This is a genomic window from Nocardiopsis sp. CNS-639 (assembly GCF_000381685.1).
GTDB lineage: Bacteria > Actinomycetota > Actinomycetes > Streptosporangiales > Streptosporangiaceae > Nocardiopsis > Nocardiopsis dassonvillei.
This window is the reverse complement of record NZ_KB906876.1, coordinates 1-56,868: the sequence shown is the minus strand read 5'-3', so window position 1 is coordinate 56,868 and position 56,868 is coordinate 1. Positions and strand designations below refer to the sequence as shown.

General features: G+C 73.2%; 48 protein-coding genes (1 of these 48 only partly in view). 23 read left to right on the top strand and 25 right to left on the bottom strand.

Features of this window, described 5'->3' with window-relative positions:
- Nucleotides 1-918 carry the 5' portion of a LacI family DNA-binding transcriptional regulator gene (locus tag G011_RS0125345; RefSeq protein ID WP_081643030.1) on the bottom strand. The gene continues 135 nt to the left of window position 1, outside the view, so 918 of the gene's 1,053 nt are visible here — the first part of the coding sequence; it begins with the start codon at nt 916-918; the stop codon falls past the left edge of the window.
- A 189-nt stretch (nt 919-1,107) separates the two neighbouring features.
- Here G011_RS0125345 and G011_RS0125340 point away from each other — a divergent pair, with 189 nt between their 5' ends.
- From G011_RS0125340 to G011_RS0125320, 5 genes are all read left to right on the top strand, one after another.
- Entirely contained in the window at nt 1,108-2,952 is a 1,845-nt protein-coding gene (locus tag G011_RS0125340; protein ID WP_019610913.1) for a glycoside hydrolase family 2 protein, read from the top strand.
- Between the two features lie 134 nt (nt 2,953-3,086).
- A complete protein-coding gene (locus tag G011_RS0125335) occupies nt 3,087-4,376 on the top strand; it encodes an extracellular solute-binding protein (RefSeq protein ID WP_019610912.1) in 1,290 nt (429 codons plus the stop codon).
- Nucleotides 4,373-5,320 carry a carbohydrate ABC transporter permease gene (locus G011_RS0125330; protein WP_019610911.1) on the top strand — a complete coding sequence of 316 codons (948 nt, stop codon included), beginning with the start codon at nt 4,373-4,375 and terminating at the stop codon, nt 5,318-5,320. Before G011_RS0125335 ends, G011_RS0125330 begins: the two co-directional genes overlap by 4 nt.
- Before the next feature lies 1 nt (nt 5,321).
- The gene (locus tag G011_RS0125325; protein WP_019610910.1) at nt 5,322-6,227 is read left to right on the top strand and encodes a carbohydrate ABC transporter permease; all 906 of its coding nucleotides are present in this window, start codon (nt 5,322-5,324) and stop codon (nt 6,225-6,227) included.
- 149 nt (nt 6,228-6,376) lie between these two features.
- On the top strand, nt 6,377-7,930 hold the full coding sequence (locus G011_RS0125320; RefSeq protein WP_019610909.1) for a glycoside hydrolase family 43 protein: 1,554 nt from the start codon (nt 6,377-6,379) through the stop codon (nt 7,928-7,930).
- A 199-nt stretch (nt 7,931-8,129) separates the two neighbouring features.
- Here G011_RS0125320 and G011_RS0125315 read toward each other — a convergent pair whose 3' ends face one another.
- From G011_RS0125315 to G011_RS0125305, 3 genes are all read right to left on the bottom strand, one after another.
- Entirely contained in the window at nt 8,130-8,945 is an 816-nt protein-coding gene (locus tag G011_RS0125315; protein ID WP_019610908.1) for an SAM-dependent methyltransferase, read from the bottom strand.
- A gap of 462 nt (nt 8,946-9,407) precedes the next feature.
- Nucleotides 9,408-10,178 (bottom strand): DUF3159 domain-containing protein, encoded by a 771-nt coding sequence (locus tag G011_RS0125310; RefSeq protein ID WP_019610907.1) that lies wholly within the window; start codon nt 10,176-10,178, stop codon nt 9,408-9,410.
- A gap of 555 nt (nt 10,179-10,733) precedes the next feature.
- Nucleotides 10,734-11,336, bottom strand: coding sequence for a DNA-binding response regulator (locus G011_RS0125305; protein ID WP_019610906.1), 603 nt, complete (start codon nt 11,334-11,336; stop codon nt 10,734-10,736).
- Nucleotides 11,337-11,745: 409 nt separating this feature from the next.
- Here G011_RS0125305 and G011_RS0125295 point away from each other — a divergent pair, with 409 nt between their 5' ends.
- The 8 genes from G011_RS0125295 (at nt 11,746) to G011_RS0125260 (ending at nt 21,083) form a co-directional block, all read left to right on the top strand.
- Nucleotides 11,746-12,630, top strand: coding sequence for an ABC transporter ATP-binding protein (locus tag G011_RS0125295; RefSeq protein ID WP_019610904.1), 885 nt, complete (start codon nt 11,746-11,748; stop codon nt 12,628-12,630).
- Between the two features lie 112 nt (nt 12,631-12,742).
- The gene (locus G011_RS0125290; RefSeq protein ID WP_013152125.1) at nt 12,743-13,471 is read left to right on the top strand and encodes an ABC transporter permease; all 729 of its coding nucleotides are present in this window, start codon (nt 12,743-12,745) and stop codon (nt 13,469-13,471) included.
- 124 nt (nt 13,472-13,595) lie between these two features.
- Nucleotides 13,596-14,240, top strand: a complete 645-nt coding sequence (locus tag G011_RS0125285; protein WP_019610903.1) for a GPP34 family phosphoprotein — start codon at nt 13,596-13,598, stop codon at nt 14,238-14,240.
- A gap of 404 nt (nt 14,241-14,644) precedes the next feature.
- Nucleotides 14,645-16,306, top strand: a complete 1,662-nt coding sequence (locus G011_RS0125280; RefSeq protein ID WP_019610902.1) for an aspartate aminotransferase family protein — start codon at nt 14,645-14,647, stop codon at nt 16,304-16,306.
- A complete protein-coding gene (locus tag G011_RS0125275; RefSeq protein ID WP_019610901.1) occupies nt 16,303-17,811 on the top strand; it encodes a lysine N(6)-hydroxylase/L-ornithine N(5)-oxygenase family protein in 1,509 nt (502 codons plus the stop codon). The genes G011_RS0125280 and G011_RS0125275 overlap by 4 nt, the downstream gene beginning before the upstream one ends.
- A complete protein-coding gene (locus G011_RS0125270) occupies nt 17,808-18,437 on the top strand; it encodes a GNAT family N-acetyltransferase (RefSeq protein WP_019610900.1) in 630 nt (209 codons plus the stop codon). The genes G011_RS0125275 and G011_RS0125270 overlap by 4 nt, the downstream gene beginning before the upstream one ends.
- On the top strand, nt 18,434-20,275 hold the full coding sequence (locus G011_RS0125265; RefSeq protein WP_019610899.1) for an IucA/IucC family siderophore biosynthesis protein: 1,842 nt from the start codon (nt 18,434-18,436) through the stop codon (nt 20,273-20,275). Before G011_RS0125270 ends, G011_RS0125265 begins: the two co-directional genes overlap by 4 nt.
- A 268-nt stretch (nt 20,276-20,543) precedes the next feature.
- On the top strand, nt 20,544-21,083 hold the full coding sequence (locus G011_RS0125260) for a hypothetical protein (RefSeq protein WP_019610898.1): 540 nt from the start codon (nt 20,544-20,546) through the stop codon (nt 21,081-21,083).
- 126 nt (nt 21,084-21,209) lie between these two features.
- On the opposite strand, the gene G011_RS0125255 is transcribed toward G011_RS0125260, so the two are convergent.
- Nucleotides 21,210-21,563, bottom strand: a complete 354-nt coding sequence (locus G011_RS0125255; RefSeq protein ID WP_019610897.1) for a cupin domain-containing protein — start codon at nt 21,561-21,563, stop codon at nt 21,210-21,212.
- A gap of 214 nt (nt 21,564-21,777) precedes the next feature.
- On the opposite strand from G011_RS0125255, the gene G011_RS0125250 reads away from it, so the two are divergent.
- Entirely contained in the window at nt 21,778-22,767 is a 990-nt protein-coding gene (locus G011_RS0125250) for a DUF5937 family protein (RefSeq protein ID WP_019610896.1), read from the top strand.
- A 148-nt stretch (nt 22,768-22,915) separates the two neighbouring features.
- Here the strand turns inward: G011_RS0125250 and G011_RS0125245 are convergent, their stop codons facing one another.
- Together G011_RS0125245 and G011_RS0125240 are read right to left on the bottom strand one after the other, a co-directional pair.
- On the bottom strand, nt 22,916-23,554 hold the full coding sequence (locus G011_RS0125245) for a TetR/AcrR family transcriptional regulator (RefSeq protein ID WP_019610895.1): 639 nt from the start codon (nt 23,552-23,554) through the stop codon (nt 22,916-22,918).
- Between the two features lie 14 nt (nt 23,555-23,568).
- Nucleotides 23,569-25,059, bottom strand: a complete 1,491-nt coding sequence (locus G011_RS0125240) for an MFS transporter (protein ID WP_019610894.1) — start codon at nt 25,057-25,059, stop codon at nt 23,569-23,571.
- A gap of 231 nt (nt 25,060-25,290) precedes the next feature.
- Between G011_RS0125240 and G011_RS0125235 the strand changes: the two genes are divergently transcribed.
- Nucleotides 25,291-26,046, top strand: coding sequence for a ZIP family metal transporter (locus tag G011_RS0125235; protein WP_026338649.1), 756 nt, complete (start codon nt 25,291-25,293; stop codon nt 26,044-26,046).
- Nucleotides 26,047-26,175: 129 nt separating this feature from the next.
- On the opposite strand, the gene G011_RS0125230 is transcribed toward G011_RS0125235, so the two are convergent.
- Nucleotides 26,176-26,367, bottom strand: a complete 192-nt coding sequence (locus G011_RS0125230; protein ID WP_019610892.1) for a DUF2795 domain-containing protein — start codon at nt 26,365-26,367, stop codon at nt 26,176-26,178.
- A 245-nt stretch (nt 26,368-26,612) separates the two neighbouring features.
- On the opposite strand from G011_RS0125230, the gene G011_RS0125225 reads away from it, so the two are divergent.
- Nucleotides 26,613-27,950: a DUF418 domain-containing protein gene (locus G011_RS0125225; RefSeq protein ID WP_019610891.1), complete on the top strand. Its 1,338-nt coding sequence runs from the start codon at nt 26,613-26,615 to the stop codon at nt 27,948-27,950.
- Here the strand turns inward: G011_RS0125225 and G011_RS0125220 are convergent.
- The gene (locus G011_RS0125220) at nt 27,916-28,857 is read right to left on the bottom strand and encodes a hypothetical protein (protein ID WP_019610890.1); all 942 of its coding nucleotides are present in this window, start codon (nt 28,855-28,857) and stop codon (nt 27,916-27,918) included. The genes G011_RS0125225 and G011_RS0125220 overlap by 35 nt on opposite strands.
- Nucleotides 28,858-29,011: 154 nt before the next feature.
- On the opposite strand from G011_RS0125220, the gene G011_RS0125215 reads away from it, so the two are divergent.
- Entirely contained in the window at nt 29,012-30,019 is a 1,008-nt protein-coding gene (locus G011_RS0125215) for an NAD(P)/FAD-dependent oxidoreductase (protein ID WP_019610889.1), read from the top strand.
- 183 nt (nt 30,020-30,202) lie between these two features.
- Here the strand turns inward: G011_RS0125215 and G011_RS0125210 are convergent, their stop codons facing one another.
- On the bottom strand, nt 30,203-30,628 hold the full coding sequence (locus tag G011_RS0125210) for a helix-turn-helix transcriptional regulator (RefSeq protein ID WP_026338648.1): 426 nt from the start codon (nt 30,626-30,628) through the stop codon (nt 30,203-30,205).
- Nucleotides 30,629-30,816: 188 nt separating this feature from the next.
- Here G011_RS0125210 and G011_RS0125205 point away from each other — a divergent pair, with 188 nt between their 5' ends.
- Nucleotides 30,817-31,938, top strand: a complete 1,122-nt coding sequence (locus G011_RS0125205; RefSeq protein WP_026338647.1) for an NADH:flavin oxidoreductase/NADH oxidase — start codon at nt 30,817-30,819, stop codon at nt 31,936-31,938.
- Nucleotides 31,939-32,216: 278 nt separating this feature from the next.
- Here G011_RS0125205 and G011_RS0125200 read toward each other — a convergent pair whose 3' ends face one another.
- The 3 genes from G011_RS0125200 to G011_RS0125190 all read right to left on the bottom strand — a co-directional run bounded on the left by G011_RS0125200 (nt 32,217) and on the right by G011_RS0125190 (nt 35,489).
- Nucleotides 32,217-33,920, bottom strand: coding sequence for a bifunctional (p)ppGpp synthetase/guanosine-3',5'-bis(diphosphate) 3'-pyrophosphohydrolase (locus G011_RS0125200; RefSeq protein WP_019610886.1), 1,704 nt, complete (start codon nt 33,918-33,920; stop codon nt 32,217-32,219).
- Between the two features lie 137 nt (nt 33,921-34,057).
- Complete coding sequence (locus G011_RS0125195) at nt 34,058-34,642, bottom strand: immunity 21 family protein (RefSeq protein ID WP_051104407.1); 585 nt, start codon at nt 34,640-34,642, stop codon at nt 34,058-34,060.
- Between the two features lie 79 nt (nt 34,643-34,721).
- Complete coding sequence (locus G011_RS0125190; RefSeq protein WP_019610884.1) at nt 34,722-35,489, bottom strand: enoyl-CoA hydratase/isomerase family protein; 768 nt, start codon at nt 35,487-35,489, stop codon at nt 34,722-34,724.
- Between the two features lie 293 nt (nt 35,490-35,782).
- Between G011_RS0125190 and gcvH the strand changes: the two genes are divergently transcribed.
- Nucleotides 35,783-36,178, top strand: a complete 396-nt coding sequence (gene gcvH / locus G011_RS0125185) for a glycine cleavage system protein GcvH (protein WP_019610883.1) — start codon at nt 35,783-35,785, stop codon at nt 36,176-36,178.
- A 166-nt stretch (nt 36,179-36,344) separates the two neighbouring features.
- On the opposite strand, the gene G011_RS0125180 is transcribed toward gcvH, so the two are convergent.
- The 3 genes from G011_RS0125180 to G011_RS30250 form a co-directional block, all read right to left on the bottom strand.
- Nucleotides 36,345-38,312 carry a M3 family metallopeptidase gene (locus tag G011_RS0125180; protein ID WP_019610882.1) on the bottom strand — a complete coding sequence of 656 codons (1,968 nt, stop codon included), beginning with the start codon at nt 38,310-38,312 and terminating at the stop codon, nt 36,345-36,347.
- A gap of 206 nt (nt 38,313-38,518) precedes the next feature.
- The gene (locus G011_RS0125175) at nt 38,519-39,094 is read right to left on the bottom strand and encodes a TetR family transcriptional regulator (RefSeq protein ID WP_019610881.1); all 576 of its coding nucleotides are present in this window, start codon (nt 39,092-39,094) and stop codon (nt 38,519-38,521) included.
- Nucleotides 39,091-40,764: a transposase gene (locus G011_RS30250; protein WP_231391590.1), complete on the bottom strand. Its 1,674-nt coding sequence runs from the start codon at nt 40,762-40,764 to the stop codon at nt 39,091-39,093. The genes G011_RS0125175 and G011_RS30250 overlap by 4 nt, the downstream gene beginning before the upstream one ends.
- A gap of 130 nt (nt 40,765-40,894) precedes the next feature.
- On the opposite strand from G011_RS30250, the gene G011_RS0125165 reads away from it, so the two are divergent.
- Complete coding sequence (locus G011_RS0125165; RefSeq protein WP_231391589.1) at nt 40,895-41,302, top strand: hypothetical protein; 408 nt, start codon at nt 40,895-40,897, stop codon at nt 41,300-41,302.
- Between the two features lie 149 nt (nt 41,303-41,451).
- Here G011_RS0125165 and G011_RS0125160 read toward each other — a convergent pair whose 3' ends face one another.
- From G011_RS0125160 to G011_RS0125125, 8 genes are all read right to left on the bottom strand, one after another.
- A complete protein-coding gene (locus tag G011_RS0125160) occupies nt 41,452-42,102 on the bottom strand; it encodes a flavin reductase family protein (protein ID WP_019610879.1) in 651 nt (216 codons plus the stop codon).
- A gap of 154 nt (nt 42,103-42,256) precedes the next feature.
- Nucleotides 42,257-43,402: an L-talarate/galactarate dehydratase gene (locus tag G011_RS0125155; RefSeq protein ID WP_013152100.1), complete on the bottom strand. Its 1,146-nt coding sequence runs from the start codon at nt 43,400-43,402 to the stop codon at nt 42,257-42,259.
- Nucleotides 43,403-43,626: 224 nt separating this feature from the next.
- Nucleotides 43,627-44,940: an ABC transporter substrate-binding protein gene (locus G011_RS0125150; protein WP_026338645.1), complete on the bottom strand. Its 1,314-nt coding sequence runs from the start codon at nt 44,938-44,940 to the stop codon at nt 43,627-43,629.
- Between the two features lie 841 nt (nt 44,941-45,781).
- Nucleotides 45,782-46,981, bottom strand: coding sequence for an MFS transporter (locus G011_RS0125145; RefSeq protein WP_231391588.1), 1,200 nt, complete (start codon nt 46,979-46,981; stop codon nt 45,782-45,784).
- 251 nt (nt 46,982-47,232) lie between these two features.
- Nucleotides 47,233-48,051, bottom strand: coding sequence for an ATP-binding cassette domain-containing protein (locus G011_RS0125140; protein WP_019610876.1), 819 nt, complete (start codon nt 48,049-48,051; stop codon nt 47,233-47,235).
- Nucleotides 48,048-49,085 carry an ABC transporter ATP-binding protein gene (locus G011_RS0125135; protein ID WP_019610875.1) on the bottom strand — a complete coding sequence of 346 codons (1,038 nt, stop codon included), beginning with the start codon at nt 49,083-49,085 and terminating at the stop codon, nt 48,048-48,050. The genes G011_RS0125140 and G011_RS0125135 overlap by 4 nt, the downstream gene beginning before the upstream one ends.
- Nucleotides 49,086-49,239: 154 nt before the next feature.
- A complete protein-coding gene (locus tag G011_RS0125130) occupies nt 49,240-51,069 on the bottom strand; it encodes an ABC transporter permease subunit (protein WP_019610874.1) in 1,830 nt (609 codons plus the stop codon).
- Complete coding sequence (locus tag G011_RS0125125) at nt 51,069-52,559, bottom strand: ABC transporter substrate-binding protein (RefSeq protein ID WP_019610873.1); 1,491 nt, start codon at nt 52,557-52,559, stop codon at nt 51,069-51,071. Before G011_RS0125125 ends, G011_RS0125130 begins: the two co-directional genes overlap by 1 nt.
- A gap of 919 nt (nt 52,560-53,478) precedes the next feature.
- Between G011_RS0125125 and G011_RS0125115 the strand changes: the two genes are divergently transcribed.
- The 3 genes from G011_RS0125115 to G011_RS0125105 all read left to right on the top strand — a co-directional run bounded on the left by G011_RS0125115 (nt 53,479) and on the right by G011_RS0125105 (nt 56,322).
- Nucleotides 53,479-53,934, top strand: coding sequence for a hypothetical protein (locus G011_RS0125115; RefSeq protein ID WP_019610871.1), 456 nt, complete (start codon nt 53,479-53,481; stop codon nt 53,932-53,934).
- Between the two features lie 85 nt (nt 53,935-54,019).
- A complete protein-coding gene (locus G011_RS0125110) occupies nt 54,020-55,264 on the top strand; it encodes a hypothetical protein (RefSeq protein ID WP_231391587.1) in 1,245 nt (414 codons plus the stop codon).
- Complete coding sequence (locus tag G011_RS0125105; RefSeq protein ID WP_019610869.1) at nt 55,261-56,322, top strand: aminotransferase class I/II-fold pyridoxal phosphate-dependent enzyme; 1,062 nt, start codon at nt 55,261-55,263, stop codon at nt 56,320-56,322. The genes G011_RS0125110 and G011_RS0125105 overlap by 4 nt, the downstream gene beginning before the upstream one ends.
- Before the next feature lie 221 nt (nt 56,323-56,543).
- Here the strand turns inward: G011_RS0125105 and G011_RS0125100 are convergent.
- A partial coding sequence (locus G011_RS0125100; RefSeq protein ID WP_019610386.1) for a transposase occupies nt 56,544-56,868 on the bottom strand: 325 nt, incomplete at its 5' end.

Here is a 56,868-nt window from a genome sequence, read left to right as displayed (position 1 = left end):
CCGCACCGCCTCGCGGGCCAGGCCCGGCTTGTCCGGGGCGACGGTGGTCAGGCTCGGCACGGAGTAGCGCCCGGGGGCGATGTCGTCGAACCCCACCACCGCCACGTCCCGGGGGACCCGCACCCCTGCGTCGTGCAGCGCGCGCATCGCCCCCAGCGCCAGCAGGTCGTTCATGCACAGCAGCGCGTCGGGCGGCCTGGGTCCGGCGACGAGTTCGGCGGCCAGCTCCGCCCCGTCCCTCCAGTGGAAGTGCCCGGCCGGTCGCACCAGCTCGGGGTCGTAGCTCCTCCCCCGCGCCTCCAGGGCCTCGCGGTAACCGCGGGTGCGCAGCTCGGCCGTGCCGGAGGGGCCCGGCGGCCGACCGCCCACCACCGCGATCCGGGTGCGCCCGCCGTCGAGCAGGTGCTCGGTCGCCTCCCGCGCGGCGGCCACGTTGTCGATCGCGACGTGGCCGTGCCGGACCGTGCGGGGCAGCTCGCCCAGGAGCACCACCGGCAGCCGGGAGGGGTGCGTACGCAGGGCGGCGTCGTCCATGGCGAGCGGGCTGAGGATGACCCCGTCCACGAAGTCGGCGCCGAACCCCTCCAGCGCGGACTCCTCGCGCTCGCGGCGGGCCTCGCTCTGGTGGACCAGGACGGTGCGCGAGAGCCGTTCGGCCTCGCGGATGACCAGGTCGGCCAGTTCGGCGAAGTAGCCCAGGTCGAGTTCGGGCACGACCAGCGCGATCACGCCGCTCCGGCCGCGGCGCAGGTGGCGTCCGGCCAGGTTGACCCGGTAGCCCAGCGCGTCGATGGCCGCCTCCACGGCGGCGCGCGTGGCGGGCCGGACGTGCGGATGGTCGTTAATAACGTTGGAAACCGTCTTCTCCGAGACCCCGGCCTGACGCGCGACGTCCTTGATACGCGGCCTCGTGCCCACGTCCACCCCCGATCAGCGCCATCCTAGCCCGCGTTCCGCCGCCGCCCGCCGGTCGGCTCCGGCCGCCCTCCGCGCGGCGTCGGAAGCCTCCTGACCTTCGGATCGAGGTATTTACATCGATGTAAAAATGTGCTGACATGTGGCGTGACGCCAGTCACAGGACGACGCCGTGAGAAGGAGAACACCTCCGTGCCGACGCACCAGCGCTCACAGCGCGGGGACGGGCCCACCGCCCCTCCCCGCCCCGAGTACCCGCGCCCGCAGTTCACCCGACCCGACTGGCTGTGCCTGAACGGCACGTGGGACTTCGAGATCGACCGCGGCGACAGCGGGCTCGAACGGGGCCTGCGCGAGGCCGAACTCTCCGGCACCATCACCGTCCCCTTCTGCCCGGAGTCGGAGCTGTCCGGCGTGGGCGACACCGACTTCATGGAGGCGGTCTGGTACCGGCGCACCGTCCGCGTCCCCGACACCTGGGCAGGACGGCGCGTCCTGCTGCACTTCCAGGCCGTCGATCACGACACCACCGTGTGGGTCAACGGCACGGAGGTCGTGCGCCACCGCGGCGGGTTCACCCCCTTCACCGCCGACCTGTCCGGGGTCGCCGCTCCCGGCGAGGAGGCCGTGGTGGTCGTGCGCGCCCGCGACAGCCGACACGGCTTCCAGGCCCGCGGCAAGCAGGCCACCTGGTACGCCAACACCGGGTGCCACTACACGCGCACCACCGGGATCTGGCAGACCGTGTGGATGGAACCGGTCCCCGACACGCACCTGCGCCGCCCCCGCATCACCCCGGACCTGGCCAACGGGGCCTTCCACCTGCTCCTTCCGCTGTCCGGCAGCGGCGAGGGCCTGCGGGTGCGCGCCGTCCTGGAGGACGAGGACGGCGAGGTCACCGCCACCGAGGCCCGCGCCGACCTGGACACCGCGCCCCGACTGACCCTGGCGGTGCCGGTGGAGCGACGCCGCGCCTGGTCGCCGCAGGACCCGCACCTGTACACGCTGCGCCTGGAACTGCTGGACGCCGGGGGGAGGGTGGTGGACCGGGCCGGGTCCTACGCGGGCCTGCGGTCGGTCTCCGTCCAGGGCAAGGCGATCCTGATCAACGGCCGACGCGTGTTCCAGCGCCTGGTCCTGGACCAGGGCTACTACCCCGACGGGCTGATGACCGCGCCCGACGACGACGCCCTGGTGCGCGACATCGAACTGGGTCTGCGGGCCGGGTTCAACGGGGCCCGCCTGCACCAGAAGGTCTTCGAGGAGCGCTTCCTCTACCACGCCGACCGGCTCGGCTACCTGGTCTGGGGCGAGTTCGGCGACTGGGGGTGCGCGGCCCACGGCGGCCCCGCCGACGACAACCAGCGGCCGGACGCCTCCTACGTGGCCCAGTGGACCGAGGCCGTGGAACGCGACTACTCCCACCCCAGCGTCGTCGGGTGGTGCCCGCTCAACGAGACCTTCCAACGGCTGCACGACCGCTTCACCGCGCTGGACGACGTGACCCGAGCGATGTTCCTGGCCACCAAGGCGATCGACCCCTCCCGTCCGGTGGTGGACGCCTCCGGATACGCCCACCGGGTCCCCGAGACCGACGTCTACGACTCCCACAGCTACGAGCAGGACCCCGAGGCGTTCCGCGAGCAGATGAGCGGCCTCGCCCAGGACGACCCCTACGTCAACCGCGGCGCGGACGGCCGCGACTGGTCGGTGCCCTACCGCGGCCAGCCCTACTTCTGCAGCGAGTTCGGCGGGATCCGCTGGGACCCCGGCACCGACGGCGGCGAGCAGTCGTGGGGGTACGGCGACTACCCCAGGACCGCGGAGGAGTTCCACACCCGCTTCGAGGGTCTGACGGGTGTGCTGCTGGAGGACCCGGACATGTTCGGTTACTGCTACACGCAGCTCACCGACGTTTTCCAGGAACGCAACGGCGTCTACCGGTTCGACCGCGGCGACAAGCTCGACACCGCCCGCATCGCGGCCGCCCAGCGCAGGACCGCCGCGTACGAGAAGGCCGATCGTCGGCCCGAGTGAGTGCGTCCCCGGGACGCCCCGGGGCCCACCGCCCCCACCACCCCCCGCCCTCCCCTTGGAGTCCGCCGATGCCGCACCCACCACGCAGATCCAGCCCGCCGACCGGGCCGCCTCCACCGTTCTCGCGGCGCCGCGTGCTCCTGGGCACGGGAGCCCTCACCCTGGGCTCGGCCCTGGGCGCCGCCGGATGCTCCCCCGCCCCCGGTGCGGGATCGACCGCGCAGGTGCGGTTCTGGAGCCTGTTCCAGGGCGGCGACGGCGCCCGGGTGCAGACCATGCTGGACGCGGTGCGCGAACAGGCCCCGCACCTGGACGTCACCCCCAGCACGCTGGCCTGGGGGCCGCCGTACTACACCAAGCTGGCGGTGGCCTCCGTGGGCGGTCGGGCCCCCGAGACGGCCGTGCTGCACCTGTCCCGCCTGCCCGGGTACGCCCCCGGCGGGCTGCTCGAACCCTTCGACCTGGACCTGCTGGCCGAGTTCGGGGTCACCGCCGAGGACTTCGTACCCGACCTGTGGGAACGCGGCATCCACGACGGCGCCACCTACGCCGTCCCGCTGGACACCCACCCGGTGATCGTCTTCTACGACACCGGGGTCGCCGACCGGGCCGGTCTGCTCGACGGGGACGGGAAGCTGACCGGGATGGACTCCCCCGAGGGGTTCCTCGCGGCCTCCCGGGCGCTGGCCGAGGCCGGGGGCGGCAACGGCGTCTCCTACGGGCACGTCAACGACGACTCCCAGGGGTGGCGGCTGTTCTGGATGCTGTACAACCAGACCGGCGCGTCCATGGAGCTGCCCGAGGGCGGACCGGCGGTGTTCGACCGCGACGCTGCGCTGCGCGTGTACTCCTTCCTCGCCGAACTGCTCGACGGCCGGACGTCGGAGCCGAACCTGGACTACCCCACCGCCCTGGCGGCCTTCGCCTCGGGGCGCTCGGCGATGCTCGTGTGCGGGGAGTGGGAGCTGCCCTACCTGTCGGAACACGTGGAGAACCTGGGGGCGGCCCCCTTCCCCACGGTCTTCGACCAGCCCGGCGGATACGCCGACTCCCACGCCTTCGTGCTGCCCCGCCAGGGCGACCCCGACCCCGCACGGGTGCGCGCCGCCCACGAGTTCGTGGCGCTCATGGTGCGCAACAGCCTGATCTGGGGCGAGGCGGGCCACATCCCGGCCTACTCGCCGATCGCCCAGTCGCCGGAGTACCTGGCGCTGGACCCGCAGTCGGACTACGCCGCCGCCGGTGAGACCCCCGTGCTCGACCCCGAGGTGTGGTTCGCCGGGGCCGGATCGCGGTTCCACTCCGACGTGAGCGAGGCGCTGCGCACGGCCCTGACCGGCGACGGGCCCGAGGCGGCGGTGGACCACCTGGGCCGGACCCTGGACTCCTGGGCCGCCCGCACCAACCCGGGAGGCCAGGAATGAGCGTGACCACCCGAGTCCCCGCCCGCGCCCGCGCGGGCGCGGGCTCCCCGCCGGGCGGCCCCGGCGGCGCGCGGCTGCTGTGGCGGCGCCTGGCGGACTCGCCCCTGGTGTTCCTGCTGCCCTTCCTCCTGGTGTACGCGCTGTTCCTGGCCTGGCCGCTGGTGAGCGGCCTGTGGATGAGCTTCACCGACACCGCCCTCAACGGGGCGGGCGGCGCGTTCGTCGGGCTGGACAACTACGCCGAGGCGCTGGGCGACCCGATGGTGTGGCGGACCCTGGGCAACACCGTCCTGTTCACCCTCATCACCACCGTCCCCCTGGTGGTGGTCGCACTGGCCATGGCGGTCCTGGTGCACACCGGCCTGCCCGGGCAGTGGCTGTGGCGGCTGTCCTTCTTCCTGCCGTTCCTGCTGCCGGTGGCCACCGTCGCGCTGGTGTGGAAGTTCCTGTACGTGGAGGACTTCGGTCTGCTCAACCACGCTCTGGGGCTGCTGGGGATGGAGGGCCTGGGCTGGCTGACCGACGAGGGCGTGGCGATGTGGTCGGTGGCGCTGACCACGGTGTGGTGGACGGTCGGGTTCAACTTCCTGCTGTACCTGGCCGCCCTCCAGTCGCTCCCCGGCCACCTGTACGAGGCCGCCGCGCTGGACGGAGCGGGGGCGTGGGCCCGCCTGCGCCACGTCACCCTCCCCCAACTGCGGGGCACCACGGTGGTCGTCCTGCTGTTGCAGGTGCTGGCCTCGCTGAAGGTCTTCGACCAGATCTACCTGCTCACCGGGGGCGGCCCGGGCGAGGCGACCCGCTCGCTGCTGCTCTACATCTACGACGTGGGCTTCACCGGCTACCGGTTCGGGTACGGCGCCGCCGTCTCCTACCTGTTCCTGGCGCTCGTCCTGGGCGTGGCCGCCCTCCAGTTGTGGATCAGCGCGCGGAGAAGGGTCTGACATGGCGACGCGGAGCATTCGTTCGACGCGGCGGGCCGAGGCGGCCCTGGACCGCGCCAGGCAGCGCGACCTGATGCTGGGCGGGGGCCGCGGACCGCGGATCGCCGCCGTGTCGGCGCTGGCGGTCCTCGCGGTGCTGTGGCTGGCCCCCATGGTGTGGGCGCTGGTCACCTCGTTCAAGACCGAGGGGGACGCGGTCGCGCTGCCCCCGACCCTGGTCCCCGGGACCGGGTTCACCCTGGAGCAGTACCGCAACCTGTTCGAGGCCGGGAACGTGCAGATGTGGCTGTTCAACAGCCTGGTCGTCGCCGTGCTGGTCACCCTGCTCACGATCGTGGTGGCGGCCCCGGCGGCCTTCGCGATGTCGCGCATGGACTTCCGGGGCCGGGCGGCGCTGATGGCCCTCACGGTGGCGGCGATCGTGGTCCCGCCGCAGCTGCTCATCGTGCCGCTGTTCCAGCAGATGGTGTCGCTGGGCCTGGTGGACACCTACGCGGCGGTGATCCTGCCGCAGCTGGTGGCGCCGGTCATCGTGTTCGTGCTCAAGCGGTTCTTCGACGCGGTGCCGCGCGAGCTGGACGAGGCGGCCCGTATGGACGGGGCCTCCTACTGGCGGCTGTTCACGACGGTGATCATGCCGCTGTCGCGGCCCATCCTGGCGGCGGCGTCGATCTTCGTGTTCATCACCGCCTGGAACAACTACCTGTGGCCGTTCATCATCACGACCGACCCGGCCCTGATGACGCTGCCCGTGGGCATCCCCAACATCCTGGACTCCTACGGCACCTTCTACGCCTCGCAGCTGGCGGCGTCGATGGTGGCGGCGGCGCCGATGGTGGTGGTGTTCATGCTGTTCCAGCGCCAGATCGTCAACAGCGTCGCCACGACGGGTCTGGGCGGCCAGTGAGAACCGGTCCGCGCGCCCGGGACCGGCCGGCCGGGGCGTGCCCGGGGGCGCACCGCGCGTCGCCGGGGCCGCGGGCGCGCGGGCTCCACCGCACGACGACAACGACGTAAGAAGCAGGAAGAGCACCACTCACCGGACGGGAAACAGCGATGTCACCACGCACGTCCCCTCGCCCGCGACACCACCTGACGGTTCTCGGCGCCCTGACCCTGGCGCTGCTCGTACTCCCCCTCGCCACCACCGCCACCGCCGCGTCCTCCAGCGGTACCGCCGCCACGGCTGCCGATGCCGCCGGACCGGCAGATCAGGCGGTTCCCGCCGATTCCATCCAGGAGGGAACGTTCCGCAACCCCCTCAACGCCGGAGCAGACCCCACGATCGTGCACCACGACGGGAACTACCACCTGTCCACCACCCAGGGCGATCGCATCTCCGTGTGGAGCTCGCCCAGCCTGGCCACCCTGGCCACCGCCGAACCCGTGGAGGTGTGGCGCGACAGCGATCCCAGCCGCGACACCGAACTGTGGGCCCCGGCGCTGCACCGGTTCCAGACCGGGGACGGGCCGCGCTGGTACCTCTACTACACGGCCGCCGACAGCAGGCTGACCGACCCCGTGGAGCGGGACGCCAGCCACCGGCTCTACGTCCTGGAGTCGGCCGGCGACGACCCGGCCGGACCCTACGAGTTCAAGGCCCGGATCGCCGACACCGGCACCTACGCCATCGACGGCGAACCGTTCGTGCACGACGGGCAGCCCTACTTCGCCTGGAGCAGCCCCGGACGCGGGTTCGACGGCGGCCCCCAGCAGCTCTACGCCGCGCGGATGAGCAACCCCTGGACGATCGAGGGCGAACCCGTCGCGCTGCCCAACGAGGGCGGCTGCCCCGAGGTCCGGGAGGGGCCGACCCCGCTGTACCGCGACGGCCGGACCTTCCTCACCTACTCCACCTGCGACACCGGAAAACCCGACTACCAGATCTGGTCGATCGCGCTGGACGAGGGCGCCGACCCGCTGTCGGCGGACGCCTGGGAGCAGTTGCCGGGGCCGCTGTTCAGCCGCGACGACGCGGCCGGGGTCTGGGGTCCCGGGCACCACTTCTTCTTCCGCTCGCCCGACGGCACCGAGGACTGGATCGCCTACCACGCCAAGAACACGCCTGAGTACACCTACTCCTTCCGGTCCACGCGGGCCCAGCGCATCGGCTGGACCCCCGAGGGGACCCCCGACCTCGGACGGCCGCTGGCGGCGGGGGCCACCCAGCGCCTCCCCTCCGGGGACCCGGGCGCGGGCAGCACGGCGGTCAACGACACCGACACCGGCCGGGGCGGACCGCGGGTCTCCTACGAGGGCGACTGGACCACGGGGGACCGCTGCGGGGCGCACTGCTTCCACGGCGACGACCACTACACCGCCCAGGCCGGGGCCACGGCCACCTACCACTTCACCGGGTCGCGGATCGCGGTGTACGGGTCGCTGGACACCGACCACGGCTACGCGACGTTCTCGGTGGACGGCGGGCCGCCCTCGGAGCCGGTGAGCTACCACCACCCGTTCCGGGTCGGGGAGCAGCGCGTGTACCTGAGCCCCGAACTCGGCCCCGGCGAGCACACCCTGACCGTCACGGTCACCGGTGACGGGCCCGCCGAGTCCAGCGACGCGATCGTCACCGTCGACCGCGCGGAGGTCTACCCCGCGCCCTGAGCGCGACCGGATCCGCTCACGGCCCGGCCGCGGGCGGATCCGGCGTGCGCCCGTGTGCGTCGGCGGGGCCGCGGCATCCGAGCGCCAGCGGCCCCGCGCGGAAGCGGGGCCGCCCCCGGCCGCCTCCACCAGCCGGTACCGGCGGCGGGCACGCACGTGGCGCGGGGGTTCGCGGGCGGCGTCGGGCGTCCTCGCGGTGTCAGGGCTTGCGGGCCACGCCGCCGTACTGGTCCATGCCGCGCCGGGAGCCGACCTCGATGGGGGCGGGGCGCCACAGGGGGCAGGGGACCACACCCGGCTCCAGCAGCTCCAGGCCCTCGAAGCGTGCGGCGACCTCCTCCGGGCTGCGCAGGAGGTAGGGGACAGCGCCCTGCTTGTTGCCCACCTCGATGGCCTCGTTGTAGGCCTCGCTGGTGTTGGTGCCGTCGTAGCTGGCCAGGTAGCTGCCCGAGGGCAGCGCGTCCACCAGGCGGCGCACGACGGGCAGGACCTCGTCGTCGGGCACGTGGCCCAGGACGCCCATGAGCATGAGCGCGATGGGCTGGTCGAAGTCCAGGGTCTGGGCGGCCCGTTCCAGGATCGCGTCGGGGTCGCGCAGGTCGGCGTCGATGTAGTCGGTGACCCCCTCGGGGGTGCCGACCAGAAGCGCGCGGGCGTGCGCGAGCACGAGGGGGTCGTTGTCCACGTAGACCACGCGGGCCTCCGGGGCGATCGACTGGGCGACCTCGTGGGTGTTGTTGGCGGTGGGCATGCCGGTGCCGATGTCGAGGAACTGGCGGACGCCCGCCTCGCCCGCCAGGTGGGTCACGACGCGGATCAGGAACTCCCGGCTGGTGCGGGCCAGGTCCACGATCTCGGGGAAGCCCGCGGCGACCGCGTCACCCGCCTCCCGGTCGATCGGGTAGTGGTCCTTGCCGCCCATCCAGTAGTTCCAGATCCGGGCCGAGTGGGTCCGGGTGGTGTCGATCTGCGGCGGGCGTTCGGCGGAGGCGGGAGTGGACGCATCGTCGGTCATCTGGGCATCTACCTCGATAGACGGGGGCGGACGTCACGGAACGCAGCCCCCGGTGCTCACGGAGCCGGAATACCGCCGTGGTCGGGGAAACTGCTCGCACCGATGCTATCCACACCGTGTGTGCACGTCCCCCACCGAATGCCCGAATCCTCCCCTTGAGGTCGGTATTTCCCACGGAAGGGAAAGCCCCGGCGCTGAAGACGCGCGCCCCGGGGGAGGTGTTCCCCCACGGAAGGGAGAGGCCCGCCAGGCCCGGCGGTAGGGCGGCCCAGCGCTGGGGGCGCGGCGGTAGGGCTGCGGGACAGCGGGGCGACGGCATGTACCGCGGTGGCCTCCGCCCGCCCCGCCGCGTGCCGGAGCCGTGTACCGGACACCCCGCCGCGCGGGCCGAGGGTCATCGGCCCGCGCGGCGGGGCGCTGGGGATGTGTTGCGGACGGGCGGACCGGAGGCCGGTGGGGCGGTCAGTCCTGCTCGGCGGCCTCGGGGGCGGAGGACTTGACCAGGCGCTTGGTGGAGCGGCGGAACGCCCAGATGACCACCACGGCGACCAGGGCCATCAGCGGGAAGCCCATCACGGTGTCGGCGACCGCCAGCCAGGCGGTGGAGTCGGCCAGGTAGAGCCAGCCCTGCACCACGAACCGCAGCGCGCACAGGACCAGCACCGCGAACGTGGCGAGGTGGTGCGCGACCAGCGTGGGCCGGTCCTCACGCCAGGCGTGGGTGCCGCCGTGCACGGCGTTCCAGATGACGCCGGTCACCGGCCGGTTCATGAGGGTCGTGACGAGCACGGCCACGCCCACCAGCAGGGCGGCCCAGATCCCGATCACGAAGAAGTCGTTGGCCGACCCGGTCCAGGCGACGATGCCTCCGGCGATCACGACGCCGAGCACCCCGCCGTACACGGAGCTGAAGGGCTTGCCGCGCCAGAGCTGGACCACGGCGATCGCCACGGCCAGGGCGATCGCGATCCCGACGGCGACCAGCGGCGAGACGAAGGCGATGGCCCCCGCGAAGACCAGGGCCGGGATCGCCGAGAGGACCATGCCCCACGGGCCGCCCGCCGCGTCCATCGCCGCCTGCTTGGCGCTGACGGGCTGGGCGGGACCGGGGGACTGCTGGGGCTGGGCGGGGAGGTGCTCGGTCATGGTCACTCCGTCCGGGGAGGTGGTCGGGTCGGTGTGCTCGGGGGAGTCGAGGAGGTTCTGGGCTGCGGTCGTGTCGCTGCGTGCCATCTCGTTCCTCTCTTTCAGGTCCGGGACCGGCTCCGCCGCCGGGTCGACGCTCCGTCGCGGTCGCGGTCGCATCCGGGCCGCCCCCGTGCGGGGAAGGGGCGACGAGGTGCTTCGCGTTCGCTCCGGGTGTCCTCCGGTGGTGGCCGGTGTGAAGCTCATGACCCCTATTCCACCGGTGCGCGCGCTCCTCGGGCAGTGCGACGGCGTCACCACTTCGCCGTGACGTCGCGCTGCGACCGACCATGACGTGGTGTCACTGGTGGAACGCGAAACACGAGGTCACCGATGTGTCATGACCGCCCCGGCGCCCGGGTGTCCCTCCCCGGCGCCCCCGGGCGCACGGGAGTCCGCGGCCCTCCGTCTCCCGGTGGGAGTCCGCGGACTCCCGTGGGGAGACGGAGGGCCGCCTCCCGGTGGGAGGAGCACGGGCCCACCCCGGCCCCGAACCGGCCCGGGCACACCGGAGAAGCGGCGCCGCGGGCCGGTGTCACGGGCCCACGACGCCGGGGAGGCGGCGTCCGGGAAGGTGGCGTCCGCGGAAACGGCGCCGAAGACTCACAGCCAGTCGTGCTCGCGCGCGTACCGCGCCGCCTCGTGCCGGGTCCGCGTCTGGGTCTTCTGCATCGCGTTGGAGAGGTAGTTGCGCACCGTGCCCTCCGCCAGGTGGAGCTGGGCGGCGATGTCGGCGACCGAGTAGCCCTCGCTGGTCGCCCGCAGCACGTCCACCTCGCGGTCGGTGAGCGGGCAGTCGTCGATGACGGCGAGCGCGGAGACGTCCGGGTCGATCCACCGCCTGCCCTGGTGCAGGTTGGCGATGACCGAGGCGATGTGCGCCGGTTCCGCGGACTTGCTGACGAACCCCTGCACCCGGAGCTTGAGCGCCTTGCGGAGCACCCCGGGCCTGGCGTGGCGGGTGAGCATGAGGATCACCTGGTCCGGCAGTTCACGGCGGATCCGCTCGACGGCGCCGAGCCCGTCCACGTTGGGCATCTCCAGGTCGATGACGAGCACGTCGGGCCGGTGGTCCAGCGTGGCCCGCACGGCCTCCTCCCCGTCCTCCGCCTCGGCGAGCACGGTGATCTCCCCCTCCAGCGGGAGCAGGGCGGCCATCGCCTTGCGCAGGAGGGCCTCGTCATCGGCGAGTACCACGGTGGTCATCTGCAGTCCTTCCGCGTTGTCGTGGGCTGTGCCGGGGCCGGGCGCGGGAACTGCGCGGCGGTCGGGGACCGGCCCTTGTCGTGTCGGACCGTCGACCCGCCGCCGCGGTCGGCCACGCGTTCGCGCGGGGCGGCCGCGGTGGCGAAGACGTAGGACGCCGACGGGCCGTGCCGGACCAGCGCCCCGGGCGGCCGCAGGAGGGCCGGAGCCGCCGTCGGCGGGGTGCGCGGGGGCCGGGTGTCCATGTGCGGCTCTCCGGGTTCGAGGGCAGGGGTCCGCCCCAGTATTCCGCCGATCCCGCCGCGCCCACCAGTGACACCGCGTCATGGCCTCACCCCGACAAACGTCACGGCCGGGTGGTGACGTGGTCCCACTGCCCCGCGGGCGCGGTGAGCGCTGCAATGGAAGCATGACATCCACAGCAGTCATCGACGTCGAACGGCTCAACCTCAAGTACGGGGACTTCCACGCCGTGAGGGACCTGTCCCTCCAGGTGGGGCGCGGGGAACTCTACGCGCTGCTCGGCACGAACGGCGCGGGCAAGACCTCGACCCTGGAGACCGTCGAGGGCCACCGCACCGCCACCTCGGGCACCGTACGGGTCTTCGGCCAGGACCCGCGCGACCGACGCGCCGTACGGCCCCGGGTGGGCATCATGCTCCAGGAGAGCGGGTTCTCCCCGGACCTGACGGTGAAGGAGTCGGTCCGGCTGATCGGCGGGCTCACCCGGCGCACGGACACGGTCGAACGCGTGCTCGGCATGGTCGGCCTCACCGCCAAGGCCGCTACCAAGGTGTCCCAGCTCTCGGGCGGCGAGAAGCGGCGGCTGGACTTCGCCACCGCCGCGTACGGGTCGCCGGAGCTGATCTTCCTGGACGAGCCCACCACCGGACTGGACATCCAGTCCCGGGACGGGCTGTGGGAGGCCGTGGACAGGCTGCGCGAGGACGGCTCGACCATCGTGCTGACCACGCACTACCTGGAGGAGGCCCAGCAGCGCGCCGACCGCATCGGGCTGATGCACAAGGGTTCCCTCCACCGGGAGGGGACCGTGGCCGAGCTGACGCAGACCCTTCCGGCCACGATCCGCTTCTCCCTGCCCGACACCGCGCCGACGCCGCCGGTCCAGGCCGCGCGCCAGGGCGACGGGGCGTTCCTCGTCGAGACCCTGGGCCTGCAGAAGGACCTGTACACCCTGCTGGGCTGGGCGCAGGACAACGCGGTCGAACTGCGGGGGCTGGAGGCCGGTCCGACCCGGCTCGACGACGTCTTCCGCTCCATCGGCGACGACTAGCCCGTTGTCCCGGGCCGTGTTCCCCGGGGTTCCCCGGGAGCCGCGCCCCGCCGCGCGACGGCCACCGAACACACCCCGACTCCCCGTACCTTCCAGGAAAAGGACCCGCACCATGCTCTCGATCGCTCAGAGCGAGCTGATCCAGATCTTCCGGAACCGGCTGGTTCTGGTCACCATGCTCATCGTCCCGGCGGCCTCCAGCGCGTTCTACATCTACATGCACCAGACCTTCCCCGCGCTGCGCGAGGCCGTGGACCCGGGCGCCATCGCCTCGATCCTGGTGTTCCTCGTGGTGACCATGGGGCTCTACACCACCTCGGTCACCACGCTCGCCTCCCGGAGGCAGAACCTCTTCCTCAAGCGGCTGCGCTCCACGGCCTCGGGCGACGCCAGTATCCTCACCGGGCTGCTGCTCCCGGTCACCGCCGTCACGCTGGTCCAGGTGGCCGTGATCCTGACCGTGCTGGCCGTGGTCGGCGGCGCCCCGGACAACCTGCTCCTGCTGGTGGCGGCCGTCGTCGCGACGATGGTCATGATGGCGGGCCTGGGGCTGGCCACGGCCGGACTGACCAACTCCCCCGACCACGCCCAGGTGACCACGCTGCCCATCATGATCGGCGTCCTGGCCGTCTCCGGGTGGGTGGGGTTCACCGGCACCGAGGAGCTGACCCTGCTCAAGCGGCTGCTGCCCGGCGGCTCGGCCTCGGAGCTGGTCGTCAACGCCTGGAGCGGCGGCGTCCCGGTCGCCGACTCCCTGTTCCTGCTGGCGCCCACGCTGGCCTGGGTCGTCGTCGCCGTCGCGGCGGCCACCCGGATCTTCCGCTGGGAACCGCGCAGGTGAGGGCCCCGGCGCGGGCCGCCCGCGCACGCGGACGGGGTACTTCCACGACAGATCCCGACCGGGCCCGCGAGGGCTCCCGCCGCGGGCGGGCGCCCCGCGAGGACGCCTTCGAGAGGAGAACGACATGGACCTGACGCTGCCGCAGCGGCTCTACCTGCTCAGCTACGACACCGACAACAACCGGTTCGACCCCGTCAGCGCCGGCTACCGCGGCCAACTGCTGTGCGCCGCGGCGCTGGCCGACCTGACCCTGGGCGGGCTGCTGCGCCCCCGCGACGGCAAGGTGACGCGCGCCATCGCCCGGGCGCCCCGGGACCCGTTCCTGGCCCGGGTCCTGTCCGACCTGTCCCCCGACGAGCCGCACCACTGGATCAACCTCCTCTACCCCCAGATGGGCAGGGCCGAGGAGATGGTGCGCGAGGGGCTCGTCGCGAACGGGTCGGTCACGGTCAGGCGCGGCCGGACGCTGGGGGTCTTCCCCACCCGCACGGCCACCCCCGACCGGCCCGAGGAGGTGGACCGGCTGCGCGAGCGCACGCGCGAGGCGGTCCTGGGCGGCGGCGACCCGGCTGCGGTGCCCCTCCAGGACGCGGCCCTGGTCGCGATCGCGACCGAGGGCGACGTGTGGACCGTGTTCGCCCCCAACGAGCGCTGGCGGCACCGGCCCGCGGTCAGGGCGGTCCAGGAGCGCTTCGACGCCGCCGCCCCCGGACTGCGCAACGCGGTCCGCACGGCCGTCATGGCCACCGGCAAGGGCGCGTCCGCCTGACCGGCGCGGCCGCGCTCGTCCGCGTTCGCCCGCCCCGTCACGACGCCGACCGCTCCCCCGGCGCGGGGCCGGGTCACGGACCTCTCCCGAAGCACCGCGAAGGTGCCGGGAGGGGTAAACGTCCATTCCGCGAGAAAAAGCCCGCCGTGTTGGATGTGCGGTTCTCGCGAAGGCCGCATCACCCTGTGTCACGGCCGTTCGCCCTGGCCAGCGGCCTCCGATCACCCTGAGCGACCACCATGGTCGCCACTGTAACTCTCCTCACACTGTACGGGCTCGGGCACTTAGGCTAGCCTCCCCTTAGTTAGGGCGCCCTACATAAGAGTGTTCGCGAAGTTCCTCACCCTATGCCCACATCCGCTTTGCGGATGCTGTCGGCATGCCCGTTTCCAGGAGGATGATCCATGAGCTCCCTCGCGCGGTCCGCACCGGGCCCGCTGCACGGGAACGCCGGTGCCCTCGGCACCAGGCCCGAGCCCACACCCCCCTCCGACCAGGACCCCGACGACCCCCGGACACAGCTGTTCGACGCCCAGAGCGCCGAACGCTACCGCGACCTGACCGGGGAGGCCGCGGCCCGCGTCGCCCGGCGCATCGCCGGAGCCGACCGGCCGCTCACCGGAGCCACCGCCGAGGACCTGCGCCCCCAGATCGACAAGGTCGACCTCGACCAACCGCTCCACGACCCCACCGCGGCCCTGGACGAACTCGAACGCGTCTACCTCGACGACGCCGTCTACTTCCACCACCCCCGCTACATGGGTCACCTCAACTGCCCCGTGGTCCTGCCCGCCCTGCTCGGCGAGACCGTCCTGTCCGCCGTCAACTCCTCCCTCGACACCTGGGACCAGAGCGCCGGGGGCACCCTGATCGAACAGCGGCTCATCGACTGGACGTGCGAACGCGTCGGCTTCGGCGAGACCGCGGACGGCGTCTTCACCAGCGGCGGCAGCCAGTCCAACCTCCAAGCCCTGCTCATGGCACGCGACGAGGCCCACCACCGCGCCAAGGCACAGGAGGGACAGGACACCCGCCTGGCCGAACTCCTGCCCCGGATGCGCGTCCTGACCTCCGAGGCCGGACACTTCAGCGTCGCCAAGTCGGCCGCCCTCCTCGGACTGGGCTACGAATCCGTCATCACCGTGGCCTGCGACGACAGACGCCGCATGCGCCCCGACGCCCTCGCCGCCCAACTGCGCCGATGCCGCGCCGAAGGACTCCTGCCCATCGCCGTCGTCGCCACCGCCGGAACCACCGACTTCGGCAGCATCGACCCCCTGCCCCGCATCGCCGACCTGTGCCGGCAGCGCGGCGTGTGGATGCACGTCGACGCCGCCTACGGCTGCGGCCTGCTGGTCTCGCGCCACCGCCACCTGCTGGAGGGCGTCGAACGCGCCGACTCGGTCACCGTGGACTTCCACAAGTCCTTCTTCCAACCGGTCAGCTCCAGCGCGATCGTGGTCCGCGACCGCGACGTCCTGCGCCACGTCACCTACCACGCCGACTACCTCAACTCCCGCTCGGACGGCAGCACCCCCCTGCTCTCCCCCAACCAGGTCGACAAGAGCCTGCAGACCACACGCCGCTTCGACGCCCTCAAACTGTGGCTCACCCTGCGCGTCATGGGTGCCGACGGCGTGGGCGCCCTCTTCGACAGCGTCCTGGACCTGGCCGCCACCGCCTGGACCCTGCTCGACGCCGACCCGCGCTTCACCGTGGTCACCCGGCCCAGCCTGAGCACCCTGGTCTTCCGCTGCGCGATACCCGGCGCCGACCCCGACACCGCCGACGCCGCCCACCGCTACGCACGCGAGGCACTGCTGGCCTCGGGCCGCGCCTTCGTGGCCCGCACCACCGTCGACGGCAGGCCCCACCTCAAACTCACCCTGCTCAACCCCAGGGCCACCCGGGAGGACGTCGCCGAGGTACTGGACCTGATCGCCGCGCACGTCGACCACTTCGTGAACGGACGCGGCACCCCCGACCGCCCGGCCCCACCCGCCCCGACCACGACCGCGGCCCACGCGGCCTCCACCCTGCCGACCACCACCGGGAGGTCCCGTTGACCACCAGCCGCCAGCCCGCCCCGGCCGCCGACCCCGGCCGCGTCCACGACTTCGCCGCCGTCGGCATCGGCCCCTTCAACCTCGGCCTGGCCTGCCTGACCGCGCCCATCCCCGGCCTGGACGGCCTCTTCCTCGACGAGAAACCCGAGTTCTCCTGGCACTCCGGCATGCTCCTGGAGGAGGCCGAACTCCAGACCCCCTTCATGTCCGACCTGGTCACCCTCGCCGACCCCACCTCCCCCTTCTCCTTCCTCAACTACCTCAAGGAGACCGGCAGGCTCTACCCCTTCTACATCCGCGAGCGCTTCTACCCCCTGCGCGCCGAGTACGACGACTACTGCCGCTGGGCCGCCCGGCGCCTGGGCGACGCCGTCCGCTTCGGCCAGCGCGTGGAGTCCGTGGAGTACGACCCCGACCAGGCCCTCTACCTGCTGCACAGCACCGAGACCGCGACCGGCACCCGGCACACCCACCGCGCACGGCGCCTGGTGCTCGGCACCGGCACACCCCCCTACCTGCCAGAACCCTGCCGCGACCTGCCCGGCGACGCCGTGCACAGCTCCGGCTACCTGCCCGCCGCGCGGCGGCTGCGCGACAAGCGCAGCGTGACGGTCGTCGGCAGCGGACAGAGCGCCGCGGAGATCTTCCACGACCTGCTCCAGGACCTGGACGAACACGGCTACCAGCTCAACTGGGTCACCCGCTCCCCGCGCTTCTTCCCGCTGGAGTACACCAAGCTCACCCTGGAGATGACCTCCCCCGAGTACGCCGACCACTTCCACGCGCTCCCGGCCCCCACCCGCGACCGGCTCGTGGCCTCGCAGAAGAACCTGTACAAGGGGATCGACTCCGACCTCATCAACGCCATCTACGACCTGCTCTACGTCAAGAGCCGCCTGGGCCCGCCGCCCGTACGCCTGATGACCGGCACCGAGGTCACCGGCGCCCGCCACGACGCGGCGCGCGACGCGTACACCCTGGACCTGCGCAACACCGACCAGGGACGCGACTTCGCCCTCGACACCGAGGGCCTGGTGCTCGCCACCGGCTACCAGTACCGGATGCCGGACTTCCTGGAACCCATCACCGACCGCCTGGCCTGGGACGACTCCGGGCGCTTCGCGGTGCGCCGCGACTACCGCGTCGACCGCGACGCGCCGCCCGCCGGACAGGACGCGCCCGGCGCGGACGGCTCCCCCGACGACGGCCGCGGACCGCGGTTCGCCCGCGGCGCCGTCTTCGTGCAGAACGCCGAACTGCACACGCACGGCTTCGTCTCCCCCGACCTGGGCATGGGCGCCTACCGCAACTCCTGCATCCTGCGCGCGATGCTGGGCCGCGAACCCTACGCCGTCGAGCGCTCGATCGCCTTCCAGGAGTTCGGCGCACCCGAACAGGGCGCACCGCACACCGACGCCCGGGGCGGCGACGGCCCGACCGGGGAAGGCACGCTGGAGGCGGCCGTCCCGGCCTCCGGCCCGGCACGGAAGGCGGCGCGCCGATGAGGGACCAGACACCGACGCGGACCGCACCCGACCAGGCGGCAGCGGCCGTCTTCACCCGCACCGACCCCGAACTCGGCGAGTTCGGCGTCCGCCCCGTGGACCCCGACGCCGACGCCCCCCTCCTGCACCGCTGGCTCACCCACCCCAAATCCCACTTCTGGCTCATGTCCGAGGCCACCGAGGAGGACGTCGCCCACGGCTACCGCACCATGGCCGCCTCCCCGCACGAACACGCCTACGTCGGCGAGTGGCGCGGCACCCCCCGGTTCCTGGTCGAGCGCTACGACCCCGGCCACAGCGAACTCGCCGACCACTACCCCGTGCTCCCCGGCGACACCGGCATGCACTTCCTGGTGGCGCCCACCGACACGCCCGTACACGGCTTCACCCGCGCCGTGATCACCACCGTCATGGAACTCGTCCTCTCCGACCCCGCCGCCCAACGCGTCGTCGTCGAACCGGACGTGCGCAACACCGCCGTCCACGCGCTCAACGCCGCCATGGGCTTCCGGGTCCTCACCACCGTGACCCTCAAGGACAAGGAAGCCCACCTGAGCACCTGCACCCGCGCCCAGTTCCGCGCCGCCGTCGCCGCGGCCCCGACCACAGGAGGCATCGGCCGATGACCACGCCCACCACCGGACTCGACACCCGCCAGCCCCGCCTCCCCGACCCCCGCGACGCGGTCACCCACCTGGCCCCCGAGACCTGGGAGCGCGCCAACCGGCTGCTCGTGCGCAAGGCCCTGGCCGAGTTCGCCCACGAACGGCTGATCACCCCCGAACCCGGCCCCGACGGCCTCTTCTCGGTCACCAGCGACGACGGCGGCGTCGAGTACCGGTTCGCGGCCCGCGTCATGGCCCTGGAGCACTGGCGGATCGAGGCCGACAGCATCGTCCGCCGCGACCTGCGGCGCGACGGCGCGCACCTGCCCCTGGACGCCCTCGACCTGATCCTGGACCTGCGCAAGACGCTCACGCTCGACGAGGACGTCCTGCCCGTCTACCTGGAGGAGATCACCAGCACCCTGGCCAGCAGCACCTACCGCATGTCGGGCGCCCGACCCAGCGCCGCCGAGCTGGCGCGCGCAGGGTTCCAGGAGATCGAGGCGGGGATGACCGAGGGCCACCCGTGCTTCGTCGCCAACAACGGGCGCCTGGGCTTCGACGCCGCGGAGTACCGCGCCTACGCCCCCGAGGCCGCCGCCCCGGTGCGGCTGGTGTGGGTCGCCGCGCGGCGCGAGCGCACGGTCTTCAGCTGCTCCGCCGACCTGGACCGCGAGGAACTGCTGCGCGGCGAACTCGGCGCCCAGGCCCTGGCCGTCTTCGACGCGCGGCTGACCGACATGGGCCTGGACCCCGGCGACTACCACCTGATCCCGGTCCACCCCTGGCAGTGGTGGAACCGGCTGGCGGTCACCTTCGCCGCCGACGTCGCCCGCCGCGACCTGGTGTGCCTGGGCCACGGCCCCGACGAGTACCACGCCCAGCAGTCCATCCGCACCTTCTTCAACACCTCGGCCCCCGAACGCCACTACGTCAAGACCGCCCTGTCGGTGCTGAACATGGGCTTCCTGCGCGGGCTGTCCGCCAAGTACATGGAGGCCACCCCGGCCATCAACGACTGGGTCGCCTCGGTCGTGGCCGACGACCCCGTCCTGCGCGCCACGCGGGTGGAGATCCTGCGCGAGCTGGCCGCGGTGGGCTACCGCACCACGCACTACGCGCAGGCTTCGACGGAGAAGTCGCCCTACCTGAAGATGACCGCCGCGCTGTGGCGCGAGAGCCCGGTGACACGGCTGCGGTCCGGCGAGCGCCTGGCCACGATGGCCTCGCTGCTGCACACCGACGCCCAGGGCAGGTCCCTCGCCGCGGAGCTCATCGCCGAGTCGGGCCTGGAGCCCGCGGAGTGGCTGCGCCGCTACCTCGACGCCTACCTCGTCCCCCTGCTGCACTGCTTCTACGCCCACGACCTGGTGTTCATGCCGCACGGGGAGAACGTCATCCTCGTCCTGCGCGACGGGGTGCCCCAGCGGGTCCTGCTCAAGGACATCGCCGAGGAGATCGCGGTGATGAACGACGACGCCGAACTGCCCCCCGGGGTCGAGCGGGTTCAGGGCGCGGTGCCCGACGACATGCGGGTGCTGTCGCTGTTCACCGACGTCTTCGACTGCTTCCTGCGCTTCCTCAACGGCATCCTCGCCGGTGAGGGCGTCCTGTCCGAGACCGACTTCTGGCGCACCGTGGCCGCCTGCGTCGCCGACTACCAGGCGTCGGCGCCCCACCTGGCCGACCGTTTCGCGCGCGACGACCTGTTCGCGGAACGCTTCGCACTCTCGTGCCTGAACCGGCTGCAACTGCGCAACAACCGCCAGATGGTCGACCTGGAGGACCCGTCCGCGGGCCTGCAACTGGTCGGCACGCTGGAGAACCCCATCGCCGGGTTCCGTCCCGCGCCCCGGTAGGCGCGGCGGGACAGGGGGTTCCGCACCCCCATGGGCTCAGCGATCCGGCGGGGACCGCGGTCCGACGGGGCCCGCACACGCCGCGTCCGCTCCGGGGGAAGGGCCGCACGCCCCTCCCCCGGGCGGCCCGCCCCGCCGGGGCCGCCCGGGTGTCGTGGTGGCACGGCACCGTCACCGTCGCCGACCGCGACGTCCACCGGCCGCCCCGGGTGTCGTGGTGGCGCGGTACGTTCCTCGGGCCCGCGCACCGCACCGCCCAGGAGGAACCGTGGACCACTACTCACCCGTACCGGAACTGAACCTGCTCAGGGAACTGGAGGAGCGGGCCGCCGGTGACTTCGTCGCGGACGGCTTCGAGACGCTCGGCTACGACGACCCGGAACAGCTGACCGGCTGGCCGGAGGACCCGGCGTTCCGGTCCCGCCTCATCCCCTTCGCCCTGGCCAACGGCTCCGGCTCCGTCTACGCCCTGTGGCGCCACGACGACCGCGAGGACCCCGCCGACCTGCCCGTCGTCGTCCTCGGCGACGAGGGCGCCGTGGCGGTGGTGGCCGAGAACCCCCGCGGGCTGGTCCTGCTCCTGGGTGCGGACTCCGAGATCGGCGTCGACCACGGCTACCCGCCCTACCTGCGCGGGGAGCCCCAGGACGAGAACGGGCCCCGGCGCGCCCGGTACCGCGCCTGGCTCCGGGAGCACTTCGGACGCGGCCTGCCCACGGACGCCGAGGTCGCCGCCGTGCTGGAGGGCGCGCGGGACCGCTACGGCGAGCCGTTCGCACGGTGGGCGGGCCGCTACCTGGCCTCGTGATCTCGTCATCAGTTCGCTGGTTCTGGCTGGAACGCAGCTCCTTTACGGCGTAGATTCACCTTTGTCCGTTTATGCCGGGTATGCCGCCGGGCCCGGGGCCCGGCGGCGCGCGCCGTCCGGCCGGGGTCAGTCCTTCCACTCCTGGATCATGGTGTCGGAGGCGTGTACGCACATCACGCGCAGCCGTCCCGTGCCGGTGTTGGTGAAGCCGTGCCACACCCCGGGCTGGACGACCAGGGTGTCGCCCGCCCCGGCGGCCAACCGGCGGTCGCCGACGGCGAACGCGGCCTCGCCCTCCAGGACGGTCCACGTCTCGGTGTAGGGGTGGCGGTGCAGGCCGGGCCCCTGCCCGGGGTCGTTGTCCACGAGGAAGAACGAGATCCCCGAGCCGTGGGGGCGGCCCTCGAAGCGCAGCGTGCGCGAGTCGCCCATCCGGAGTTCGTCGGCGGGGACCACCCGGTCGTGTGTCGTGCTCTCCATGGTGCTCACTCCTCGAACCCGGTCACGGGGCGGACGTCGACGGACCAGCGGGCCGTCGAAGACGTACCGGTCGGACGCCTCGGCCCCGCCGCCCGGAGCGGCGGGTTCATGGTGGTGGAGCTGTGCGGACCTCATCGCGGTGTCCCTTCGCTGTGCCCGTCTCGGTGTGGCTCCACCATGGCCGGGCGGGCGCGCCGCGCTCTACACTTTCGATGTGCGTCGAAACAGGGTCCGCTTCCGGATCGGGGCGGCCGACGTCTCGGCGATCCGGTTCGGCGTCTCACCGGGCCACGAACTGTGCCACGCGGTCCGGGTCCTGCTCGACCCCTCAAGCCATCCGCTCCAGTGGGGCTGGCTGCGCGCGGTGCGGGGGTCGCTGCCGAGGCGGTCGTTCGAGTACCTGGCCACGGTGATCGGCCGCGAGGGCTACTTCCCCGACTTCCTCACGGCCGCTCCGTCCTGGGACATGACCCCCGAGGAGGAGGCCGAGCGCCTGCGGCGCGTGCCGCCCGAAGCCGTCCGGGCCGACCTGACCAAGGTGCTCGCGCGCTCGCGGGGGCGCCGCCACACCCTGGTGGCGGACATGTTCGCCCACCCCGAGCGCACCCGCGCGCTGGTCTCGGACGCCTGGACGGCGGTCTGGGAAGCCGCGCTGGCCCCGCACTGGCCGCAGATCCGGCGTCTGCTGGGCGCGGACATCGACCTGCGGGTGCGGCGCATGGGCGCGGGCGGCGTGGCGGCGATGGTGGGCACGCTGCACGAGTCCGTGGGCTGGCACCGGGACGCGATCGAGGTCGGGATGCGCAGGCACGACGAGGACGTGGCCTGCGAGGGCAGCGGCGTGGTGCTCACGCCCTCCGTGATGAGCACGCCGCGCTGCTCGGTGCTCACCGAGCCGCCCGTGCAGCCGACGCTGTTCTACCCGGTGCACGGGCTGTCGGCGTCGTGGACGCGTGAGGACACGGCCGCCGCGCAGGCATTGGAGGAACTGCTCGGGTCGGGGCGCGCCCGCGTCCTGCTGGCCCTGGACGGGCCCCGGTCCACGTCGGAGGTGGCCGAGGACTGCGCGATGGCGGTCTCCACCGCCTCGCACCACCTGTCGATCCTGCGGCGGTCGGGGCTGGTGGATGGTCGCCGGGAGAGCACACGGGTGATGCACGCGCGCACGCCGCTGGGCGAGGCCCTGGTGAGCGGAGGGGCCTGAGGGGCGGCGGACCGGCTGCGCTCCCCGGCGCGGAGCGCACGCCCGCGAGTCGCGGGGCGAGCGGCAGCCGGTGGGAACGTCCGCCCGAAAGTCGCGGGACGAGCGCCCGGTGGGAGCGCGCGCCCGGACAGGAGACCCCGGCCCCCGGTCAGCGGGCTCCGGCGCCCGGCTCCGGGTTCGCGTCCGGGGCGCGCGAAGCGTCCGGACCGGGAACCGGCGCTTCCCGGTCCGGCTCCGCGTCCCGGTCCTGCCCGGGCGCGATGGCGCGGGCCAGGTGCTCGGCGACCTGTCGGCGCAGCGGGGGCGGGAGCGTGCCGCTGGACAGCGACTCGTACAGCCACAGGCCGTCCGCCGCCAGGCGCAGCACGAACAGCTCCATCTCCTCCGGCGTCAGCGGCCCGGCGGACGGTTCGGACGTCCAGCGCCCCATCACCTCGTCCCAGGGGGCGCGCGTGTCCGGTTCGTTCGCGGTCTCCAGCAGGAGCAGCAGCTCGGCGCGCGTGGAGCTGTGCGCGGCCACGCGGGCGTAGGCCGCCAGGCGCTCGCGGGGCGTGGCCCGGTCCGCGCCCCTCCCTGCGGCCTCCGCCAGGTGGTCGTCCCAGCCCTGGGCCAGGTGTTCGTGCAGGGCCTGGAGCAGGGACTCGCGCGAGGGGAAGTGGTAGAGCAGCCCTCCCTTGGTCAGACCCGTCTCGGCCGCCACCGACTCGTAGGTCAGGGCCCTGACGCCGTCGCGCTGGACGACGCGGAAGGCCGCGTCCAGGATCTGTGTCCGGTTGCTCTTGCGCATGCTCTCCCCCGGTGTCAGTGGTCCGCGTACTCCGACGAGGACGTGCCGGGACCATGGTGGCGCAGCAGCCGCCAGGTGAGGGCCGCGCCGCACGCCAGGACCGCCGCGACCACGACCATGACCACCAGGTAGCCGGTGTCGAAGGCGGCGTGGGCCGCGGCGACCACCGCGTCGTCGCCCCCGGCCGAGGCCAGGGCGTCGGCCAGGCTCCTCCCGGCGGCCTCCGGGGCGCCCTGCGGCAGCTGGACGGCGGCCGCGTAGACGAAGGTGACCAGGCTGCCCATCAGGGCCACCGCGGTCAGGTTGCCGAACTCGTAGGAGACCTCCTCCACCGAGGAGGCCATCCCGGCGCGGCTGGCGGGCGCGTTGCCGATGATCGCCGTGGAGGCCACCGACATCGCCGCACCCAGCCCGGCGCCGGTCAGCAGCAGCCCCGCGACGAGCCAGCCGATGCCCGTCTGGAAGCCCAGGACCGAGACGACCACACCCGCCACGCCCGCGGCGAGCCCTCCCGCGATCAGGGGCAGCAGGCCGGTCCGGTGCAGGAACGCGCCGCCCAGCAGCGCGGTCGGCAGCGAACCCGCCGCCACGGCGGCCACCAGCAGCCCGGCCTCCAGCGGCGTGAAGCCCACGACCAGCTGGAAGCGCTGGGTGGTGACGAGCTGGATGCCGCCGATGGCGAACATCGAGAACGCCGCGGCCAGCACACCGGAGGTGAAGGCGGGGTTGCGGAAGACCCCGAAGTCCAGCAGCGGATCGTCCAGACGGCGCTGGCGACGCGTGAACAGGACGAAGGCCACCACGGCCACGACCACGGCGACGGCGAAGACCGGCCAGCGCGGCGGCGTGTGCGCCAGCTCCTTGATCGCCAGCACCGAGGCGACCAGCCCGGCCATGGCCTGGAGCGAGGAGACCAGGTCCCAGTGCTTGCCGGGGTCGGGGAGGTTGGGCGGCGCGATCAGCGCGGTCGCGACCAGCGCCACGATGACCACGGGCACGTTGAGGAGGAAGACCGAGCCCCACCAGAAGAACTCCAGCAGGACCCCGCCCACGATCGGCCCCAGCGCGCCGCCGACCACCGAGACGCTGCCCCAGACCGCGATGGCGATGTTGCGTTCGCGTTCGATGGGGAAGGCGATCCTGATCAGCGCCAGGGTGGCGGGCATCATCGCCGCCGCGCCCACCGCCAGCAGCGCGCGCGAGGCGATGAGGACCCAGGCCGTGGGGGAGAACGCGGCGACCAGCGAGGCCAGGCCGAAGACCACCAGCCCGACCACGAACATGCGCACGTGGCCGATCCGGTCGCCCAGCGTGCCGCTGCCCAGCAGCAGACCGGCCATGACCACCGGGTAGGCGTTGATGATCCACAGGCTCTGCGCGCCCGTCGCCCCCAGTTGAGCGGTCAGGGTCGGCAGGGCGGTGTACAGGATCGTGTTGTCCACGGTGACGAGCAGCAGTCCGGCCGCCACGGTCACCAGCAGCAGCCACCGGCGTGTCGCCGTCATGGCCGTCGCGTGCGTCTGATGTGAGCCCATGGGCCGAAATTTACCTTACGTCCGGTACAGTTTCGCGCCCGCGCCCCCGGTGCGGACGGGCCGTCTTCCCTGGCGCGCGGGCGTTCGCGGACGTTCGCGGACCTGAGGGGCGCGCCGCGCGGCACCCGGCGCCCCTTCCTGCTACCACCCGTAAGGGAAGGCGTGCTGTTCGGCTGTGCGCCGGTAGCGGGGGGGCTGGGAATGTCGGGAGTGGTGGAGGCGGGCGCCTGGGGACTGCTGGCCGGGTCGGCGCTGCTGGTGGGCGCGGTGCTGGGGTACGCCCTGCGGATTCCGCGCCTGGTGATCGCCTCGGTGATGGCCTTCGGCGCCGGGGTGCTGCTGTCGGCGGTCTCGTTCGAGCTGATCGCCGAGGCGCACGCGGAGGCCGGGCTGGTCCCGGCGGTGGTCGGCACCCTCGCGGGCGCGGGCGCCTACACCGTGGGCAACATCGCGCTGGCCCGGCGGGGCGCGCGGCACCGCAAGCGGTCCGCCCAGCCCGGGAAGCAGCCTTCGGAGGGCCAGCAGGCCGGGTCGGGCCTCGCGCTGGCGCTGGGGGCGCTGCTGGACGGCGTTCCGGAGTCGGCGGTCATCGGCGTCGGCCTGGCCCAGGGCGGCGCGGTCAGCACGGTGACCGTGGCGGCGGTGTTCATCAGCAACATCCCCGAGGGGCTGTCCAGCTCGGCGGGGATGCGGCGGGCGGGTCGCGGCAGGGGTTACGTCTTCGGCGTGTGGGGGGCCATCGCCGCCGCCAGCATGGTCTCCGCCATGGTGGGCTACGCCGTGGTGGGCGGTCTGCCCGCGTTCGTGGTGGCGACGGTGACGGCCGTGGCGGCCGGGGCCATCCTGGCCATGATCGCCGACACGATGATCCCCGAGGCCTTCGAGGACACCCACCTGGCCATCGGCGTCATCACCGTCTGCGGGTTCCTGGTCTCCTTCGCGCTCTCCCACGCCTGAGCGGCGGGGGCGGGGGCGCGGGGCCCGAGAGGCCGTCAGGTGCGGAAGCGGGGCCCTGTGGCTGTCGGCGGGGGCGCCGGGGAGCCGCGCGGGCCGGCGGCTCCTCCGGCGGCTCCCCCGGCGGCACCGCTACTTGCCGAAGAGGGCCTTCTGCACGTCGTCGGGGCCGTCGAACCGGCTCGTACCGGCGTTGGACAGCTTCTGGACCAGGTCGTCGCCCGCACCGTTGCCCTTCGCCAGCGACACCAGGTCGTCGCGGCTGGCGGGGTAGTCGGCGCCCTTGAGCGCCTTCTGCAGTTCGATGGGGTTGAGGTCGGCCATGGGTTCCTCCCGGGTTCGCGTGCTCGTGCGACGGACTCCCGTCGGCTACCCGGACGGCGCGCGCGGGAATACCACCGGAGGGCAAAGAGGGGGCGTCCCCGCGTCCGTCGCGTCGGCGGTGGCCGGACGTCGGGGTACGGGGGCCGGCCGCCTCCGTCTCCCGGACCGGGGAAGCGGCCGAACGGCGGCGCGACCGGGCCGATCGGCCGAGGCCGCGGACCGGGCCCGGTTCCTAGGGTCGCGGTATGCGCGGATCCACGGACGAAGAGGAACACGGCGGCGCCGGGGGCGCGGCACGGGACCGGAGGCGGCGGGACGACGGCCCCGGCGGCGCGGGACGCGCCCCGCGCGGCGGCGTCCTGCCGGGTGAGCGCGCCCTGGCCCCGGACCTGGCGCGCGGGATGATGCTGCTGCTCATCGTGCTGTCCAACACCGCGTTCCACCTGTGGGCGGCCCAGCACGGCCCCTCCGGCTGGCACCCGGTGGACGGCTCGTGGCCGGACCGGGCGGTCCGGTTCGCCATGATCGTCGGCCTGGACCTGCGCGCCTATCCCCTGTTCGCCTTCCTGTTCGGCTACGGGATGACGCAGCTGTTCCTGCGGCAGAGGGCGCACGGGACCTCCGAACGCACGGCCGTGGCGCTGCTGCGCCGACGCAGTCTGTGGCTGGTCGTGTTCGGGTTCGCGCACGCCGCCCTGCTCATGGCGGGCGACATCATCGGCTCGTACGGGGTGGCGAGCCTGGTGCTGGTGTGGCTGTTCATCCGGCGCGGGGACCGGGTGCTGCTGGCGGGGGCGGCGGTGTTCGCCCTGCTCATCGCGGTCCCCGCCGCACAGGCGGCGTGGAGCCTGGCGGCGCACGGGCTGGAGGGCGTCGGCGGCGCGGGGGCCGAGCCGTCCTACCTGGCCTACGCCGCCCAGGAGGAGGACCCGCTGGCGGCGGCGGGCACACGGCTGGTCACCTGGGCGTTCGTCACCCTGGCGGGCGGCCTGCTGTCCTTCGGCGGGTTCGCCATGATCCTGCTGGGCTTCTGGGCGGCGCGGCGGCGCGTCCTGGAGGAGCCGCACCGCCACCTGCGGCTGCTGGGCTGGACGGCGGCGGTGGGGATACCGGTCGGCTGGCTGGGCGGACTGCCGTCGGCGCTGGTCCACGCGGGGCTGGTGGGGGCCGCCCCGGGCGCGGTCGGGGACGGGGGGCCGCTGCCCGCGGTCCAGGCCGCCACGGGGCTGGCCTGCGGTCTGGGCTACGTCGCGCTGTTCGCCCTGGCCGCGCACCGGCTGTCGCGGCGGGGCGGCGTCGGCCGGACCGGCGCGGGCCGGGCGGTGACCGCCGTCGCGGCGCTGGGCAGGCGCTCCATGTCGGGTTACATGGCCCACTCGCTGCTCTTCTCGCCGCTGCTCGCCGCCTGGGGTCTGGGGCTGGGCGCCCACCTCAACAGCGCGTCCATGGCGGCGTTCGCGCTGGCCGTGTGGCTGGTCACGGTCGTGGCGGCCTACGCCCTGGAGCGCGCCGGCCACCCCGGCCCGGCGGAGTATCTGCTCCGTCGGCTCATCTACCGCCGGACCCGCCCGGGGCGGCGGTAGACGCGCCCTCCCGGTTCCGGAACCCGGCCAGCTGGTCGCGCAGGACCCCGTAGGTGGGGGCCAGGTCCCGTAGAACCGCGGCGGCCGCGCCGTCGTCGCCGGTGACGAGTGGGTACTGCAACGATCCGACCAGGCGGGCCTGCCCGGTCAGGGTCGCGGCCGCGTCCGCGTGGCCGACGCCGCGCAGGCAGGCCGCCGCGTCCGCCAGGCGCCGGGCGCCGACCCGGACCGCGAAGCCGACCAGGTGGCCGCGCAGCTCAGGGTCGCAGCCGCGCCCGACCAGGTCCGCGAGGGCCAGTGCCGCGTCGCCGTTGGCTCCGCCGAGCCAGTCGACCGCCCGGGGGACGGCCGCGCCGACCGCCCGGGCCGCGTCGACCCGCCCGACCCGGGTGAACTCGGTGCGCATGGTGTACGGCTCGGCGTAGGCGACGCTCTCGGCCCGCCAGGCGGCGGCGAAGGCGGCCCGCGGCAGCCGCGCGTAGGGGTGGCCCTGCGGGTCGTGCAGCGTCACGTGGGTGTCGTCGGCGCCGAGCACGACGACGTAGTGGTCCGCCCCGATCGGCCCGGTCATGCCGGGCTGGTGGCGCAGGTGGCCCATCTCGACGGGGCCGACCATCACCGGCCCCTCGGCCAGGGCCGCGATGAGGCGGTCGAACGCGGTGTCGGCGTCGCCGCCGCTGGTGGTCCGCGCCGTCCAGCCCAGGGCGGTCAGCGCCTCGTCCACACCGATGCCGGGGTTCCAGCCGCACGGGTCGAAGAAGGCGAGCCCGTCCTCCAGTTGGACGCCGAAGGGGCTGCCGGTGACCGTCTCGACCACCGCGGCGTCGGGCGCGTCCCCACCCAGCATCATGACCAGGCAGTTGGAGTAGCAGTAGGGCCCCGAACCGCGGTACCACGTATCCGTCATCGCGCCAGGATGCCGTTTTTCCAGGGAAAACACCACCGGCGCGCGGCGGTCCGCGGCCGTGGCCCGGGGGTCCCGAGGTCCTCTGGTCCACCCCGTTTTTGCCGGTTCGGCAAAGGACTTTGGCAACGCGGCGCCGCGGCCGCATCGTGGCGGTATGAGCGAGAACGAGTTGGTACCGGCATCCGGTGAGGCGTGGGACGTCGTGGTGGTCGGGGGCGGTGCGGCGGGCCTGTCGGCCGCGCTGACTCTGGCCCGGGTCCGCCGTTCGGTGCTGGTCGTCGACGCCGGGGAACCGCGCAACGCCCCGGCGGCCGGGGCGCACGGCCTGCTGTCCCGGGACGGGATCCCGCCGCTGGAACTGCTCCGGCTGGGGCGCGAGGAGGTCGCCTCCTACGGCGGGCGAGTCGTGTCCGGCCGCGTCGCGGGCGTGCGCCGGGAGGACGGGAACCTGGTGGTGAGCACCGAGGACGGGGGCCGCGCGGTGGCCCGGCGGCTGCTGTTGACCACGGGGCTGGTGGACGAACTGCCCGACGTCCCCGGCCTCGCGCGGCTGTGGGGTCGGGACGTGGTGCACTGCGTGTACTGCCACGGCTGGGAGGTGCGTGACAGGGCCGTCGGGGTGCTGGGGACCGGGCCGGGGTCGTTCCACCAGGCGCTGATGTTCCGGCAGCTGTCGTCGCGGGTGACGCTGTTCCTGCACAACGGCGTGGACCTGGGCGACGAGCAGTGGGAACAGCTGGCCGCGCTGGGCGTCAGCGTGGTCGAGGGGGAGGTCCGCGGCCTGGAGGTCGACGACCGGGACCGGCTGGCGGGCGTGCGCCTGGCCTCCGGCAAGGAGATCGCGGTGGACACGTTGGCGGTGGCGCCGCGGTTCACGGCCCGCGCGGACTTCCTCGCCGACCTGGGGCTGGCGTTGACGGAGCACCCGACCGGGATGGGCGCGCAGCTGGCCGTGGAGGCGGGCGGCTTCACCGGCGTCGAGGGGGTGTGGGCCGCGGGCAACGTCGCCGACGTGACGGCGAACGTCCCGGTCGCGGCGGCGTCGGGGACGCAGGCGGGCGCAGCGCTCAACGCGGACCTGATCGCCGCCGACGCGGGGGCGGCCGCGGCGGCGCGCGCCGCCCTCGGCACCACGGAGGCGCGGGGACGCGTCGTGGACTGAACCCTGCCCGCCCGCCCGGGGGCGCCGGACCGTCCTCCGGCGCCCCCGGAGGGCGGGGCCCTCACCTGGCCGGAACACGCTCACGGCACCACCGCTCAGGAGGCGGCGCCACTGCTTCGAAGGAGGGATCGGCCGGGCGGGCCCGTGGCCGCCGACCGTGGCCGCCCGCCCTGCCCCTTCCGTTCAGGACGCCTGGCCGGAGGGGCTCACCCGGGCGGCGGCCCCGTCAGGGCTTCCCTCCGCGGACTCACCGGCGGCGTCGTCGCCCTCGGCGATGTGCGCGGCCCGCAGGACCGCCTCCAGGAGTCCGGGCATGCGCGCACCGAGGTCCTCCGTACGCAGACAGCTCATGCGCGAGGTGCCCTCGTAGTACTGGCGGATGACCCCCGCCTCGCGCAGCACGCGGAAGTGGTGGGTGGAGGTCGACTTGCTCACCGGCAGTTCGAAGGCGATGCAGGCCATGTCGTCGTGGCCCCGGGCCAGTTCGCGCACGATGCGCAGGCGCACGGGGTCGGCCAGGGCGTGCATGACCGTCTCCACCCGGATCTCCTCGGCGGGCGGGTGTTCCAGTTGCCGACCGCTTCGGGCCCCTCGTTCCCTGCCGGGCATGCCATGACCTCCACTGCCGTGCGCCGTGCGACTTCCACCACAAAGTACGAGGACGGTCGTAGTTTGACAATCCTCGTAGTACGTTGCTTACCGTAGTACGACATCCATCGTATTAAAGTTCGGCCTCCGTGCGCCGGACCCGCTCCCCGATGGACGCCGACCACCCGCCCCAGACGGAAGGACACCCCTTGAGCACGCTGTTCACCCCCTTGAAGCTGAGGTCGCTGGAGATCCCCAACCGCGTGTGGATGTCCCCGATGTGCATGTACTCGGCCGCCTCCGAAGGGCCCGACGCCGGCGCCCCGACCGACTTCCACCTCGCGCACCTGGCCGACCGGGCCGCGGGCGGGACCGGTCTGGTCATGGTCGAGGCCACCGGCGTGCGGCCCGACGGGCGGATCAGCCCCTGGGACCTCGGCCTGTGGAACAGCCGCCAGCAGGAGGCCTTCAAACGCGTGACCGCCGCGATCAGCGCCCACGGCGCGGTACCGGCCATCCAGCTCGCGCACGCCGGGCGCAAGGCCTCGACGGACAAGCCCTGGCTGGGCGGACAGTACGTCCCCGAGTCCGAGGGCGGCTGGCCGACGGTGGGTCCCGGCACCGAGGCCTTCCCCGGCTACCCCGCGCCGGTCGAGCTGACCGCCGACGGGATCCGGCAGCTGGTCCGCGACTTCGCGGCCTCGGCCGAGCGGGCGCTGGCCGCCGGGTTCCAGGTGGCCGAGGTTCATGGCGCGCACGGTTACCTGCTGCACTCCTTCCTGTCGCCCGCCACCAACCACCGCACCGACGAGTACGGCGGCAGCCCCGAGAACCGGATGCGCTTCGCGCTGGAGGTCGTCGAGGCCGTGCGCGAGGTGTGGCCCGAGCACCTGCCCGTGTTCTTCCGCACCTCGGCCACCGACTGGCTGACCGAGAACGAGGCCGACGAGCGCGAGGGCTGGACCGGCGAGGACACCGTCCTGCTCGCCAAGGAGCTCCAGGCCCGGGGCGTGGACCTCCTCGACGTGTCCACCGGAGGCCTGGTCGCCGACGCCCTCATCCCCGTGGGCCCGAACTACCAGGTGCCCTTCGCCGAGCAGGTCCGCGGCGCCACCGGCCTGCCCACCGGCGCGGTCGGAGCGATCACCGAACCCGCCCAGGCCGAGGAGATCGTCGCCTCGGGCCGCGCCGACGCGGTGTTCCTGGGACGGCAGCTGCTGCGCGAGCCCTACTGGGCCCACCGCGCCGCGGAGGAGCTGGGCGCCGAGTCGCACTGGCCCGAGCAGTACGGCTACGCGGTCGGCCGCCCGCGCGTCGCCAGCGGGGCCTGAACCGGGCGGAGCAGAGCCCCGCGGGCCCGGACCACACGGCTCCGGGTCCGCCGCCCGGGAACCCGTCGGAAGCGCCGGAGGCCCCGCGCGGGCTCCGGCGTGACCGGTACCGGGAGCGGACTTCCCCTGCGCTCCCGGCTGCGGAGAACCCGTTCGTGGGCGGCGCCCGTGACGGGCGCCGCCCACGAACGCGTCAGCCGCAACCGCTCCGGGAGTCCCGGGACGCCCGGGACGCCCGGAGCGCCATCCCGGCCCGCCCGCCCTCAGGACGACCGTACTCAGGCCGACGCCGGAAGGAGGGCGGCCACGTCCTCGGAGCTGACCTGCTCGTAGCCCAGGGCCACGTACAGCTCCTCCAGGGACGGGTACCCCGAACGGCGCGCCACCCCGGTCATCGCCCCCGACGACTCGGCCTCGATGAGACGGTCCGCCCCCACCAGGGCGATCATCCGCTCCCGGCCGGTGTGCTCCGCCTGCTCGTGGGCGCGCGTGCGGTGCCAGGCGGCGATCGCGACCCGCGCCCTGCCGGTCCTGACCGAGTCCAGCCACCCGCGGTCGGGGGCGGGCACGGACTTGGTGATGATGTGCACCGTCTCCCCCTCGCGGACCCGGGTCGCGGGGCTGACCAGGCGTCCGTCGATGGCCGCCGCCGAGTAGCGGTCGCCGGTGTCGGCGCCGAGCGCGTAGGCCACGTCGACCGGTGTGGCGCCCTCGGGGAGGGTGAGGACCTGGCCCTGCCCGGTGAGCACGGTGATGCTGTCGGCGAGGTCGGTGCGCACGCCCTCCAGGAGTTCCTCGGCCGAGGCCTGCTCCTGCCACCCGAGCAGCCGGGTCAGCCACTCCGGGTCGGTGGTGCGCTCGGTGGTCAGACGGCCGTCCCTGCCGGTGGCCTGGCGGATGTCGGCGATGATGCCGTACTCGGAGACCTGCTGGGCGTGGGAGTCGCAGATGATGATCTGCACGCGGCGGCCGGACTCGGTGAGGACGGTGGTGTGCAGCGCCCGGTACAGGTTGTACCGGGGGGTGGCGATGAAGTCGCGGAACTTGGCCGGGTAGGGCTTCCACCTCCCGTGGACCGCCCCCAGGGCCAGGTAGGCGTTGCGCTCGTCGCCCTTGACGACGACCACGTACCGGACGGTGTCCAGCGGGTCGGGGTCGCCGGTCAGGCCGGTTCCGGAGGTGAACACCGAGTACGGGTGGCGGGAGCGCACCTCCACCCGCGCCTTGACGCGGAAGGAGGCCAGGCCGTCGCGCAGGGAGACGCGCAGCGCGTCGATCTCGTGGGCGCAGCCCTCGCGGACCCGGGCCGCCCGCGTGCTGACCCGTTCGAAGTCCTCACCCTCCAGGTACTCGAAGCACAGGTCCTCCAGGTCGCGCTTGAGCCGGTACACCCCCAGCCGCTCCGCGAGGGGGATGAGGAGCTCCCGGGTGCCCTGGGCGATCTTGACGCGCTTGTGCGGGGGCTGGAACTGGAGGGTGCGCAGGTTGTGGAGCCGGTCGGCGAGCTTGATCAGCAGCACGCGCAGGTCGTCGCGGGCGGCCACCACCATCTTGCGGAAGGTCTCCCCCGCCGCCGCGCTGCCGTACATGGACCGGTCCACCTTGGTGACGCCGTCCACCATGACCCCGACCTCGGTGCCGAACTCCGCCGCGAGGTGGGCCAGGCTGAACGGGGTGTCCTCCACCGTGTCGTGCAGGAGGGCGGCGACCAGCGTCGCGGTGTCCAGGCCCATCTCGGCGAGGATGGTGGCCACGGCGACCGGGTGGATGATGAACGGCTCGCCGCTCTTGCGCTTCTGCTCCTTGTGCAGGTGCTCGGCCACGGCGTAGGCCCGGCTCAGCAGCGCCACGTCGGCCCTGGGGTACCAGCGCTGGTGTTCCCTGACCAGGGCCCGGACCCGGTCGGCGGGGGTGGAGGTGGCCTTGGCCGCGTTGAGCCCCTGCCACCACTGGGTGGACGCCGTCACATCGGGTGCGCCCATCGCGACCCCCTGTCCGCACACTGATCCGAGTCCGAACAGTGTAGTGACCGGCGGCCGCCGTGGGACCGGGAATCCGGAGTCCGCGCTCCCAGACGCCGCACGCACCACCGGCCGCGGGCCCGTGACCGGGCCCGGCCTCAAAGGTCCCCGGCAGGCAGGAGCCGCACCAGGCTGACCTGAGTCCCCTCGTCGGTCCGGGCGTGGGCGGCGCTCACTCTCCACCGACCGGCGGGCAGCGGGACAGGAGCACGCTCGGGCGACCCTTCTCCGGGGTGGACGGTGTCTGGAGAGGACCCCGGAGTGACGGAGTCCATGAGGACGGCGGGGCCGTCCGTCACCCAGACACCGCACTCCTCCCATTCCACGGCGGAATCGGCCAGGACCGCCTCGGCCGCGGCTCTCAGGTCGGCCTCGGAGTCGGCGGCGATCCAGCGCAGGAAAGCACGGTGCTCAGGCAGGTAACAGCCGGGGTCGGGGCCGTCCCCCAGGACCAGTGCCCGCCCGTCGCCGTCTCCCACGGCGATCACCCCGGCCAGGCCGTCCACGGTGCAGGCCCGGTCGTAGTCGTCAGGGGTGTCCGTCTCCCCCCAGATCATCCCCGTCTCGGTACAGCCCTCCCACGCGGGAAGCAGGGAGACGGGGATGGCGAGCAGCGGGCCGCCCATGGACTCGATCCACGTAAGGGGGCTACGGGGCTCGTTGGCTCCGATCCGAGAACTCATGGCACCGAGTGTGTCCCCGGCCAGCGACAGTCCAGCCACGGTCGTCGGTGCCCCTGCCGTGTCCGCGTGGCCGCCGCGGCTACTCGCCGGTGAAGGAGGGCCTGACCCGGGCCAGGGAGGCGCTGACCCCGGCCTCGTGGTCCTTGGTGCCGAGCTGCTTGTTCTGCTCCACGACCTCCCGGTCCAGGGCGGCGGGCAGCGCGGCGAGCAGGTCGGCGCGGAGCGTGGCCTTCATCGAGCGCACGGTCAGCGGGGCGGAGGCGGCGATACGGTGGGCGTGGTCCACGGCCGCCGACCGCAGGGTGGCCTCGTCCACCAGCAGGTCGGCCAGGCCGATGGCGTGGGCCTCGGTGCCGGTGACCCGGCGGGCGGTGTAGAACATGTCGGCGGCCTTCTGGCGGCCGACGATCGCGGGCAGGGACACGCTCAGCCCGAAGCCCTGGTGCAGGCCCAGGAGCCCGAAGTTGGCGTGGAAGCGGGTGGAGGGCGCGGCCACCCGGAAGTCCGCCGCGCAGGCCAGGCCCAGGCCGCCGCCCACCGCCGCGCCCTGGACGGCGGCGACCACGGGTACCGGCAGGGCGAACAGGCGCAGCGCCTCACCGTAGATGGCGCTGAGGGTCCGGACCGGGGTGTCGCCGACCCCGCCCGCCGCGAAGTCCACCCCGGCGCAGAAGTTCTTGCCCTCCGAGCACACCACGAGGGCGCGGCGGTCCCCGGTGGCGACCAGTTCCTCGGCGGTGTCCGCCAGCTCTTTGAGGAGGGCGTGGTCGAAGTGGTTGTTGGGCGGCCGGTGGATCTCCAGGACGGCGACATGGCCGTCGAGGCGGACGGACAGTTCCTCGCTCATCTGACGCCTTCCCGTGCGTTCGGTGTGACCGGCCACGATGTTACCGCCGAGTAGGACAACCGTGGGCGACCGCCCCCTCCCGAACGCGCGTGCGACGCGAACCGGACGAACCGGGCACTGGGATTCACCCGCACCACGCGCGCGGCGTGCGGCGGAAGCCGTCGGACCGACTCCCCTCCCCCGGTTGCGCCAAAGGCGCCCACGCGCGCCCGCCGGTCCAGCACACTGGCCTTGCCGGTCGCCCAGCAGCGGCGATCGCGCTTCGAAGACGCGAAGACACGAAGGGTTCTGCCATGGCCAGCATTCCGGGCGACCTGCTCTACACCACGACCCACGAATGGGTCCGCCGGGAGCCCGGCGGCACGGTCTCCGTCGGACTGACCGACTTCGCCCAGCGGCAACTGGGCGACGTGGTCTTCCTGGAGCTGCCCGAGGCCGGGGACAGCTTCGACGTCGAGGAGGCGGTGGGCACGGTGGAGTCGGTCAAGGCCGTGTCGGAGTTCTACGCGCCGTTCGGATGCGAGGTGGTCGAGGTCAACACCGAACTCGCGGAGGAGCCCGAGCAGGTCAACGACGACCCCTACGACTGCTGGCTCTACCGGGCCCGGCCCTCGGACCCGGGGGCGGTGGACGGGCTGCTCGACGCCGAGGCCTACGCGGAGCTGCTCCGGGAGGAGACCGAGGAGTAGGGCTCGCAGGCGGGCCCGCACCCTCTCCTCGGCGGGCCCGTCGGGTCCCCGCCTCCCGCGCGGCCCGCCCCTGCCGGGGCCCGGACGCGCGGGCGGCGGGGCCGGGCCCGCGGGACACGGACCGCAGGGGCCGGGCACACCGCCTCCCGGTGCGCCCGGCCCCGGGTCAGACCAGCCCTCGGCGGACCAGCAGGGGCTCCATCCGGGGCTCACGGCCCAGGAAGTCGCGGACCGCCTCCATGGGGTCCACACCGCCGCCCACGGACAGCACCCTCTCCCGGAAGCGGTCGCCGCCCTCCCGGGTGAGGCCGCCGTTCTCGGTGAACCACTCCACGCTCTCGGCGTCCAGGACCTCGCTCCACACGTAGGAGTAGTAGCCCGCGCTGTAGCCGTTGGCGAACACGTGCATGAAGTACGCCGACCGGTAGCGCGGACGGACCAGGGGGTGCAGGGCCCCCGCCGCCTCCAGGGCGCGCGCCTCGAAGGAGGCCGGGTCCTCCACGGCCTCGCCCGGGGCCAGGCGGTGCCACGACCAGTCCAGGAGCGCCGCGGCCAGGTACTCGAAGGTCGCGAAGCCCTGGTTGAACTGGCGGGCGGCCGTCAGGCGCTCCACGAGTTCGGCGGGCACCGGCTCACCGGTCTCGTGGTGGCGGGCGTAGTGGGACAGGACCTCCGGCCAGGTCGCCCACATCTCGTTCACCTGGGAGGGGAACTCCACGAAGTCGCGCGGCACGCTCGTGCCCTGCACGCGCGGGAACCGCACGGCCGACAGCAGCCCGTGCAGGGCGTGGCCGAACTCGTGGAAGGCCGTCTCGACCTCGTCGAAGGTGAGCAGGGTGGGGCCCGAGGCAGGCTTGGTGATGTTGAGGTTGTTCACCACCACCGGCCGCTCGTCCAGCAGGAAGGACTGGTCGACCAGGTTGTGCATCCACGCGCCGCCGCGCTTGGTCGGTCTGGCGTAGGGGTCCAGCAGGAACAGCCCCAGGGGCGATCCGTCCCGGTCGAACACCTCCCACACCCGCACGTCCTCGTGGTAGCCGCGCAGGTCGGGCCGCTCGGCGAAGGTGATCCCGTACAGCAGCGTCGCGGCGTGGAAGACGCCGTCCCGGACCACCCTGCCGAGTTCGAAGTAGGGACGCAGGACGCTGTCGTCGAAGTCGTAGCGCTCCCTGCGCACCTGCTCGGCGTAGAAGGGCCAGTCCCAGGGCTCGATGTCGTGCCCGGCGTGCTCGGCCAGGGCCCGGGCCTCCTTCTCGACGTTGCGCCGGGCGGGTCCGACGAGCTGGCCGAGCCGCTCCTCGACCGCGTCGACGGTCTTGGCGGTCTGGTCGGCGACCGTGTAGGCCGCGTGGTCGGGGTAGCCGAGCAGCGCGGCCCGCTCGGCGCGCAGGACGGCCATGCGCGCGGCGATGCCGAGGTTCTCGGGGGCGCGCTCGGCGCTCAGGGTGTAGAGCCGCTCGCGGGTGGCGCGGTTGGTGAGCTGGGCCAGCGCGGGCTGCACGGTGGTGTTGAGCAGGGGCAGGACGTACTCCCCGTCCCGCTCGATCGCGCTGATGTGCGCCTCGTCCAGGCCGTCGAGGTCGGAGACGTCGCCGGTGACGAGGGAGGCCTCGCGGGTGGCCCGGACCACGTTGCGGGAGAACTCGGTGCTCAGTCCGGCGAGCTCGGTGTTGAGCTCGCGGAGCCGGGCCTGCTGCTCGTCGTCAAGGTCGGCGCCCGCCTTGACGAAGTCGAGGCGGTACCGCTCCAGCAGCCAGGCCTCCTGCGGGTCGGAGGCGGTGACCTGCCGCACGCGCTCCCACAAGTCCCGGTTCAGCGAGATGGCGTCCCGGTGCTGGGCGGCCCTCGGGGCGATCTCCCGCTCGATCTCCTCGATGCCGTCGGTGGCGTCGGAACCGGCCAGGGTGTGCAGGACGGTCTCCACCCTGGCCAGGAGCGCGCCGGAGCGCTCCAGTGCCGCGATGGTGTTGTCGAAGGTCGGGGGCTGCGGGTCGCGGACGATCGCGTCCACCTCGGCGAGGTGCTCGGCCACGCCCTTGTCGAACGCGGGCAGGAAGTGCTCCTCGCGGATGGCCGCGAAGTCGGGGAGCCGGTAGGGAAGCTCGCTCGGGGACAGGAACGGGTTGTCGGTCAAGGATCGTGCTCCTCGTTCGTCGTTACCGGCCCCGCTCCCCCGCGGTGGTGCGCGGCGGAGCTGTGGAACACGCGCCGGACTCCGCGGCGTCAGGGTTCTCGGCCGTGCGGGCTCCGGTGCTCGGGGCGCTCGTGCTGTTCTACCTTGCTCCCCGCCCCGTGTCACCCGCACGCCCGGGAGCGTCGCCGGTCGCGGTCGGCCCCGGCTCACGTTCCCTCGGTCGCCGCCTGTTCCGGGGCGACGGCGCGGCGGACGCAGTCCCTCAGCAGGGCCCGCCGCTGGTCGTGTACGTCCGGGGGCTCCGCCGCGGTGGCGGCGTAGACGTTGCTCACCGGCGGCCAGGCCATCGACATGGCGATGACCACGGCCATCACGTCGAAGGGGTCGCCCCGCCTGACGCGTCCGGCGGCCTGGGCCTCGGCGATCGCGCGGAGCTTGTGGTCGTCGTAACTCTCGTGCTCCGCGACGAGGTGCCCTTCCGGACGCCGTTCCAGACGGGCCCAGGTGGCGAGGCGGATGAGGTCGGGGCGCGCGAGGTACTCGTCGTAGAGGCGCACGGCCCAGTCGGCCAGGTCGTCGGCGTCGATGGGGGCGACGTTGGTGATGCGCTCCAGCGAGGCGAGGAAGATCGCGTCGAAGAGCCGTTCCTTGTTGCCGAAGTAGCCGTAGAGCTGCGCCTTGTTGGTCCGCGCGGCGGCGGTGATCCGCTCGACGCGGGCTCCGGCGATGCCGTACCGGGCGAACTCCCGCGTGGCGGCGTCCCTGCTCCGCGCCGGGATCACCGTCTGGGAACCGTTCCTGAACAGTGATCAGAAGTAACCCCGGGGGGCCACGCTGGCACCGCACCCATCCCGAACGGTGCTGGATGGGCTGGGTCACCGCGTTCCTGCCCCGTCCGGCCACGCACATCGTGTGCACGCTCCGTGACGGGTGGGCGGTTTCCCTCACGCCCCGAACTCCCCGGTCCGGCCTGAGCGGTCCGATGCCCCACACCATCACTCCGGTGGTGTGGGGGCGGTGCCGTCCGTCGCCGGACCGGGTGGCCCTGGGCGCGCCGCCCGACCTCGATGCTCGCCGCATCGTGCCGGGAGACCTTCCTACGTTTGGTGGACAGGGGTCGCTGCCAATGCTGGGCACCCCACCTTGATGTATAAGCCGGATCCACCGTGATGACCGCCACCCCCAGGGCGTGGGCCATCGACACCAACCGGGACCGCGACCGAGCGGTGGGAAAACCACTGATCAACTGACGAAACTTCTTACGCCGTCCGTACTTCTCCCGGGACTTCTCTGCGGAAAAGTCCAGGTCCTCCACGGCGATGGCCCGCACACCGCTTGTCGTGGTCCAGCGCAGCATCCGGGACAGGGCATGACGCACCTGCGCGTCCCGGTGGGACGCGCTGCCGGACAACTCGAAGGCGAACCGTCGCGCGTTCCCGGTCGGGTTGCCGTGCACGTCGAGTCGCCAGGCGGCCAGGTGGTCGGCGTTGGCGTCCACCCCCACCACCCCGCGGGCCAGCGCCGCTTGCATAGGCAGGGCAGGCACCGCCTGTGGGGTCCAGGACGCGCTCACATACCACCGGCCCTGACCAGGGTCCCGCTCGGTGTCCAGGTGGATCCGGTAGGCCACCGCCCCGTCGGCCTCGACCCGATCAGCCCACTCCGCGCCCCGGTGAGCGAAGACCACCCGGCCCGAGAGCACGTACCGACCATGCGCAGCGTTGACCAGATGCGCCAACGGGGAGGGCAACCGAATACTGACCTGCCCCTCAGGGGTGATACGGATCGTCTCGTTGCCGTAGCGTTTGCCGGACTCACCAGCAGCGGACAGGAAGAAGCGTGCGGCCTCCCACCGGGACCGCCACTGGGCCTGGGTGAGTCCGGCCTGGTCCAGGTGGTGGCGGGTGTTCAACAGCCGCTTGCCACCGCGCACCACCCGTACACGGCCCGCCTCCCAGTCGGCCACCGCCGCCGCATGGCGATGTTCCAAGGCGGCCAGGCGTCGGGACTTGGCGTGCCACTCCCACCGACAGGCGTACCCGCCCGGAGCGCCCTGACTGCCCTTGGCCCCCAGGGGCTGTGAGAGCCGGTGGCGCAGGGTGTCGATCCCCGCCTGGAGGCGGTGCAGGTGGGCGGCCTGGCTGCGGCGGGCCAGCGCCCACTGCTCGTTCGAGGCCCTGGTGATCGCCCCCGCCCACCGCGACGAGGACTGGGGAGTCAGTTGCCGTTTGCGGGCCGCCCAGGAGTCCTTGCCGTGGCCGGTGCCGTCCGCGCACCGGGCGGCCAGGTCCGTGGAGGCGAGCGACCCCAGGTGCGCGCCCACGGCCCGCAGCACCGCCTCGTCCCGTGGTGTGAGGCCCTTGAGCCGATCACGCACGCTCACCCCGGTCGGAGCAGGAGCCAGGAACGGGTCGGCGATCGACCGCAACCGCCGCATGCCCGTACCTGACATCCCTTCCCACCTCCCAATCCTGCCGGTTTCGTCGCTGTGTTCGATACGACCGTAGCCAGGACCAAGGGCGCCTGTCCCGAGAATCAGCAAACTCCTCGGACAGACTTTCCTGGGCGGGCCGTTGACCGGGGTGGGGGCACGCGGCCTCGGCGCCGACGGGTTCGTCGTCTCCACCGACGCCGGGCAGATGGAAGCCGCCCGGAACAGGTTCGACGTGGTCATCGACACCGTCTCCGCTCCCCACGACCCGGCCCCCTACCTGGGCACGGTCGCCATGGACGGCACCCTCAGCCACCTCGGCCACCTCGGCCCGGTCACCGTCGACACCACCGACCTGCTCATCGGCCGCAAGAGTCTCAGCTCTGCGGGCAGCGGCGGACGCCCGTCCACCGCAGCCATGCTGGACTTCTGCGCCGAACACGGCATCACCGCCGACATCGAGCTGCTGCCGTCGTCCCAGGTGAACACGGCGCTCGAACGCCTGGAACGCAACGACGTCCGCTACCGCTTCGTGCTCGACATGTCCGACCTGGACTGAGCGCGGGCCCGGCCGCGGCCCGGGCCGGCCGACGGCACCGCCCCCCGGGGGTACCGTCCTCAGTCCGTCGGTGCGGCTTCGTCTCCTCCCCCGCCACGCACCGTCAGCGGGGAAGAAGGCGGTGCGGGGCGCCGACATGTTCGCGGCCGTCAGGAGCCGGGCGTCTCGGAGCGGTGGGAGCGCCCGTGCTGGCGCCCCAGCCCGAAGTAGTGGCGGAAGTTGTAGATCATCGGGTTCCAGCGCGCGGGATCGACGTGGTCGGTGCCGGGCACCACCAGGCGCTCGTCCGCGTGCACCCGCAGCACCTCGGCCTGGACCACGGTGAAGTCGCCCGAGGCGTCGGCGTCCACGCGCACCGCCCGGGCCTCCAGCTGCAACGGGCACTCGGCCACGCGGGGCGGCGCGACCCGCTGCGACTCCTGCGGGGTCAGGCCCGCGGCGGCGAACTTGTCGGCCTCGAAGCGGCAGCCCGGCGGCTTGCCCGGGGGCACGGGCGAGCGCCCGGTGAGCGGGGCCAGCCGCTCGACGCTGGCCCAGTCCTCGGCGGCGGGGAAGCTGGCCACGAGTTCGGGGCGCTCGGACAGGTTGCGCGCGGTCTGCCCGGTGGCCCCCAGCCCCAGTACCAACAGGTACCCCAGGGCCCAGGCCGAGGAGATCGGAGCGAGATTGGGGGTGCCGTCCTCGTTGACGGTGGAGAGCAGCACCACGGGGGTGCCGAAGTAGAGGATGCGCGGTCGGATGGTGCGGTGGGCGAGGGGCGCGGCGGCGTGCCCCGGGGCCGTTCGCTGGTCGGTGGTCATGACCGGGACTCTAGGAGGCCGACACTTCGGCGGCGGTCGAACTGTTCCCGGCCCTCACGCCACCGGACCGGCGCCCGTGGACCGGTGTCCGGGGTCCAGCACCCGCGGACCGGTGTCCGGGCCGGGACGAGCCCCGGCCCGGACACCGCTGCGGTCAGGCCTTGACCCGGTGGGTGTCGACCGTCCACGCGCGCGCCTGGTCGCTCAGGGTCACTCCCAGGCCGGGCCGGTCGGAGAGGTGCATGCGCCCGCCCGAGATCTCCAGGTGCTCGTTGAAGAGGGGGTCGAGCCACTCGAAGTGCTCCACCCACGGCTCGTGCCGGTAGGCGGCGGCCAGGTGGATGTGGACCTCCATCGCGAAGTGCGGGGCCAGCTGGAGGTGGCGCCGGTCGGCCATCGCCATGACCTGGAGGAACTGCGTGATGCCGCCGATCCGGGGCGCGTCGGGCTGGATGATGTCCGCGCCCCCGTGGCGGATCAGCTCGGCGTGCTCGGCGACGCTGGTGAGCATCTCCCCGGTGGCGATGGAGGTGTCGAAGGTCGCGGCCAGGCGCCCGTGCCCCTCGAAGTCGTAGGCGTCCAGCGGCTCCTCGATCCAGACCAGCCCGAACTCCTCGAAGGCCCGGCACATGCGCTGGGCGTCGGCCCGCGACCACTGCTGGTTGGCGTCCACCATCAGCGGCACGCCGTCGCCCAGGTGTTCGCGCACCGCCGCGACCCGGGCCAGGTCCGTGGCGCTGTCGGGGTGGCCGACCTTGAGCTTGATGCCGCCGATACCGTCGGCCACCGCCGCGGCCGACCTCTCCATGACCTCCTCGACGGGGGCGTGGAGGAAGCCGCCCGAGGTGTTGTAGCAGCGCACCGAGTCGCGGTAGCTGCCGAGGAGCTTGGCCAGCGGCAGGCCCGCCCGCTTGGCCTTGAGGTCCCACAGGGCGATGTCGAAGGGCGCGATCGCCTGGGTGGCCAGCCCGCTGCGGCCCACCGAGGCGCCCGCCCAGACGAGCTTGTCCCAGATCTTGCCCGTGTCGCTGGGGTCCTCCCCCAGCAGGACGGAGGCCACCTCCCGGGCGTGGGCGAACTGCCCCGGGCCGCCCGCCCGCTTGGAGTAGCCGAACCCGACGCCCTCGTGCCCGGCCTCGGTGGTGATCTCGGCGAAGAGCATCGCGACCTCGGTCATCGGCCGCTGGCGCCCGGTGAGGACCTTGGCGTCGCTGATGGGCGTGTTGAGGGGAAGGGTGACCGAGGAGATCGTGACGCTGGTGATGCGGTCCTGCGTGGCCGCTCCGGCGTGCGGGGTCATGGACGTCCTTTTCTCGTGCTCGTGCTCGTGTGCGGGTGTGTGCGTGCGCGGGAACGGCGAACGTCCGCCGGGGCGGTGCCGTGTGCTCGTGTGCGCGGATACCCGGGTGTACGGGAACGGCGGGGTATCCACCGTGGCGGAGCCGCGCCCGCGGCCGGTGGCCTGTCGCCCCCGGACGGCGTCCGGCGCGGCGCCCGCCCGCACCGGAGGCCGCGCCGGGCGGCTCAGGAGGTCTCGATGGCCGCCTCGACCTCGGTCATGAACTGTTCGGCGGCCTCGGCCGGGGTGAGGTCGCCGAAGGCGAGCCCGTCGCTGACGCGGCTGCTGATGTCCACGACCTGACCGGCGCCGATCGGCGCGGGCGGGTTGCCGTCCACGATCGTGCCCTCGATCTCGCTCATGAACTCGGCCATCCGGGCGTCGGACTCGGGCAGGTCGTCGAGGATGGCCTCGCGGACCTCGGTGTTGGCGGGCAGGCCCAGGTCGGCCAGGAGCAGCTCGGACGCCGCCGGGTCGTTGAGCATGTAGTCGACGAAGCGGGCCGCCTCCGCGGGGTGCTCGGAGCCCGCGGAGATCGAGTAGAACATGGCCGGTTTGAAGAACAGGCCGGTCCGGTCGAACTCGGTCTCGCCGGGGTAGCGCAGGAGCTGGATCTCGCGCCCGGAGGCCTCGACCACGTTGCCGAGCTGGTTGCTCCAGAAGTGCGCCATGGCGCCCTCGCCGGTGGCCACGACCGACTGGTCGATGCCGCCCGCCTGGATCTCCACGCTCCGGGCCGCGCTGGGCTGGCCGCCGTTCTCCAGCAGGTCCTGGGTGATCTCGTACCAGGCCTCCAGGGTCTCCTGGGAGAAGCCGAGGCTGCCGTCCTCGTTGTAGAGCGCCTCCCCGTGCTGGCGGGCGAAGACCTGGAAACCGGCCTCGTTGTAGCTCATGCTCTGGGCGCCGGCGATCTCGCCGCCGGTGCCCTCGCTGATCTGCCCGGCGATCTCCACGTAGTCCGCCCAGGTCCAGGTGTCGTCGTCGGGCATCTCCACCCCCGCGGCGGCGAAGGCCTCGGGGTCGGCGTGGATGGAGTAGGCGTTGACGCCGCTGGCCGCGCCGAAGGTCTGCCCGTCCAGCTGGCCGCTCTCGGCGACCAGCGGGTCGATCAGCGACAGGTCCAAGCCCTCGGCCTCGCTCAGGTCGAGCAGGGCGCCGCGGTCGGCGTACTCGCGCAGGTAGCGCTCCTCCTGCATGAGGACGTCCGGGGAGTCGTTGGCCGCGGTGGTGGTGGCCAGGCGGTCCCAGTAGGCGGACCAGTCGGTGGTCTCCGCCGTGATCCGGATGTCGGGGTTGTCCGCCTCGAAGTTCTCGATGACCTGGAGCATGGTGGCCTGGCGCTCGTTGGAGCCCCACCAGGAGAAGCGCAGCTCGACGGTGCCGTCGTCGGAGCCCGAGCAGGCGGAGGCGAGCAGGACCGTCGCCGCGGCCGCGGCGGTCGCGGACAGGGCGGTGCCGCGGCGGCCGTGTCGGCGCACTCGGCCCGGGGGTACGCGCATGGTGGTGTTTCCCTTCGGCTTCCGGCTCGCGCCGGTGACGGCTGTGGCTTCGGTGGGGGCGTCCGCGCCCGGCCGTCCGGGGGGACGCGGACACGGACGTGTGCGTGGGAACACAGGGGAGAAACGGCTCGAAGTGGTCTGGTAAGCGCTATCCAAGGACTATGATGTTCAGTTTCTAGCACCGCGTTCACATGGGTGTCAATGGTTCACATCCATGGACCGCCTGGTGGACCACCCCGCCGCATCGGCGCCCCCTTCGGCCGCGCCCGGCACCGCACAGGCCCGCCGCCGCATGCTCTCCGCGCCCCTCCACGGGCCCGCCGCGCACCCCCGGTTCCGCGCCACGCGCCCGCCACCACGCGTGTTCTCGCTGCCAGCAATGCTTTCGGAGCCCACGGTGGCGCTGGCAGCACGGTCGCTGGAAGGGGGACGACGCGCACTGCCGAGTCCGCATGCCGCCGAGCACCGCCGACTCCGCATGCCACTGGGCGCAGGACACAGCCGGACACCATGCACCGCCGACTTCGCGTGCCGTTGGGCACCATGCACCGCCGAGCACCGCGCACCATGCGCACCATGTGCACCAGGACGGCCTCCCATTCCTCCGTCCTTGCCTCCATACCGGAAAGCGCTTACCCTTCCCTGGTGCGCAGCGAAAGTCCATGGGGCGAAAGCCCTCACCCGCGTCGGTGGGCACGCCCGCTCATGGCGGGCCGCGCCGGTGGGGTGGGGCGACCCGCAGTGGACCCGTGTGCGACACCGCGCCGTGGTGAGGGCGGTACCGACCGGCGCCCTGCTCCGGGGCGCCCGTCGGCACGGCGGACCGGGGGCCGTGCCTTGTTCAGGGGCGGCCCCGGCCGGGGGCCAGCACCGCTCCGGCGAGGGGCACCAGGGCGAGCAGGAGCCAGGGCAGCGGCCCGCCCAGGTCCAGCAGCGCCCCCGCGGGCACACTGCCCAGGAGCACCACCAGCCCCGACAGCGAGGACAGCGCGCCCGTGAACAGGCCCAGGTGGCGGTCCTCGACCAGGTCGGGGATCCAGGCCCGCACCGTGGGCACGATGAGCACCTGGCCCAGGGTCAGCGCGGTGACGAACACCGCGGAGGGCACGAGCCCGCCCAGCGCGCCGACCGGCATCGACGCGGCGGCCCCGGCGAAGCCCAGGCAGATCAGCACCAGCCCCCACACCAGCGTCGCGCGCCGCGTCAGGCGGGCGGAGGCCCAGCGCAGCATCGGCATCTGCGTGACGATGTAGAGCAGCGACGCCCAGGCCAGCAGCCAGCCCAGCGCCGTCTGGGAGCCGGTCGCCCGCTCCACCTCCGCCGGCAGGGCCAGGTAGAGCTGGTTGTAGGCCAGCAGGTAGCCGCTGTAGGCCAGGCTCAGCGCCAGGAACCGGCGGTTGCCCAGCAGCAGCCGCAGTCCCTCCCGCAGGCGCGGCGTCCCCCGGTCGGCTGTTGCGGGCGCGCCCGGCGCGGTGCGGGGCATCAGCCGCAGGTGCCCGGCCAGCACGGCGGCGAAGACCGCGGCCCCGGCCAGGCAGGCGGCGCGGAAGCCGCCGAGCAGCAGCAGGGCGCCCAGCGGCGGTCCGACGAGGGTTCCCGCCTGCCCCGCGACGGAGAACAGGGCGAGCATCCGGGTGCGGGGTTCACCGGTCCTCCGCTCGTGCCGCACTGCCTGGCGCACGATCTCGGTCTCCACGGCCGGGGAGAACAGCGCGGCGGCGAAACCGATGAGCAGTACCGAGGCGATGACCGACGCGGTGCCCTGCGCGAAGCCGAGCCAGCAGAACCCGGCCACGCGCAGCGCGCAGCCCGCCAGCACCACCGGGCGCGCACCGAACCGGTCGGTGAGCGTGCCGCCCACCACGAACAGACCCTGCTGGCTGAACGTGCGCAGGCCCAGCACGAGGCCGACCAGCCACCCGGCCAGGCCCAGAGCGCCGCCGAGGTGGTCGGCGAGGTAGGGCAGGACCGCGAAGAAGCCGACGTTGAACGCGAACTGCGAGCCGATCAGCAGCAGGGGCAGCGCGGGCAGTCCGCACACGTCGCGCAGCGCCGCGGCCCCGCGGGCGGTGGTCCGGGACAGGACGTTCCCGCTCCCGTTTCCGCTCCCAGCCCTGTCCCCGACCCCGCTCCCGGCCCTGTTCCCGGCCCTGTTCCCGGACTCGCTCCCGGTTCCGGCCCTGCTCCCGTTCCCGATCTCGTCCCCGCCCCCGTTCTTGTTCCCGTGCCCGCTTCCGCTCCCGTGCCCGCTCTTGCTCCCGTGTCCGTTCCTGCGGGGCTGCCGTGCCGGACTCACGGGGCGCTCGGCAGCGGCCGGTCCCCGGAGGCGCCGGGGAGGGCCGGGACGGCCTCCACCAGTTCGCGGGTGTAGGGGTCGGCGGGGTCGGAGCACACCCGATGGGCGGGGCCGGTCTCCACCAGCCGTCCCGCGCGCATGACCGCCGCGCGGTGCGCGACGTGCCCGACGAGCGCCAGGTCGTGGCAGATGAACAGGTAGCCCAGTCCCAGTTCGTCCTGGAGACCGGTGAGCAGGTTGAGCACCCCGGCGCGCACGGAGGAGTCCAGGGCCGACACCGGTTCGTCCAGGACCAGCAGGCGCGGCTCGCAGGCCAGCGCGCGGGCGATCCCCACCCGCTGGCACTGCCCGCCGGAGAGCTCGTGCGGCAGCCGGTCGCCGTGCGCGGGGTCCAGTCCGACCTTCTCCAGGAGTTCGGCCACCCGGGCGGGACCGGTCGCGCGGTCCCAGCGGCCGTGGATGCGCAGGGGTTCGGCGACGGCGTCGCGCACGCGCAGGCGCGGGCTGAGCGAGCCGTAGGGGTCCTGGAACACCGGCTGGATCGCGGGGCGCAGGGCGCGCAGCTCCCTCTCGCCCATGGCGGTCAGCTCCCGGCCCTCGAAGAGCACCGTCCCGCCCTGGGGGCGGCGCAGCCCGATCACGGCCGCGGCGGTGCTGGACTTGCCGCACCCCGACTCCCCGACCAGGGCGAGCGTCTCCCCCGCGCCGACGTCGAAGGAGATCCCGTCGACGGCCGTGACCGGGGCGGCCCGCCGGGTGCGGCCCGGGTAGCGCACCACCAGGTCGCGCACGCTCAGCAGCGGTGGGGTGGTCATGTCGTCCTTTCCCGTGGTGTGTGCGCGGTGTCCGTGAACAGGGAGGAAGCCGGGTCGGGCAGGTCCTGCCAGCGGTGGCACGAGACCAGCCTGCCCGACTCCCCGGCTACCGCGGGTGAGGGCTCCTCGGCGTGGCACCGATCCTCCGCCAGCGGGCAGCGGGGCGCGAAGACGCAGCCGCCGGGCAGCGCCTCCGGTGAGGGGGGCGTTCCGGCGATGGCGGGCAGGCGGCGGTCCCCGGTCCCGGGCCGGGGCAGCGCGGCGACCAGGCCGGCGGTGTAGGGGGCGCGCGGCCGGGTCAGGACCGGCCCCACCGGGCCCGACTCGACGTGGCGTCCGGCGTAGACGACCACCACCCGGTCGGCGTAGCCGCCGACGACGCCCAGGTCGTGGGTGACCAGGACGACCGCGGTGCCGGTCCGCTCCCGCAGCCCGCACAGCAGTTCCAGCGTCCGGGCCTGCATCCTGGGGTCGAGGGCGGTCGTGGGCTCGTCGGCGAAGACCAGGGCGGGTTCGTTGACCGTGGCCATCGCGATGACCGCCCGCTGGCGCATGCCGCCGGAGAACTCGTGCGGGTAGGCGTGCGCGCGTCGGGCGGCGTCGGGGATGCCGACCCGGTCCAGCGCGGCCACCGCCCGCTCCCACGCCGCGGCCCGGCTCATCCGACGCACGGAGCGCAGGGCGCGTACGAGCTGGGCGCCCACGGTGTGCACGGGGCTGAGCACGGCGAGCGCGTCCTGGGGCACCAGGGACATCCGCCGACCGCGCAGGGGCCGCAGGACGGCGGGTGGTGCGCCGACCAGCTCCTGCCCGTCCAGGCGGACGCTTCCGGTGACGGAGGCGCCGTAGGGCGCCATGCCCAGGACGGCGCGGGCGGTGACCGACTTCCCGGCCCCGGACTCCCCCACGAGCGCGAGCACCTCGCCGGGGCGCACGTCGAAGGAGAGCCCGCGCACGGCGCGGGCCCCGCCCCCTCGCCGCCCGGGCAGGGTGACCCGCAGGTCGCGGACCGACAGCAGGGCCTCGTCGCTCATCTGCGTCCTTCCGGGGAGAGTTCGGCCTTCGGGCCGGGGAAGAGGGGGAACGGGCCCCGCGCGGCGGGGCGGCGGACGCGGCCGCGCGTCCGGGACGGGCAGACGACCGCCGCGCCCGCGCGGCCCGCGGGGAGGAGCCCGCCTTCTTCGCAGGTCACGTCAGGGCTCCTGGGGACGGTGCGGTCGCGGCCGGACGGGAACCCCGGCGCCACGGGAGTGTCCACGAGCCCTGGGGAAGCGTGGACGAGGAGACGGCGAACGCGGCCAGCAGCAGGAGCATGGCGGCCGGGGCCAGCGCGGCCAGGGGCGCGCGCTCCACGTAGGCCAGGGACTCCGACAGGCTCAGGCCCCACTCCGCCGAGGGCGGCTGCGAGCCCAGGCCGAGGAAGCCGAGCGAGGCGATGGCCAGCGCGATGCCCGGCAGGCGCAGCACGGCGTGGCGGGCCACCGGCCCCAGGACCGCGGGCAGCACGTGCCGGACCAGGATCCAGCGGGCGTCGGCGCCCAGGGCCCGCTGCGCGGTCAGGTAGGCGGCCGCGCGCGTCTCCTGGACCAGCGCGGAGGTGTGCGCGGCCAGCGGGGGCCAGGAGACCAGGGCCACGGCCACGGCGGCGCCGAGGGGGCCGGGGCCGGCGATGGCGGCCACCAGGATTCCGGCGATCACCGGGGGCAGGGCGTTGGCCATCTCCGAGGCGCCCGCCGACAGCGCGGGAACGAACCCGATCAGCAGGGCCGCGGCCAGGCTGGCCAGGCACACCAGCGCCGCGGTGCCCACGGTGGCCAGGGCGCCGTGCCCGAGCCGGGCCAGGACGTCGCGGCCGACCGCGTCGGTGCCCAGGGGGTGGTCCCAGGAGGGGGCGGCGAGGCGCTGGGCCACCTCGACGGTCATGGCGTCGCGGGTCAGGCCCCACAGGCACACCGCCAGGATCAGCGCCGCGCACACCGCGGGCACCGAGCGGCGCACGGCCCCCGCGGGGGCGGTGGGCGGCGGGGGCAGGGTCAGGGCCGCGTCGTTCAGGCCGGGGCCCAGCAGGAGGCGACGGGCGGCCTGGGCGGCGACCCCGGCCGCGGTGCCGAGCAGCACGAGGCCGAGCACGGCGCCCTGGAGCAGCGGCAGGTCCTGGGACTGGGCGGCGCCCAGGGCGGTGCGGCCGATCCCGGGGACGGCGAAGACCGTCTCCACCGCGACGGCGCCGCCGGTCAGGCCGACGACGACCATGGCGAACTGGGGGATGAGGGCGGGGGTGGCCCGGCGCAGTGCCGCGGCGGCGACGGCGGCCGGGGAGCAGCCCGAGGCCGTCCACAGCCCCACCCAGCGCTCGGTGAGGACGGCGGGCAGCGCGTCGTCGAGCAGCCGTCCCAGCAGTCCTCCCGCGGGCAGGCCCAGCGCCAGCGCCGGGAGCACGAGGTTCACCGGCTCCTGCCAGCCGTAGGGCGGCAGCCAACCCAGCCACACCGAGAGGGCGACCATGAGCAGGACGGCGACGAGGAACTCGGGCAGGGCCGTGAGCATCGCGGCGGCGGCCCCGCTGCCCGACCCGCCCGGGCGCAGGGTGCCGCGCGCCCCGCGCACCAGCGTGGGGGCGCACAGCACGGCCGCGACGAGCAGGGCGACGGCGAGCGCGGCGCCCATGACCGTCAGGGACACGCCCATGGCCGAGACGACCGAGGGCAGCACGGGCGCGTCGGAGACCCAGGACCGGCCCAGGTCGCCCTGGAGTACGCCGCCGAACCAGCGGGCGAGGGTCACCGCGGGACCGTCGGCCAGGCCGAGGTCCTCGCGGATGGCGTCGAGCACCTCGGGCGTGGGCGCCTGCTCGGCCGAGCGGGCGCGCAGCACCGACAGGGCGGGGTCGCGTCCGGACAGCCAGGGCAGGAGCCCGACGACGACCGTGACCAGGACCAGGGCGGCGACGCGCGAGACCAGGGGCAGGAGCCACCCGGTCCCGCGGGCGCCGGTGCGGTCGGGAGCGGCGGCGTCCATCAGTTCAGCCGGGTCCGCGGGGTGACGAGCAGGCGCTCGCGCGGGTCCTTGGCCGAGTCCACGACGTTGGCGGCGTCGCCCTGGATGACGCGTTCGTGCAGCATGGGGATGGCGGCGTCGGTGGCCAGGACGGCTGCCTCGGCCTCCAGGATCGCGGCGCGCCGCTCGTCGCCCGCGGGGGTGCGCTCGGCCTCCTCCAGGGCCGCGTCCACCTCCTCGTCGCACAGCTGGGCGATGTTGAAGGAGCCGTCGCAGGAGAAGTCGCTCGTCATGTAGGCGACCGGGTCGCCGGAGTCCAGGACGGTGGCGCGGGAGAGGATGAACGCGTCGAACTCGCCGTTGAGGGCGTCCTCCTCGATGTTGGCGTACTCGCGCACGACTTGTTCGACCTCGAACCCGGCCTCCTCCAGCTGCTGCTCCAGGACGGTGGCCACCTCGGGCAGCTCGGGGCGGTCGGTGAAGGTGGCCAGGGTGATGGCGGCGCCGTCGGGGTCGGCGGCCCCGGTGGCCTCCGGGCGTTCGGGGCGGTCGGCGGCCCAGGGCAGCGCGGGGCCCAGCAGTCCCTCGGCCACGTCCGCGCGCCCCTCGTAGACGCCGTCCACCAGCGTCGGGCGGTCGATGGCCTCGCGGGCTGCGGCGCGCAGGCCGGGGTCGGTGAAGGGCCCGTCCTGGGTGTTGAGGTAGAGGGTGTTGGTGCGCGGCATCGGGACCTCGGTGATGAGTTCCGGGTCCAGCAGGGCGGCCTGGGACGTGGGCACGGCCTCGACGATGTCGGCCTCGCCGGTGCGCAGGGCGGCGGCGCGGGCGGTGCCGTCGGGCACGAAGCTGACGTCGATGCCCGGGGCCAGGGCGGCCTCACCCCAGTAGCCGTCGTAGCGGTCCAGGCTCGCGGAGGTGGTGCCGTTGACCTCGACCAGTTCGAAGGGGCCCGAGCCGGTGCCGACCGGGCTGACCGTGTCGCCCTCGTAGGCGCTCTCGGCCAGGATCGACAGCTGCGGCGAGGACAGGCGCTGGGGGACGAGCGGGTCGGCCTCGGCGGTGGTGACGGTGACCGTGTCGCCCTCGGCCTCGACCCCGAGTTCGACGCCGTCGAGGATGCGCGGCTTGGGCGAGGCCTGCGCGGCGTACTCCAGGGAGTGGGCGGCCACGTCGGCGGTCAGCTCCGTGCCGTCGTGGAAGGTCACCCCGTCGCGGATGGTGAAGGTCCAGGTGGTGTCGTCCACCTGGGTCCAGTCGGTGGCCAGGCCGGGCTGGGGGTCGCCGACCTCGTCCAGGACGACGAGGGTCTCGGCGGTGCTCCAGCGCGAGAGCTTGAAGGCGTCGTCGGTGAGCGGCGAGAGGGCCGACCTCGGCGGCAGCAGCATCGCCACCGCGATGCGCCCGTCCTCCTCGGAGGCGGCGGTGTCGCCGCCGGAGGGGAGGCAGGCGGTCAGCAGGAGGGCGGAGGCGGCGGCCAGGCAGGCGCCGGGAGGGATCTTGCGCAGGTGCACGGCGGTTCTTCCGGGTCGGGGGCGGGGAGGCCGCCGCGGCGCGCGGACGCCTCAGCGGACCAGAGCAGCATATGACAACCGTTTTCATTATTGATCCCCCACACCCCGCCCAACAGGGACGAAGCGGGACGCGGGGGCGCGCCGGGCCGCCGCACTGGGGGGCGCGGAAGCCCGGCGTGGAAGGGGATACCCGGTTTGTCCCAGGGGTCTCGGCCGCCGGGGTCATGGGCGGCCCGGGCCCGCACGAGAGGCCCACGCCACGCGGGGAAGTGAGGCCCGCCACTCCCCGTGCGTCTCGCCGGCCCCGGCCCCGGCGGTCGGCCGCTCGGGAGGCCCTCCTCCGCCGCCGACCGGATCGGACGCCCCGACGACCGTGAGGACCGCACCCGTCCGCGCATTCAGGCAAGGGCGGAACCGCTCGATTTCCCCGCCACCGCGCACCCGCTCATGGAAATGGCCGGAACCGGCCACCCCCGCACCGTTCCGCGAACTCGCCGGCTTCCTGTCCAGCGCTTTCGATCCATCCGGCAAGCGTTCCACGGAACAATCACCCCTTGACTCGAACACAGAAAGCCATGCTAATCTCACGATACGTTTCAGGAACTCCTCGACCCCCGTCAAAATCCGATGGAGCCAGGGATAAATTCCACTGGAACGGAGAGAGGTTCCTGTCCAGCCAAGCCAGTGGACTTCTCTGGGCGCAGAGCGCGCCCACCTGCCGACCACGACCCGATTCAACAGCGAGAGGAAGACCGCATGTCGCTCGAAGAGCTGAAGGACAAGATCGACAACGAGCTCGCCGAGAAGCTCGAGGAGTACGCCCAGTCCTGCTGCGCCGAGATCTACTAGATCGACGAACCGGGGCGGGCGCGGACACTCCTCCGGGCCCGCCCCGCCCCCCGCACCGAGGAGTAGCCCTGTGAGTACAGCAACCCTGGTCAACATACCGGACGAGTACCGAGAACTGGTGGTCGAGCACTTCGAGGACCGCAGCCGGGAAGAGGTTCACCGGCAGATCGACGAGTGCCTGAAGTTCCTCCACATCGTCTCGGTGAACAAGGGGCGGTTCATCCCGCTCACCCGCGAGGCGGATGAGGTCTGGCACGAGATGATCGTACAGACGAAGTTCTACATGGACCTCTGCGAATCGCTTCCCGGAAAGCGTTACATCCACCACCAGAGCGTCGGGTTCGCCGAATACGGAGAGCGCATCGGGAAGCACAAAGCCGTTTCCCAGTTCCTGGAATGGGTTCCTGACTACCTGGAGACTTTCGGCGAGTTCACCCCGGAGACCGCGAAGGACTGGGCAGTCGTGCAGTTCCTCCAACAGGAGTTCAACCTGACTCTGGAGCAGATCAACAACCTGGAACGCTGAAAAACACATGCCAGCAAAACCCGTCAAGGGAAAAGGCAGAGCCACACGGGACTTCCTGTCGCGTGGCACGAAGATGGCCCTGGCCATGTTCCTCCCCGGAGCCAGGGTCCTGGTCTTCTTCTCCGCTCTGAGCGCCTACGGTCCCGAAGTCCCGGCGTCCTACGGGAGCACGCTCTCCCTTCTGCTGGTGGTCATGTCCCTGGGCACGGCCTACCAGATCCTCGTGGTCGCCCGCCTGCGCGGGGAAACGCTCCTGCGGGACACGGAGAAACCGGCCGCCCTCGCCGCCGTGGTGCTGGCCGGCTCCGTGTTCCTCTCCGCGGCCGCCCTCGTGGCGGGAGGCGGCGCCCTCTTCTTCCAGCACTCACCCGCCCTGTTCGCCGCCTACTACCTCGCCTGCCTTCCGTCCGTGTTCATCGCTCCCCTGATGTACGCCGCCGGGGGGATCCTGGTGGTCACCGGCCAGGAGGGCGTGCGCCTGCGCACGAGCGCGGAGAACTTCGCCGGTTACGCGGTACTCGCCGCCGCGGTGTTCCTGTGGCAGCCGCCGCCGGTGGTCGCGCTGGTGGTGATCGGCGCGGGCTGCTCCCTGATCGACCTCGCGACGCTCGTCCGCACCGTGCTGCGCACTGAGCCACGGGCGAGGACCGCCGCCGTCAGGGCGGTGCGCACCGGCGCCCGGAGGATGTTCTCGGCGCACGTGATGCGCTCCGTTCCGGGCTCCTTCTCGGGATCGTTCGACGTCCTCGTGCTGGTGGTGACCTTCGCTCTGGTCGCGCAGATCGCCACCTCCCTGCCGGTGGCCCAGGCCGCCGCCACCGTCGCCTTCATCACGGTCGTCCGCACACTGGTGGTACCGCTCAAGCCCTACGGCATGGTGGCGGGCCGACTCCTGCGCACCGCCGAAGGCGTTCCCGAGGACCCCACGCGCCGGCTGCGCCTGTTCACCGCGTCCATGGCTCTTGTGCTGTGGCCGGTCGCGCTGCTGTTCCTGGCCGCTCCCGGCCCGATCGCCGGACTGCTGGGCCTGGAACAGGAGCCCCTGGTGCTCTGGGGTGTGCGACTGGTGGGCGTCCAACTGCTGCTGGAACCCTGGGCGGGTTTCCTGTCGTCGGTGCTCAAGGTCGTCGTCGCACCCCACGCCACCGTGCGCGGCCTCGTCGTCCTGCTGTGGTGCACCGCTCTGCCGGTGATCGCGCTGTTGGCCCTGGCCGGACTCCTGAACCTGCTGTCCCTGTGGCTGGTCCTGGTCACGGCCCGCGCCGGATTCGCCCTGTACACGGTGTACACGGCCAGGCGTTTCGTGTTACGGACGGAGGCAGCGCGTTGACGGAGGCAACCGGGCCGCCCGCGGGCACGCGCTTCTCGGATCCGCCCGTGCCCGGGGTGGACCTGACCGAGTCGGATCTGGACGCGGACACGCGTTTCAAGGAACGGGTCGTCCGCGTCCTCGTCGAGGAACCGTGGAACCGCTATCCGGAGCGCATACCGGTCAACGCCTCGGAACACCTGGCCGACGCGCTCGGTGTGGCTCCCGGACGCCTCTCCCTCACCTCCGGCTGCACCGAGGCACTGCGGTGCGCCTTCCTCCACGCACACCACCGCGGCATGGCGCTCCACGTGCCGGTCCCCTCCTATCCCGGCTATGCCCGCGTTCTGCGCACCTTCGGGGCGGACCACCACACCTACGACGCGCGGACCGCGCCCTCCGAACTCGTCCGACACGTGAGCACCCTGCCGGACCGGAGTGCGCGGGCGGTGGTGCTGGGTTCGCCGGGGAACCCGGTCGGCCCCCTCTGGACGGTCCCGGAACTGGACCGTCTGGCCGACACGAGTATCGGTCTGGTGATCCTGGACCTGACGTACGCGCTCTTCCACCCCGGGGCGGAAGCCTTTCTGCGGTACGAGCACCCGAACGTCGTCCAGTGCCTGAGCCTGTCCAAATCGCACTCGTTGGCCGGGGTCAGGATCGGTGCGATGGCGGCCGACCCCGAGGTCCTCGGGCAGCTACGGAAACTACAGCCGGACTTTCCGCTGGACCTGTTCCAGCTGGGCGTGTGCCATGCCATCGGCGAGTCCTCCTTCCTGGCGGAGAGCCAGGACAGAGCTCACCGGGTGCTCGGTATCACCGGTGCCATCGCGGGCGTGTTGGAGCAGACGGATGGAATCACGGTCGTCTCCGACCAGAACACCAACTTCGTCACCGCTTCCATGGACGGTGTGTGGTGGGACGTACTGGCCGGTGTCGTCCGGGAGGGGGGACTCAGGGCGAAGGTGTTCGAGCGGAACCGCCTGATCAGGTTCACGTCCACCGCGCACAACCTGGAGCTTCTTTCCTCCTTGCTCCAGAGCCGGGTACGCGGACGGCTTCCCGGCGGACTTCCGTAAGCACCGTCCGCGTCGGCACCCCGCCGGGCGGCGGGGCGGCGCCGACAGCTGCCCGGCGCCGCGGCCGGAACGGTTCGCCAACCGGCTCCGGACCGCGGTGGTCTCGTACCTGTAGCGAGGTCGGGCGTCCGAGGCGCGCTGGAGGTACAAGACCACCGCGAAGGAGGGCCTCCTGGTTCGCACCGGCGACCTTTCCGGTCCGGCGGCTACTGAGTTTTTCGTTAGTTGTGTGGGGTTGGAGGGTGGATCTCCAGCCCGGTGTGAGCCAGGAAGGCCCATGGGAGTCGGTCCTCTTCGCAGACACGGTTGATGCCTTGCTCCGCCGCGTCGGCGACATCGGCCAGGTGGTCACCGGCCACGTTGGCCAACTCCCGGGTCTTGATCGCTGACCACAGCATCTCCACGGGGTTGAGTTCGGGGGCATAGGCGGGCAGCCGTTCCAGAGTCAGCCAGTCCTGCTCAGCGACCCAGGTACGCATGGCCCGGCTCCAGTGCGCGGAAAGCCCGTCCCAGACCAGCACGACCTGTTCACCTTCGTAGAAGGTC

What these genes read in the sequence shown, in the direction of transcription:
- G011_RS0125330 (WP_019610911.1), top strand. Translation starts at nt 4,373, where the DNA reads ATGAGCGTGACCACCCGAGTCCCCGCCCGCGCCCGCGCGGGCGCGGGC.
- G011_RS0125325 (WP_019610910.1), top strand. Translation starts at nt 5,322, where the DNA reads ATGGCGACGCGGAGCATTCGTTCGACGCGGCGGGCCGAGGCGGCCCTG.
- G011_RS0125320 (WP_019610909.1), top strand. Translation starts at nt 6,377, where the DNA reads ATGTCACCACGCACGTCCCCTCGCCCGCGACACCACCTGACGGTTCTC.
- G011_RS0125315 (WP_019610908.1), bottom strand. Translation starts at nt 8,945, where the DNA reads ATGACCGACGATGCGTCCACTCCCGCCTCCGCCGAACGCCCGCCGCAG.
- G011_RS0125310 (WP_019610907.1), bottom strand. Translation starts at nt 10,178, where the DNA reads ATGGCACGCAGCGACACGACCGCAGCCCAGAACCTCCTCGACTCCCCC.
- G011_RS0125305 (WP_019610906.1), bottom strand. Translation starts at nt 11,336, where the DNA reads ATGACCACCGTGGTACTCGCCGATGACGAGGCCCTCCTGCGCAAGGCG.
- G011_RS0125295 (WP_019610904.1), top strand. Translation starts at nt 11,746, where the DNA reads ATGACATCCACAGCAGTCATCGACGTCGAACGGCTCAACCTCAAGTAC.
- G011_RS0125290 (WP_013152125.1), top strand. Translation starts at nt 12,743, where the DNA reads ATGCTCTCGATCGCTCAGAGCGAGCTGATCCAGATCTTCCGGAACCGG.
- G011_RS0125285 (WP_019610903.1), top strand. Translation starts at nt 13,596, where the DNA reads ATGGACCTGACGCTGCCGCAGCGGCTCTACCTGCTCAGCTACGACACC.
- G011_RS0125280 (WP_019610902.1), top strand. Translation starts at nt 14,645, where the DNA reads ATGAGCTCCCTCGCGCGGTCCGCACCGGGCCCGCTGCACGGGAACGCC.
- G011_RS0125270 (WP_019610900.1), top strand. Translation starts at nt 17,808, where the DNA reads ATGAGGGACCAGACACCGACGCGGACCGCACCCGACCAGGCGGCAGCG.
- G011_RS0125265 (WP_019610899.1), top strand. Translation starts at nt 18,434, where the DNA reads ATGACCACGCCCACCACCGGACTCGACACCCGCCAGCCCCGCCTCCCC.
- G011_RS0125255 (WP_019610897.1), bottom strand. Translation starts at nt 21,563, where the DNA reads ATGGAGAGCACGACACACGACCGGGTGGTCCCCGCCGACGAACTCCGG.
- G011_RS0125245 (WP_019610895.1), bottom strand. Translation starts at nt 23,554, where the DNA reads ATGCGCAAGAGCAACCGGACACAGATCCTGGACGCGGCCTTCCGCGTC.
- G011_RS0125240 (WP_019610894.1), bottom strand. Translation starts at nt 25,059, where the DNA reads ATGACGGCGACACGCCGGTGGCTGCTGCTGGTGACCGTGGCGGCCGGA.
- G011_RS0125235 (WP_026338649.1), top strand. Translation starts at nt 25,291, where the DNA reads ATGTCGGGAGTGGTGGAGGCGGGCGCCTGGGGACTGCTGGCCGGGTCG.
- G011_RS0125230 (WP_019610892.1), bottom strand. Translation starts at nt 26,367, where the DNA reads ATGGCCGACCTCAACCCCATCGAACTGCAGAAGGCGCTCAAGGGCGCC.
- G011_RS0125225 (WP_019610891.1), top strand. Translation starts at nt 26,613, where the DNA reads ATGCGCGGATCCACGGACGAAGAGGAACACGGCGGCGCCGGGGGCGCG.
- G011_RS0125220 (WP_019610890.1), bottom strand. Translation starts at nt 28,857, where the DNA reads ATGACGGATACGTGGTACCGCGGTTCGGGGCCCTACTGCTACTCCAAC.
- G011_RS0125215 (WP_019610889.1), top strand. Translation starts at nt 29,012, where the DNA reads ATGAGCGAGAACGAGTTGGTACCGGCATCCGGTGAGGCGTGGGACGTC.
- G011_RS0125210 (WP_026338648.1), bottom strand. Translation starts at nt 30,628, where the DNA reads ATGCCCGGCAGGGAACGAGGGGCCCGAAGCGGTCGGCAACTGGAACAC.
- G011_RS0125200 (WP_019610886.1), bottom strand. Translation starts at nt 33,920, where the DNA reads ATGGGCGCACCCGATGTGACGGCGTCCACCCAGTGGTGGCAGGGGCTC.
- G011_RS0125195 (WP_051104407.1), bottom strand. Translation starts at nt 34,642, where the DNA reads ATGAGTTCTCGGATCGGAGCCAACGAGCCCCGTAGCCCCCTTACGTGG.
- G011_RS0125190 (WP_019610884.1), bottom strand. Translation starts at nt 35,489, where the DNA reads ATGAGCGAGGAACTGTCCGTCCGCCTCGACGGCCATGTCGCCGTCCTG.
- gcvH (WP_019610883.1), top strand. Translation starts at nt 35,783, where the DNA reads ATGGCCAGCATTCCGGGCGACCTGCTCTACACCACGACCCACGAATGG.
- G011_RS30250 (WP_231391590.1), bottom strand. Translation starts at nt 40,764, where the DNA reads ATGTCAGGTACGGGCATGCGGCGGTTGCGGTCGATCGCCGACCCGTTC.
- G011_RS0125160 (WP_019610879.1), bottom strand. Translation starts at nt 42,102, where the DNA reads ATGACCACCGACCAGCGAACGGCCCCGGGGCACGCCGCCGCGCCCCTC.
- G011_RS0125155 (WP_013152100.1), bottom strand. Translation starts at nt 43,402, where the DNA reads ATGACCCCGCACGCCGGAGCGGCCACGCAGGACCGCATCACCAGCGTC.
- G011_RS0125150 (WP_026338645.1), bottom strand. Translation starts at nt 44,940, where the DNA reads ATGCGCGTACCCCCGGGCCGAGTGCGCCGACACGGCCGCCGCGGCACC.
- G011_RS0125140 (WP_019610876.1), bottom strand. Translation starts at nt 48,051, where the DNA reads ATGACCACCCCACCGCTGCTGAGCGTGCGCGACCTGGTGGTGCGCTAC.
- G011_RS0125135 (WP_019610875.1), bottom strand. Translation starts at nt 49,085, where the DNA reads ATGAGCGACGAGGCCCTGCTGTCGGTCCGCGACCTGCGGGTCACCCTG.
- G011_RS0125130 (WP_019610874.1), bottom strand. Translation starts at nt 51,069, where the DNA reads ATGGACGCCGCCGCTCCCGACCGCACCGGCGCCCGCGGGACCGGGTGG.
- G011_RS0125110 (WP_231391587.1), top strand. Translation starts at nt 54,020, where the DNA reads ATGTTCCTCCCCGGAGCCAGGGTCCTGGTCTTCTTCTCCGCTCTGAGC.